This window comes from Caballeronia glathei (assembly GCF_000698595.1).
GTDB classification, from domain to species: domain Bacteria; phylum Pseudomonadota; class Gammaproteobacteria; order Burkholderiales; family Burkholderiaceae; genus Caballeronia; species Caballeronia glathei.
This window is the reverse complement of sequence record NZ_JFHC01000043.1, coordinates 1-57671: the sequence shown is the minus strand read 5'-3', so window position 1 is coordinate 57671 and position 57671 is coordinate 1. Positions and strand designations below refer to the sequence as shown.

The following is a 57671-nucleotide window of genomic DNA, read 5'->3' as shown; positions in this document are numbered from 1 at the left end:
TGTCATCCGCTCGGTGCGCGAGCGCCAGCCAGTCCAACATTTCCGCAGACCGAAGGTCGGCCACTGCCTTGTCCCGTCGACGTCCATACGCGGCTAGCCAGAGGTTCTCGCGCACCGACAGTTCGGTGAAAATGCTGGCCACCTGCAGCTTGATTCCTAATCCGTTCCTCACCCGGTCGTGTGACTTCATATGCGTAATCGGCCGACCATCAAGTTCGATGGCGCCACGATTCGGAGGAAAGCGGCCGACAAGAAGGTTGAAGAAGGTGCTCTTGCCCGCGCCGTTCGGGCCAATTAGGCAATGAACACCCTTCTGACCGAAGCTGACTGTTGCCGTCTGCACGGCTCGAACGCCGCCAAAGCGCTTTTCCAGTCCAGTGGCACTGAGTGTGGCGCCGCCGGACTCGCTGCGAAAAGGCAGCTCCGCAAATCTCTGTTCCTGAGGCACTGAAGCATCGGCGGCGGCTGAACCTGCCGAACCCGATGTCCGTTTTGCGACCAGGAATCTGGCTAAGGCCGGAACGATTCCAGACGGCAAGAACAGAACGACCGCGATGAGCACGACGCCAAGGACGATGGGTGTTGCATCTCCAGCACCACCGCCCAGCGCGAAGGAGAGCGACTGTACAAGCAAGGTTCCAATGAAGGCTCCAGCAAATGACGCTCGACCGCCAACCAGGACCCAAATCACCACCTGCGCTGCCAATGCCAGTCCGAAGACCACCGGGCTTATGAACATAGCCCATGCAGCGTAGAAGGCACCCGCGATACCGGCAATCGCTCCGCCAATCGTGAACACGACAAGCTTACGGAACCGGACATCGAAGGCCAGAAGTTGAGTTCGCAACTCGTTCTGCCTGAGAGCGGTAAGAACACGGCCGAACGGGCGATGAAGGAGAACGTACAGGCCAGCAACAATCGATGCGCAAACCAGAATGACGGTGGAGTACGACTGAACGACAGTCAGGGTGGTTCCGGATTCTCCGAAGGGCAAGGTGATAGGTGGGACGCCTGAGATTCCGTTGTAGCCGCCGAGTTGAGCCTCTCCAATGTGGTATTTGGGGTCAGCCGTGCTCGAGAGAACGGTGAAGAGCACGAGGGTCATCGCGAGCGTGATGATTCCGACGTATACATCCCCGACGTTGCCATAGAAGATGAAGTACCCAACTAGGGCCGCCAGCGCCGCAGCCGCGAGTGCTGCAACTACGACCGAAGATACAGTCTCATTGGTAACGGGCAAGATGTTCATGGCTGCGACGCTGTACGCATAGGCGCCGATTCCGAAGAAGGCGCCTTGTCCGAAGCTGAATATGCCACCATGCCCCCAGACCAGCGTAAGGCTGACTGCAAGCAGCCCGAATAGGGCCCAATTCGTCGCTTGAAATGTCGCGAATTCCGGCATCGCAAATCCAAGCGCGAGAGCGACCAGCGCGACGACTGCACAGCCGATGAGGCGCAAGTTCAGGGCACTCCTTGATGGATTCATGGTCAGCGTCTCATTCAGAGTTTGCGCCGCAGACGACCCGAGATACCGGTCGGCAGCACGCGTACAAGGCAAATGGCCAGGACCAGCAAAGCCGCTTGTCCGAGGAACGGGGTAAACAGGTATGACACAACGTTCTCGACTCCACCAAGCAGCGCAGAAGCCGCGGCGGTGCCAGTGAGCACGCCCGAGCCACCCACAACCACCGTCATGAACGCACGAGCGATATATGCCTCTCCCATCGTTGGCATCACGCCTACCATCGGGGCAAGCAATGCGCCTGCCGCGCCCGCAAGCGCTGCACCGAACATGAACGTTAAAGAGTTGATGCGTCGCGGGTCGATGCCGACGGCCGACGCCATCTGGGGTCTCTGAACCGCAGCCCGCGCCATGACACCGTACTTGGTACGCGTAAAAACCGCATACACGAACGCAAGGAGTGAGAGCGCGGCCAGAATAAGAACGACGGAATAGGCTGAGACGGAGTACCCGCCGAGGTAGATACTTCCTCCGGGAGTGGCAATGCCTTGCGTCGTGGCGCCAAATACGAAGACTGCGCCTTGCGACATGATGAGACTCAGTCCCCAGGTCGCCAGCATGCTGTCCATCAGGCGGCCATACAGGTATCGAATCAATGCCCGTTCGACTATCCAGCCGAAGACCGCAACGGCGAGCGTCGAAACCAACATTGCTACGGGCAGAGGAAGGCCACCCCTGACACCAGCAAGCGTTCCGAACGCGCCAAACATCAGAAACTCTCCATGGGCAAGGTTGATAATCCCCATCATGCCGAAGAGCACTGATAGCCCGAGCGAGACCAGCACGAGAATTGCGATGCTGAGTCCGACGGATACAGCCATATTGAGGAACCAACCCAAGCTTGAGGCTTCCATGTCTATTCGTCCGTGGCAGTACTTCGTCTAGTTGGCTTTAGCCGAAGGCGTGAACTGCTTTGCTGTATTGGGTCGTGCAACAAGGTCGCACACGGATTGTTCATAGCTCGGGGGAACAGATTTTTCCTCGCCAATAACCGTGAACCCGTGATTTTCATTAGCGCGCGCAATGTGGACGTTCTGAACCACGTGGTGTGTCGGACCGTCTACCGTGACCTTGCCTGAAGGACCGTCGAAGCTGACACCACTTTCAAGTGCCTTAATCACCTTCTCGCGGTCTGTGCTGCCTGCCTTGGTGACAGCCAGGGCCCACAGGTGCCAACCGTTCCAGACGGCTGCAGCGCTGTCCGTGATGTAGGGGTAGTTGGCTCCGTAAGCCTTGGTCCACGCCGCGCGGAACTTTCTGTTGTCTTCCGACGAGTCCTCCTGAACGTAGGGAAAGGCGACGACGATGCCGCTCGCTTCCTTGGGACCTAAGACCACCTGTTCGTTTCCAAGTCCGAAGGTCGCGGAGACAATCTGCATACGGCTCGACAACCCTGCAGAAGCAAACTGTCTATAAAAGGCGATGTGGTTACCACCAACCAGAAGAGAGAGCACCACGTCAGGTTTCGCCTCCTGCAGTTTCGAGATGACCGAGCTGAACTCGCTGACATCAAGCGGGATGAATTCGGCGCCCACGACACTACCGCCAGCTTTTGTCACATACTGCTTCACCCAATCCGTGGAGATATGGCCGTAGTTGTAGTCAGCTGCCACAACGTAAAACTTCTTCTTTCCGTTCTTAATCGCCCAGTCGACAAGCGGTGCGATTTGTTGAGAGGGAACAATGCCGGTGAGGAAGACGTTTTTGTCGCAAACGCCTCCTTCATACTGCTCGTTGTAGAAATACAGCGTCTTGTTGCGGTCTGCTACGGGGCGGATGGCCTCGCGCGAAGCACTGGTGATGCCGCCCATGATGACGGATGCATGGTCTCGCAGCGCGAGCTGGTTCGCGTAGCTCGTGTACTTCGCGTTATCTGACTGGGCATCGTAGGTGACGAGCTTGAGCGGACGTCCCAGTAGCCCCCCGGCGTCATTGATGGACTTGACGGCAAGCTTCGTAGCATCTGCCATCGCCTTACCGTAGACGTTGAGCGCACCAGTCTCATCAAGGACGCTGCCGACAACAATCGGCTCCTTGTCCGCGGCTATCGCGGGGTACTGCGTTGAGAATGCCAGGCAACATAATGCAAGCCAACGAAATGCTCGATTCATAGAATCTCCGCGAGATTAAAGGGCTGTTCGAAGCCGAGTGCATCCCGAAATCGACGAGGCAAGCCGGGCGACACGAGTTACCTTGTCGCAGGAATGGATGCGCGTAAGTTAGGGTGCGCGCCGTGGCATATATCCCACCTTGCCTCACAGCAGCAGCAACGCGACAGCCCGTTCTCTGCTTGTTTTGAAGATTGTCTGCGCGGGTCCACTGCGGAAGGATGTGGTGTTTGTGACAGTAACAGGCTGGCACCTGGGCTCGCTTGCATACCACGGACAACCGGATAGTCCCGGTACGCCATATCAGGGTGATTGCTGATGAATCGAACGGACTCGATGACTGGCATTCCCGCGCTTCACGTCACGCGGCAGGTGGCTGTCCGTTCAAAATGATGACCCGGCCTCCCGCAGTCAAACCGGCCTGATGGCGGCGAATCCCAGGATTACATGGACTCATCTGTAAGGACTGGCATGGACGCGAAAATCGAAGATTCCCGGACAAGGGTCTGATGCCGCATGGCGGGTCCATCGAAGAAATTCTTACGGAGAAGGCACCATTGACCCGGAGGCGTTGGACGTCCTTCTTTACACCCTTGAAGACAGAATCCGGCCTGGAACGGCGCCAATTTCGCGCGCACGGCGCCGACCTGATGCGTTACCTCTGCGCTTTCATATGCTGGCTCTGAGAGAAAAGTCGTGCTTCAAGGCGTTCATATGGTGGTGCGCCCAGATGCGGGACAGCCTTGGAATCAGCAGGAGCGCATCTCCAGCATGGTTTTTACCGGGCGTCGCTTGCGCGCGCCCGAACTCAGAGAGGCGCTCGGGCGCTGCCTCGTTCAAATGCACTGACGCCGGCGCTGCAGAAACGGGGCAGGCATCGATGCTGATAATCGGGGGGTTCTTTCTGCCCAGGCTCTCCACAGAGGACCTCGCCTGTTGGCAGCCGGCGCAATGGCGTGACTTTGCTGTTCCATCACGATGGCGCGCACGCACAAGCTATTGGCAATTCGGCAAGGTACGCTCAGGACGTCGTCAACGAAGGAGAAATATGATGCCCAACTCGAGTGTGGAGCAGCTGGTCAGGACCACAGCTGAACACTCAAATCTGCCGCTCGAAGACGGTCGAGTAGCTGCAGTTAGTCAGGTTCTCGAGGTGTGGTTGAAGGACGCAAATGCCTTGTCGGCGAAGATGAGCGCGCCTGAGTTCGCGCAGGTGTCACCAATCACGGGCTTCCTCCAGACAGTCGTTCACGGTGAGGTGTCGCATGAGCAGTGAACTCGCCAGGTTATCGATTGCAACTGCCGCTAAGCTTGTTCGAAGTGGCGAAGTCAGCCCGACAGACCTGTTGAACGCATCGCTTCAAGAAATCGAGCGACATAACAGCACCTTGCGTGCATTCATTTCCGTCACCGAAGAAACCGCGAGAAAGGCGGCGACTGCTGCCGAACTGTTGTTGTCTGCGGGCTATGACCTCGGACCGCTTCATGGCATCCCATTGGGAATCAAGGACAACGTGGGCATCCAGGGGCAAAGGACTACCGCCGGCAGCAAGGTGTTAGGAAATTGGCATCCCGACAAAGACGCGACGGTAATAGCGAAGCTTAAACAGGCTGGGTCGGTGTTCGTTGGAAAAACGAACATGCACGAATTCGCCTGGGGCGGCACTTCCGCAAATCCCCACTACGGTCACGTCCGCAATCCTTGGGATACCAGCAAATTTCCCGCCGGGTCGAGCGGTGGTTCAGGCGCTGCCGTGGCCGCTGGCCTGTGCTTTGGCGCACTGGGCACAGACACGGGCGGTTCCATCCGGCTACCATCGGCGATTAACGGGGTGGTCGGTTTGCGACCCACCTACGGAAGAGTCAGCAACTCCGGGATTATCCCTCTGGCATGGTCCATGGACACCGCGGGGCCAATGACTCGAACCGTCGAGGATTGTGCGTTGATGTTCAACGCGATTGCGGGTCCCGACCCAACGGACCCAGCAACCTCGCCGGTCCCTGTGGATGACTATCTTTCCCGACTGAGTTCGGGTGTCAGGGGGCTCCGAATTGGCGTGGTGCCTCGCTATTTCTTCTCTCACCTTCAGGCGGACGTGAAGCGGGCCGTAGAACAGGCGCTGCAGACGTTCGAAGGTTTGGGGGCCCAACTGGTCGAAGTCGACATCAAACACATCGAAGGCAATATCTCCGCGCAGCTCACCATCGAATCTGCCGAGCCGAGTGCCTATCACCAGAAATCGTTACGTGAAAGGCCGGGCGACTACGGCGATGACGTACGGACGTTGCTAGAGGTCGGGGAGCTGCTCCTAGCCACGCACTATCTTCAGGCACAGCGCTACAGGTCGGTGTTGCGCGCGGAATTCATCGAGGCATTCAAGGAGGTCGACGTGTTCGTGTGTCCAACGTTGCCCTTTACCGCCACGGCCTTGGGCGCGACAACCGTCGTGATTGAGAACGGGGTGGAAGAAGATATGCTCTCGGCAATCATGCAGTTCACGGGAGTACCGAGCCTGACGGGTCTTCCGTCTCTGAACGTGCCATGTGGTTTCGATTCCAGCGGACTGCCGGTCGGCATGCAGATTATTGGTGCGCCGTTCTCAGAGTCGAAACTGTTCTCTGTGGGCCATGCGTTCCAGTCCGCAACTGACTTTCATACGAAGAGCCCTAACCTGGGTTCCAATTGAAAAGAAAACGCCGCGTCATCAACGAGATGCGGCGTTGCTGTACGCGGTGTCCGCACGCGCTATTCAGCCTTCGGAACAGTCAAGCGGCTCCCTGTTTCGAAGCAATACGCTCTGAGGCGTAACGCCGTAGCTCTTTTTGAACGAGCGGCTGAAGTGGGATACGTCGCAAAAACCAAACGTCATCGCGGCGTCCGTAACATTTTTGACCGAGCCTTCCCGAAGTGCACAGTAGCTAGCCGCGAGCCGCTTTTGCCAGATGGACTTCATGGGAGTCGTAGCCTGTCCTGCGAAGGCACGCGCCAATGTTCGCGTTGAGACGTGCATCGACGAAGCAATGTAGTCGACGTCGAGGCCTGCGTACTCGATGTTGTCTTCAATGAACGCAAGCGCTTTTCGATACAAGGCGGCTTGCGAGGACGTAACCGGCGCTTCCCCGGAGTGGATGTCGATGATTGCACTCACGAGGTCCAGTATTGCGCCAGCAATCCGCGACTCAGCATGCGTCGACTGGCTGAGTTCCCGCGATTCGCACGCCTCCTTAATCATCGCGCCGAGTACGGCTCTGAATCCCGTGCCAGGTCCTAACGAGGTGGCGACTACATGCTCGGCGCTCGCGGTGCGACGAAGGAGCAAATCGCGAGGGATTCTGACGATGAAGAAGGACTCTGGCGAAATGGCGTAACTGAATGGGCGCGCTGCGTCGTACAGCAGTACGTCACCCGGGCTTTGGACAACCCGTCGGCCGTTTTGCTCCAAGTAGCCGATGCCGTCCTCAAGAAAGGAAAGCCAGAGATTGTTTTCAGGACCGGACCGGATATTAGTGAAATCCCGAACCCATTCATGTTCCGGGCCGGTCATCTTTGCCACATCCAGGGCGCCGATTGACCGGCCGATAATCTCAGCGTCGAATTGAGCTCTAAATTGAGAGTCGCTCGTCGCCGGAATGCAGTGACTGCAAACCACGTCTCGCCAGTAGTCGAAACGTTCAGGAGCCGCGACTGAAGATGTTGAGAACAAATATTGCATTGCAGTTCCGATAGCGGCACGTTAGCGATGGTCCTTGCAGCCGTCTTGGAAAGGTAGGTCGCTCCGGAGCCGGAAAGGCAATGGGCGTCTGCGTTCAGCCTTTGTTGCATTGCGTCCTTCTCCTGCGTTTGATGCGGTGGAGCTATCAGCATTCTCGGACCATAGAACGCCAAATATCGGCGCGCAAGGGTTTCATGAACGGGTAAGGGGAGCGCGACTTCGAGGCTGATATGGGCTGCAGACTCATTAGAACTTGCGGTTAGTCTTCGGACGGCTCGACGGCCCCTCATCGCCACCAGCCCGGTGTCGACAATCATTCAACCTATCAGATACTTTCTCCGGTCTTTGCCACCAGTAAGCCACGCCGGAGCGGGGCCACGCCCACTCCATGTCGCACCACTCTTTGGGTCGAAGTACATCGCAGGCTGCGGTCCTTTCCGCTGCCCCTTGCCCGAATTCGCACCAACTGCCTTCGTGGCCTTCTTCACCGCAGTCTTCGCCTTGCTCACAGCACGCGCGGTCGTCGCAACGCTCGCTTCAGTGTCGGCTGCAATCAAGAATTTGCTTCGGTCTCTGACGTTAGCGAGCCAAACTGGAGCGCGGCCGTGCCCGGTCCAGGGGCAATCATTGACCTGATTTGTAAGGCCTCGCCCGTACAAGAGAGCGCCAAGAAACGTACTGAGGCTCTGCTCATCATGAGCGCCTGCGTTGGCGCGGTTACGTTGGCGCGCGCCGTCTCCGACCCTAAACTATCCGAACAGATTCTCGAGGGAGCTTTGAGTGAAATTCTTGACATGCTGTCACCCAGGCGCTCGATGAGGAACAGCCTGTCGCAGTTCCGGGCGCAGACGTCCGCTCAAAAAGCGGAGAAGGCGCCCAGGATTCAGACGCCTGAAGAATCACTTCCACAGTGTCATCCGGGCGGCGAGCCAGACCTCAAAGGAAGCAGCCCATCGAACGCTTTTCGTGCTGCTTCGAGCTCAGACATGGCTGCTGCGGCCCTCGCCAACATCAAGGCCGGAGCTGCCGCTTCCTTCATGCTCCTGCACCGAACGCATAGCTTCAAAAGCCTGATACGCGGGACCGTCGTCGTTGAAGAGCGTTTCCAGGAATGCGTCGAGCTCGATGGTCAGTTTCTTCGCTCCGCTCTCTCGGAGTGCCCGAAACCTATCGAGAGCTTCGGTCCAATAAGGGTCTTGAGGCCAATGGTGTGTCATAGCGATTTGAGCAAGACGGCTATTTGTTGCTGCGGGCAAGCCGTACGGTGACGTCAAGTTGAACGCTGCGCGAACGGATTGATAGGCTGGACCTTCTTGCGGTCCCCGACGCGTTCCAGCATCTGGCATTTGCCCCAATCTGCGACCAGTGCTTCGAACCCGCGGACGACGTTCGATTCCATCGCTTGCACCCCGGCATCGCCGTTGAAATTGCTACTGAACGCGGCGTGGAATCGATATTGGAAGTAGCCAGATACGTCCTGAATACGCTCTGGGGTATCAGAGTTGGTAAACAACACGGACTCCGGCGAAAACGGGTCATAATAGATGACATTAGGGTAGTCGGTAGCCACAGCTACACGCGGTTCATCGCTGACAAGCAACGAGCCGACCACCTGGATAGACCCTTTCATCCCCTTCGGGGTTTTGAATACCCAAATGCGCATTGGCAACCGTTCCGCGAGTTGCTTGATTTTCGAATTATTGGAGCCAAAATAGCCGACTTGACCGTTCTTGAGGTTCTGTTCGAGCTTCTGCCAATAGTAGAAGATGTCCATTCAATGCCTGCCTTCTGATGCCTACTTCACTGCGGTTCTTGGTCAATGCGGCAATGTTACTAAAAACCGATGACATAAAGCCGGAACCGCTGCAAACAGGAACGCATCATTATGCCGCAAGCCTGTGCTCATAATACGGGCGCCCCTGCACTCAAGAATCGCCTACATCGCAGCCAAATCCGACGCATCCCGATTCAGCCACGCGTTGATGTTATCGGGCTTTATAGGCATGATGCACTGGTCATGACCTGCTGCAGCGAGCTCCGGCGGCGGCTCATCCGTGATGGCTGCAAAAGAGAGCAAGTCTGTCTGGTCCCCGACGGGCCCTTCGTTCCCAGTTCTCACATCTTCGAATGCTGGATGCAAACGCGGTCGTGTGACGAGACGACGCCTTCTACGGTGAAGGCGAAATGGCTCAAGCATTGCGCGCCAGGGGCTTCTCAGGCTTTCTGCTGTCCGAGCAGTCGAGACAAGTCCGCGGTTGCACGTTCTCACCGAAATCTTCCTGCGGGACCTTAATAATCGCGGAACGCACACGGGAAGGCGGCAAGAACCGAACTCTGGCGCATCACTGGCAGGCACTGACCACCGAGGCCGCTCACCTTATGAACGCCGCAGAGCATCGGCGAGGTCATCGAGCGACAACGGTTTGGTTAGGTGATAGTCAAATACTCGTTCGTCAGTCTGAAGTCGCCTACCACCATTGACGTAGCCCGTCAGTGCCACCAGCTTCGTCTGGCAGCACTGCGCTTGAAGTCGAAGCAACTGCGCAAGCTCGTGGCCGTCCATACCGGGCATGCTGATATCAATCAAGGCGACGTCCGGCGTGAATGACTCGACTATGCGAAGCGCGTCGGGCCCGCCCTGAGCTCGTTTTACCTCGTGTCCCTCTAGTTCTAGCAGTGTTCCCAGTGCCTCGGTTGCGTCCGCGCTGTCGTCAACGAGGAGGATACGCATAGGTTGCATCGTGCCGGTCGCGGAGGTGGCTGGCTCGCCCGTACCTGCGCAGACAATCGGGAGTTGCAACGTGACTTCTGTACCTTGGCCCTCGCCGTCGCTCGCAATAGTGACTGTGCCGTTGTGTGCTGTTACGAGATGTTTTACGACGGCTAGACCAATTCCGAGTCCTCCCTCCGCGTTTTTCCGTGCCGACGCCGACTGGGCAAACATCTCAAAGACGTGCGGCAGCAGGGACGATGAAATACCCGCGCCATTGTCTCGTACCTTGATGACCGCGTTGCCATGAGCTGCATAGCTCCCTGACTCGACCGTTAACTTAGGCGCCTCGACCAATAGTGTGATGTCGCCCCCGCGAGGCGTGTATTTCACTGCGTTGGCCAACAGATTCGACACCACCTGCGTGAGCCGCGCGGGGTCAGCGTGCACGGTAACCGGATATGGCGGAACAGTGATATGCAGTTGGTGCTGGCCGCTGTTCACGTCCGCCTTCATCGGGGTTACCGCGTCCGCGACGATATCCTGGAGTAACCCGTAGGTGGGTCGCACCGCGAGCTTCCCATGCCTTATTCTCGACGCATCGAGCAGGTCGTTGACGAGTCGCTTTAATAATCGCATCTGCCTGTCAGCAATGCTTAGGGCAGACAACACGGAGGAATTGCCTTGAGCGAGCTTTCGTGCTGCCGTCAAGGCGCTGTCAATTGGGCCGATTGGATTGCGTAACTCATGGCTCAGCGTGGCGATGAAGTCGTCCTTACGCGCTTCAGCCAGCGCCAGTGCGTTTCGCGCCGCCTCGGCCTCTGCCGCCCGCGCTTCTGCATCGGCCTTCGCCCGAGTAATCGTTAGCGCCGCGCACGTAAAGTTCGCGAGGCTGATAAGGGCTCTGCGGTCCTCGGAGTCGAAGATGTGCTCTTTGTCGTGTGACATCACCCAAACGGTGCCCCAAGGTTCCGGGTCGCCCGGAATCGGCACGACGAGCTCTTCGACGACCTCGGGAGTCACATGTCCCAGACATGTAAAGTGGCGTTGCGGAAACGAGAACAGCTGCGCCGCAGCGAGTTCGAGCGCGACACCGCTTGGGCTCTCCGCCGGCACGATAGTATCGAGGGCTGTCGCACAATCGCCCGAAACGGCCACCCAGCGAAATATTGCGCCACCATCGGAGTCATGTTCGCGCAATGCGATGCCCGCACTGCCCGCCTCGCACAGAGTAAGCGCCAAGTTCGACAGCGTCTCGAGCATGGCGTTGTCGGGCGATGTCAGTGTTTTTGCCAAACGGTGCATCGCCTCGCTCTCTGCGGCAAAGTCTGGCTGGCGATGCGGACGCGTGTCGAGCACCGATGTCACCAATGTGCCTTTGCGCTGTGCGCGCTCCGCTATAGATGGCGCAACTGGTCCGACCATTTGGTCTCCAAGCTCGTCCTAACTAGGGTACGAAATGGGGTGCTGTCTACAGAATTGTAGGCGTCGCGACGTCTGAGCGTACGGTTTATCACGGTGTGGGAGCGAGTTTTGCGCGACCTATGTTTACCCAGTCGACTCCCAGGTGGGTCAATTGCCGACAATACTTCTTGTCGATGACGACCGGAGTATTCTTCGCGCGCTCCAAATATTTCGGGAGCGGGAGGGATACCACGCGGTCACCGCATTAAATGGCGAAATAGCGCTCGCAACGGCGGTCACACAAAAACCAAGTCTCACTGTCACCGACTGGATGATGCCGCGCATTGATGGCGTTGAATTATGCCGACGATTAAAAAAATGATGATGCAACCGCCGATATCCCGGTCGTAATGTTATCGGCTGCCCTCCCTCCGCGACCGCAGGAGCGTTTGTGGGATGAATTATTCCAAAAGCCGTATCCATTGGCAGATTGATAGTCGCGATTCGTAGCCTCTTCTCTGAAACGCCCTGAGTCAGGCAACGTATCAACAATCGGACCTTCACCGCGCGGGACCTCACATATTTTGCGCTCGGCTGCGCCGTTGAGGATTCAGAAGGTCGACGTAGTGGCATCAGCAGAAGTTCCGACTAACCGTGGTCAACCCACCCAACAGATGTGACATATCCACGAGTCGTTGGGCGACCAGATGTCGGACTTCTCCCTCGCATTGCCACGTGCCATACACCGCTAACAACGATGCCCCGAGCGCTTCCCTCCGTTGTTTCTCGAGCAGTGACGGCCAGACGATGACGTTCACATTGCCAGTCTCATCCTCGAGCGTTACAAACATCACCCCTTTAGCGGTACCGGGTCGCTGCCTTACAGTCACGAGGCCGCATCCGCGCGCAAGCCGTCCGTTGGGATACGCGCGCAACGTCGACGCTGGCATCAGGCGATGTTCGAGCAGGGTCGGGCGCAGCAACTCCAGCGGATGACGACCCAGCGTCAGGCCCGTCGACTTGTAATCACCTACGATGTTCTCTGCCTCGGATGGCGAGCCAAGGGGAGGCGTTTCGTCATCGACGCACGCGTCAGCCAATATGTCCTTGTCGGAGACCGCCGCGACCGACTGCCAAAGCGCCTCTCGCCGATTGCCCGCGAGCGATGACAACGCGTTGGCTGCAGCGAGTATCTGCAGGTCATGTCGGTCAAGCTGCGCGCGGCGCGCGAGGTCGCTGACGCTTTCGAATGGCCTAACCGCGCGAGCAGTCTCAATGCGCTCTACGGCTCCGTCACGCATGCCCTTCAGCAGAGACAAACCGAGACGGACAATGGGTTTCTTCTCTGCAGCCCGTGCCTCCAGAACAGAATCCCAGCCGCTTATGGTCACGTCGACCGGCGCGACCTCAACGCCGTGGCGTTTCGCGTCCTGCACGAGCTGCGACGGTGAGTAGAAGCCCATTGGCTGGGAATTCAGCATGGCAGCGAGAAAAGGCGCAGGTTCGTGGCACTTAAGCCAGCTGCTGGCGTAGACGAGCAACGCAAAACTCGCAGCATGGCTTTCCGGAAAGCCGTACTCGCCGAAACCTTTGATTTGTTCGAATATCGCCTCGGCGAATTCTTGCTCATAGCCACGCTCCCGCATGCCGTTCACGATGCGGTCGTAGTACTTCTCCAACCCACCCTTGCGTTTCCAGGCCGCCATCGCGCGTCTTAATTGGTCGGCCTCGCCGGGCGTAAATCCCGCCGCAAGAATGGCGACTTGCATCACCTGTTCTTGAAAAATTGGCACACCGAGCGTGCGTCCGAGCGCCGCCTTCAGTGCGTCGCTGGGGTAGGTCACCGGCTCGAACCCTTGCCGGCGCCGTAAATACGGATGCACCGCACCGCCCTGAATCGGTCCTGGCCGCACGATGGCCACCTCGATGACGAGGTCGTAGAAGGTGCGGGGCTGCAGGCGCGGCAACATGCTCATCTGTGCACGGGATTCAATCTGGAACACGCCGACCGTGTCCGCCTGCGAAATCATCTCGTAGGTCTGCGGGTCTTCAGCAGGGATGTCTTGCATCTCAAAGCGTTCACCGCGCTGCTCGGACACAATGTCGAGCGTGCGGCGAATCGCGGACAGCATGCCGAGCGCCAATACGTCGATTTTTAGTAGGCCGAGCGCTTCGAGGTCATCTTTGTCCCATTGGATGGCGCTGCGGTCGACCATCGCCGCGTTCTCGACCGGAACCAGCCGGGTGAGCTTGCCACGGCTGATAACGAAACCACCGGAGTGTTGGGAGAGGTGGCGAGGAAAATTCAATATCTGCCCAGCAAGCGACGCCCACGCTGCAATCAATGGGTTGTCCGGGTCGAGCCCCGACTCGGCGAATCGCCTGAGCAGGTCGCGTGAGTCATCGAACCACTGATGCGACTTGGCAACTCGGTCAACAATCTGTGGGTCGATGCCGAGCGCTTTCCCGGTCTCGCGAAGCGCGCCCCGGGGACGATACGTTGAAACAGCAGCGGCAATGGCCGCGCGGTCGCGTCCATACTTTTGGTAAATGTACTGGATGACTTCTTCACGCCGTTGGTGCTCGAAATCAACATCAATATCGGGCGGTTCACCGCGTTCCTTGCTGATGAAGCGCTCGAACAGCATGTTGCCGCGAGACGGGTCGACTTCGGTCACGCCCAAGCAATAGCAGACAGCGGAATTGGCAGCGGAGCCACGCCCCTGGCAGAGGATATGCTGGTTTCGCGCAAAGCGGACGATGTCATAGACCGTCAGAAAGTACGCCTCGTACTCGAGTTCCCGGATGAGCTGCAGTTCGTGTTCGATTTGCTCTTGCACCGCGTGCGGAATGCCGGCGGGAAACCGGCGATGCGCACCGATATACGTTTCCTGGCGTAGATAGGCCTCGTGCGTGTAACCCTCTGGCACCAGTTCGTCGGGATACTCGTATCGGAGCTCATCCAGCGAAAAATTGCATCGCTCAAGGACGTTGAGTGTTTCCGATAACGTGTGTTCGGGATAGAGGTTGGCCAGGCGCAGCCGCGAGCGCAGATGTTGTTCGGCGTTCGGTGCAAGGTCGTAGCCGCACTGAGAAACTGGCTTGCCCAGACGAATTGCCGTCATGGTGTCCTGCAGGGGCTTTCGAGAACGCACGTGCATGACCACGTTGCCCGTTGCCACGACCGGAATTAGATGGCGAGCGGCGACGTGTTCGACGATGCCGCGATGGATATCGTCCATCGCGCGCTGATGCAGCGTCAGTCCCACCCATGCACGTGCCGGGAAGGTCGCGTTCATCCATTCAAGTTGGGAGGACAGCGCTTCTGGTTTGGCGGGGAAGTCGGGCACCAGAATGGCGAGACAGTCGGGCATGGCGCGCAGGTGCGCGTAGTCCTTCTCAGGCCGGGCAATGTCCTGCGGTGTCAGAAGGTAGCTGCCCTTCGGTGCGCGCATGCGTCCCAACGTGATGAGTTCGGACAAGTTGCCGTAGCCCTTACGATTTTGAGCCAGCAGAATCAATCCGAATGCAGGGCTTTTGTCGGCGTGAACGAGCCGGAAATACGAACCGATGACGAGCGGCAGATTCTCTTCCTTTGCCTGCACATGCGCGCGTACGATTCCCGCCAGGGAGCACTCATCCGTGATGGCGAGACCGGAGTAACCGAGCTGAGTAGCTCGCGTGACCAACTCCTCACCATGTGAGGCACCGTGCAAGAACGAAAAGTTGGAGAACGCGAATAGCTCCGCATAATCGGGAAGCAAAGAAAACGGAGTGTCCACGATTCATCATCCGAACAAACCGTGGAGGAACCAGCGAATTTCTTCGGCAGTGGCGCTACTGGGACGCGCGCGGAAAATCCAGTAACAGCTTTTGTCCTGCGCTTCGGCCACGTAATAGTCTCGACTCGTGAGACCGCTGTCAAACCAGCCGGCCTCGATGCGCTCGCCGGTCGAAATGAGCTTCAATGGCGAGCCGTAGAATGGTCGGTTGTTCTTCATCATGAGTTGGAGCGGCGTCTCCAGCAGCCACGTTGGCCGGGGTAAATCGGTCGGCAGCGCCTCGGTCTTCGTCGTGTCGTGTATCGGCACCCAACGATTGGCGTGTTCGGGTCGGTGGTCCGAGCTGGGTGCCGCGCGCAAGACGTTGTCCGGACCGAGGCGGGCGACGAGCAGTTCGAGAAGGCGATTGTGGTCTTCGGCCGAGCCGCCCGGCTCAGGGAAAAGGGTGTCGGTCGGCGGTTGCGCGGCCTGCACCTTCTTCGCTGTCAGGCGAACCGCAATGACGGCAGCTTGCAACTCGATACGTCCGAGCCGCTCTTTCAACAGTCGCACAAGATGTTCTTCGTGCCAGGTCGGCTCCGCGAGCGCGACGTCAATTTCAGTCGGCGCGATGGCTTCGCGTCCACGTTCGTGCTCGAGCTCGACCGTCGCGTGCGTGAGCGCGAGTTGCTGCGCACTAAGCCAGCCGCATAGTTGCACGATAAGCCGGCGTGCCGAAAACAGGATGGCTTCCGCGTGTTCGACCCTGTCCGGCAACTCGACGCGTGCGTTAAACGTAGGTGGCAGGTCGAGCCAGTCGTACAGTTCGGGCGAGAGACCGTAGGCGCGGTCCAGAGAATCGAGCAGGTTCACGCCACACCTCTTCTTAAGTCCGGCGCGCGGAAGCCGCCGGATGTCGTTCAACAACCTGCATCCCAGCCCGTTGAACCACTCTGAAAACGAACGTACCTCAGGCACCGCGAGAAACGAAAGACCGTCCAGGGCGCGTTCGAGCGACTTCATTTTGAGGACGCGCCGACGACCGGCACTGCTGGCCTGGGCGTTTCTGCCACGCTTCGCGAGCAACCATGCGCCTTGCCCCGTAGGCGCCGTGCTCATCCGTGCGCTCGCGCCAATCGTGGCGACCACCTGCCGTATGGCGTGACAGAGTTGAATGACGCCGCCAAAGAGCCGCAGGCTTGCGGTCACGTCGATGACGATGGTTTCTTCTTCGCACAACGCCACCATTGGTGAGAATCGCATGAGGGCGAAGGCCACCTCGCGCTGCATATCCTGCTCGCGAGCTAGGTCACGGTCGTAGAGTGCGGCGTCGGGCGCGAGCGTGAGCACGCCTCCACGCTTCATCCCCATGAGCACCCCCGCATGTCGCGCGGTTATGTCCGCGATGCTGACTCTGTCTTTGTCGAACACCACACAGCCGTGTTCGGCCTCACGCGACCAGCGCGGGCGAAACACCTCCAGCGACAGCCGGGGTAGGTAGATGGCGACGAATACGGCCATGAGGGCTTAGAAGAACAGGTGACGGTTGCAGGATGACGGACAGAGTCTCTTTTCGAACAGGGCCTTTTCGTTTGAGGATGTCGACCGCGATGCCACCTCCCGCTGCTCGAATGCCCAACCTCAAGGTTGCTGGAGAAGAATCGGCGGCGCTCGCCAGTGGCCGGACCATCAGGAACAGCGTTTCGGACGACTGCGCGGCCAGATGCAGGCGCCTCAATGACTCAGCCCGCACGTGCTGCATCCACAAAAGGAGTGCACCGCAGCTGCCGGTCTTCAAAATCTGCTCCGCCGACCAGAGCGCATCGGCGCTTTTCACCGCCTGAAGCCGCATCAATTTGTCGAGGGGCAATCCGAGATACGAGAACGCCAATGAATTCGGGATGAGCGGGGGCTGCACCAGCGCAATGGGCCGAGTACTAACGGCCGCGAGAGCCGGGCGTAGCAGCCGAAACTCCCCAACGCCGGGCTGTTGCACGAGCAACTCAATAAGCGTTCCAAGCGGCCATCCCCCGCCGGGTAGTTCGGCCGAGAGCGCCGCGTAGCCCGAGTCAACCGTTTTGCCATGTGCCCGGGCGAGCTGAGACCCGCGCCATAGCGAGGGGTGTATCGACTCGACGTTTTTTGGGAGGGCAGACATGGCGCGAAAGACTGTATGGATGTACAGTACTTTACATCGAAAACACACTCGATGATTTGCCCCTTTTTATTGGCGTACTGAGGTCTGCATGGATATGGTCGTAAGAAAACAGCATCCTATGCCCGAAATGGCGGCCTTTGTGGCTGAACTTCGCGCCGTGTTCGGTGATTCAATTGACGACGCGGTCAGGCGCGGCAGGGCCGGGGAACCTACGTTTTATGCGGCAGAGAACGGGCGCACCGTGGGCACTCGTCCGATGGAACACTGCAACAAGTGGTAGCCGACGACTCGGTGCAAAATAGGCACTACTGCGCCGGCTGTGACGGTTCATGCATCGGCTCTGGAACGCGATGCAGTCTACGGTGATGGGAGAGAATTCGTTTCCACTGAGCCCTCGTGTAGGAGAGAAGGAACATGAGCAGTACGCTGATGACCGTGTCCGGTGATGTTCACGGGACACGCGAAGACCTGCTGTGCTTTCTGGTCGCAACGGCTGCCGCATCGCACAGCCTCACGCGCGACTGGCGCGTGGACCATGTCGTCGAGAGCTGTCGAATCTGGCTCATGCGCAACGCCGCCGACTTGCCGTGGCTCGAGCGAGTGCGTCTCGGGCAACTGGCGCTCGATATCGCAAAGCGCGACCTCCGTGGAACAGGGATTTCCGTGCGTCAGTCGGATGTGCAAAATCTCTTTGCGGATGATATGTCGCTGAATCATGCGAGCACGCTCGTGCAATGCATGTGGCGTATCTGCCGCGACGCGCTGACAAAGGTGCAGTGGCGATGAAAGACGCAAACGATGCCGAAGCGTTGCTTAACGCGCCCGAACCTCGCGAAGCTGTTAGCGGCGACGGCTCGTCAGTTGAATTCAAGGTCGTGGCACACGGCCGCGACATTCGATGCTCGATTTCCCGGAAGGTACTTGAGGCTTACTTCTGGTTGCCGGTTGGCGCCGCCGAGGCGCGGATGATACGGGCATTTATCGATGGACGTTCGCGCATTGTTGCGCTGGCTGAACGGAAGGCGTTATGCGCCGCTGGCGAGACAGTCGTCCTCACGGCGAAAGATTTTGAGCGTAGATGAATAGGCGGGACTTAATGACAAAAGGCAAGGTCAAGTCGGCCGAAGCGGCTGCGTTGGAGCGCGTTGCGGCGGCCGCACGCGAAGTGCAGGCTGCATCTGCGGCGTTGAAGGCGCACTTCTCTGAAGCAGGTTCGCGTGAGCCCTCTACACTCGAACTGGCTCGATTCGCAGCAGCAATGCAGGAACTCAAAGAGGCGCGTGAGTCGTTCGATGAACTGTTGGCAGGCGGGCAATAGGCCGAAGCTCGCAGTGAGTGCGGCGATGCGGCAACGTCTGCGTTTGCGGAGCTGTGATGTCAATCAAGAGGAGTGGCGGGCATGTGCACAAGCTACGAGTCGAACGAGTATCGGAAATTCGAAGCATTCACCTTGTTCTCCGTTCCTAACTTTGAGTATCGGCCGGAAATATACAAAGACTATATCGCTCCGATTTTTCGACGTAGCGAGGTAGGGTTCGAGACTACGGCGGCTACATTTGGCATGGTCCCGCGAGAGAGGATTCCGCCACACGTAAAGCCTTACGACACGATGAACGCACGCGCTGAATCTATCGGCGAAAAGCGCAGCTTCTCCGGTGCCTGGAACCGACTTCAACTGTGCCTTATCCCCTGCGAATCATTCTTCGAGCCGAACTACGAGACGGGGAAGGCAGTTCGTTGGCGCATTGGACTCGCTTCTAACCAGCCGACTGCCATCGCGGGCCTATGGCGCGCATGGGACGAGCCCGACGGAGTGCCATCTTTCTCTTTTACGATGCTGACGGTCAACGCTGAAGGCCACCCGCTCATGAAACGTTTTCACAAACCTGATGCCGAGAAGCGGTCCGTGGTCATCGTGAGGCCCGACGCTTACGAAGATTGGCTCTCGTGTCGGAATACCGACGAAGCAAGGTCGTTTCTGCAGTTGTACCCGGCGGATGAGATGCGGGCGGAGCCGTTTCCCCTTCCGCCGAGGGCGCCACGAGCGAAGCCAGCCAACGAGGGACAACAGTCGCTGCTAGATTGAACACATCCCGGTCAACGCATCGAGAGGCGATGAATTCGTTGTGGTCGCGGCGGAAGTTTTTTTGATGGCAGGAGCGTCACTATGCGGCTGCAAGTTGGCCGCACGTTTTGCGCACCCTCTGACTCCGCGATTGACTCGTTAAAGCAGCATGCTCGCTCCGTTCCCGCGATTTTACCTGCGCGTCGAAGGCGCGATAGGGCTCGCAGATTTGGTTATCCACGTCTCCCGTTTTGTCGGTGCGTTGCCGCTCGTTAAGAAGGCAGCATGCGCTAATCCTGTATATGCGTTCGCGCCAAACGCGATAGAGCAGAACGTGCGAACCGGCGGCGCCGGCTCCCGCCGGCTGATTCGTTTCGCGAACCTGTACAAGTTCAAGTCCCTATTGCGGGTATTATCGTTCCACCGCTATCAGCGGACCTGCAACTATTCCGCAGACGTTTTCCTACAAAGCTCCTTCGCGGATGCACGAAAGGTCTTCTCCGCACACCAGCCAGTCCGTTTCCACACCTATTGGATGGACCTAAGATGAGCAGCGAATCAGAGAATTGCCAGAACGAAACGCTGAACGCGTTGCGAAACGAGCGAAAAAGAGTCGCAGTGTTTCTCGTAAACGGCATCAAGCTGGTCGGATACATTGAGTCATTCGACCAATATCTCGTGATGCTGAGTTCGGCAGGGGGCACGCAGGTGGTCTACAAACATGGAATTTCGACCGTGCAGGAGGACACCGGCAAGTCGCTTCGGCCTCTGGGCCCACGAAACGGCTTGTCAGCGCCTCGCGACGTAGGCAGACAAACAGGGGGCGACAGCTTGTCCAACCGGCCGCATGCGACTGGCATGGACTAGCCCTAGCATGTCGCGACTCGCATCATAGCCGCGTCGTAGCATGACCGGTCCATCACCCTCTTGTAATGGGCAGGGGAACTGCGTGTATGCGAAGCCGTGCCACACCCGCCGGTGCTGTACGACTGATGCGAACCAGCGTCGTTGACTTCTAGGTCGGAAACATGACACAGCGTCTTCTTCGCCGCAAACTGGCCGGTTGCGCACTTAAAATCGGTGCCGCGTCCACCTCGATGATTTCGGGAGATGCGCGGGATGCCTTCGTCCATCATCGTAGATAACGGGCCAGAATTCAGGCCTCTCCCCGGCGAAATGCGGCTCGCGAGCTAGCCAACTCCATGGCTCATCCCGAGTAACTGCGCTGGCGCGTAAGTCCAACTTTGCGGTGTCGGAGGTCTTCGTTCCCTTGCCGCGTCGAAGGGACGCTTCGGGGGTCCCGTCCGGGCGACGACTCAGTGCTCGTCCCCCCACCGTCGGCGCGCGGTACGGGCAATGGACGCCACGGGCGACGCAGACCCTCTTGTCGTCCGTCGCCCTGCCGAATAGACTTAGAGATGGCGTCGACGGCGGCCCCCCGAGGACCGCCTCACGTGCTGTTATCGCACTTGTTCCAAGGAGGGCAGTATGAGCCTTCGGTCGTTCGAACACGCCCTCGCGCGCCTTCAAAAGGTCCTCAAACTTCTCGACGAAGCGGAGAAGGCTTCGTTCGCCGGAAAGGTACGAGAATATGCTGAATGGCTCTCCTCTTATGAAAAAAACGGAATCTGTTTCAATCCCGACGGCGCCGCCTTTCAAGCTTTTCTCACCCACGTCAAGGAAGCCGAGGATTTGGAGCGCCGGGGCGCGTACAACGATGCGCTTTTTGCGGGCTATGAAGCACTTCGCGTCCTTTCCAGCCCGAAATTACGGGCTGCACGATGTGTCGCGCTTGCTGACTTGCCCAGCGCCCCCGACGACTTCCTCGGCGATATTCCGGGCATTCCGGGTAGCGGAGGGGTTGCGTCAGGTCCCTAGCGCGGGATTCTGCGCTGCAATCATGGTTTGTCGCCGCGAGTTCATTGTTATCCCGACGGGCGGCGGCTGTTTGACTCGCGCTCCCATCCGTGCCGGACGCACCGCGTGCAAGAGCTTTCCCCTAAGCCGACAACCGCGGCGGCGAGTCCGCTATCGCAAACTCACCTTTTGCTGACGCTGCGATTCCGCATTCCATGTCTGGGTGTTACCAGCCATCCGCTTTCTTTCGTGAATCTTTTAACTTATATGCGGATGTGCATGCTTCCAACGGAACTCGGCCTTCCTACCCAAAGCGACCGTTTCTATGCAGGCGACGCTGGCTCCGAGAGCATTGCATACGCCGCCGGCGTTTATTTTTGCGAGCGCTGCTCGAACCTTCGCAAGCGCAGCTTCGGGCGACGCGTTGTCCGAGATTAGGGCCGCAACATTGAATGAACTGCCGGACGGTGTCTCGACCCAGTTCGGGCAGGCAGACTCGGCAGTCGCGCGGACGGTGAGGGGCAGTGCGACGAGCGCGGCTGTGCGCCAGCGACAGCCACGTGAGAGGTGAAGACGGAGTTTCATCAGTTCGCCCGTATGAGAGCGTTCGAGCCCGGCCAGCGATGGCTCGCAAAGCACTTATCGGCGGGACTTCGATAGCCTGTGTCGAGGCCGAGGTTGGTCGCAATTTGCCACACGTACACGCGCGAGAAACGCACACCTACTCTTGCTTCGATAAGTGCACGAAGACGGCTATTCGTCCATGCGTCACTATCGAATCCGTATCTGCTGGCGGAGTTACAGAGCGCCGCGGCAATCCACGCGCGGGTCTCTGGGTCGAGGACCGATGAGCGGCCACCAACGCTCAATCCCTTCAGTGCGTCGAGCCCTCCCGCTTCAACGAGTGCTAGATACCGCCTGACCGTCTGCGCCGAAAGGTTAAGGCGGGCGGCCACGTCTTCGCGCGGTACACCATCGAGCAGCATCTGGCCGGCAGTCATGCGGCGTATCACGCTAGGAAGATTCTCCGAATCGCGGGGCATCTGTGCGCTCCAATTCGTGAGCCCATGGCGGTACGACATTTCGTACGTCGACTAGCTCAGCCGGCTCCGTTCGCGAGATAGTAAACCATATGACCGCGTCAATGAGCGACGATGCACGTCCGAGAAGCGCCAGAGATTGTTGTCGCTCCAAGGTACCATTGGCACTCGTTTTCAGAGCGTTAAGACGCTCGGTACTACATCTGCGCGAGGAATATTACGCATTCTCGTCCGGTGCTTCAAGTCCTCCGAAGGTACCCCGGGTTTCCCCACGATTAGCCGCGGCGCCGCTACCCTCAAGCACGAGGCGTCTCCTTGGCAAAGTGTTCATTCGTTAATGGGTCGCGCACGTACCGGGGATGCTAAAAAGTACGTCGACTAGACCCTGGATAGCAATGTCCAACCTACCACGTCGTTTGACAAGCCTCAACGATACGGAAGTGGGTTCCCCGACATTTGGGCCCGGTTGTTGCTGCGGTGGAATAGCTTGGCTGGACGACGCGATGTCATGAAGGTAGAACGACCATGCCACAGGTTATCGTCGGACTCTTTACGTCGTACCGCGACGGACACGAAGCGCTTCGGGCGCTGCAATTATTAGGGTTGAGCCGTGACAGTGGCCATCTGTATCGGCCTGGCCCGCGCGACGCGGCCGCAGGCATTCTTCTGGACACCGATACGTGGTCGGAGGTGGAGCTTCACGCTCCCGACACCGCTGAATATGCGGCTCATGGCGAACATCAGGGCGTAATTGGCGCCTGCAACCGCTATTCAGGGTGCGAGAGCGATTTGCATGGTCGCGGGAACACTGCTCTGGCGAGCAACGATGACGTCGCACGTACACTGCTAGTTATAAGCGAACCCTCAGCGATTAAACCGATTGTCGTGTGCGACGTCCTCTACGAGCACGGCGCCGTCGCAGTTAAGGACCCGGCCGGCCATTGGCGTTTTTCGCCATACCGACGAATCTGCAGAAGCCAGGAGTAGGCGACGTTGGAGGAGACTGACGGACGGCCGCCGCCATCCCTCCATACCGTCACGCACCCAGCGGGCGATTCCAGAGGTGAGCCTGCGAGACGCCAGCGCGTCGGACTATCGAACCAGGGGCGCCCGTTCCGGACATTCGAGACCACTTCTTCGCGCCATGTGAGCGCTGAGCGAATTCGCCCAACTCGATTTGACAATCACTGCTCCGAGTTCGGAGTGGTTCGGGCGCAGTGACAAGCCCGTTATTGCAGCAACGTCCGTGCACCTGCCAAGTCTCGCGCGCCATGAAGAAACCGGCGAGAGGCCATGTAACCACACCTATTCGCGAGTATCGCAACGCTTCCCGCGAACGAGCAGCCGTTCCCTCACCTTCCTGCATATGTAATTCAGCGCCTGCCGAACGGCCGGCCAGCCAGACGAGGTTTGGACCTCGTCGATTGGGCTCGCCGGCCCGCGTCTTCACACACTCGCGGTCCGCCTCTAGGCACGCTCGTTGCGGTGACTGGGTGGAGCGCTGGTCGACAGGAAACATGGACCGTCGTTCGATGAATCGTCAAACCACCGCGTGCTGCTTGCGCTCGTCGTGGCCAGGCGAACGCCGCGCGAACGGGAAAGAGCATTCGACTCGTCGACGCGGCGACCATTCAACACACGCGGGCAATAATTTCAGGAGGAAATCATGTCACCGGTTGACGTTACAACGCCCCGTTCGGGAAGTGAAGGCGGTGCGAACATTGTCGGTAGTGGTGTGGGCGAAGGCCCTGGTCCCGAGGTGATGGCAGCCTCTTCGTTAGACGACACGAAGGTCATTACTTCCGATGGCGAAGACGTGGGAAAGATTTCGGAAATTATGCTTGATGTGCGGGGCGGCCGCATCGCCTACGCCGTGTTATCGAGCGGCGGTTTCTTGGGTATGGGCAACACCTTGCACGCCATCCCTTGGAGTGCCTTGACCCTCGACACCGATGAAAAATGCTTTCGAGTCGACATCACGGCCGAGCGTATCAAAAGTGACCCGGGTTTTGACAAGGACCACTGGCCCGCAATGGCCGATGCTGCCTGGGGCTCGTCGCTTCACGAGTACTACAATCGCAACCCCTATTGGTCAGCCACGCGCGATGTAAGTCGGGCGGGAGACGACCTGTAAGCGGCTCCGCAGATGCAGTCGACAAGGATTGTGGGGCCACACGACCCCACAATCCTTGTTTTTGACGCCTAGCGTAGGCTGATTTGGTGACGATGATGTGCACACCCTACGGCCGGCACATGTACTATTTCCCAGCGTCGCCGTTTATGATGGTGCGTCCTATCGGCTACAAGCGCGGCCACCGGGAGCAAAACGACTATCGAAAAAAGCATCAACCACTCGGTGTCACATGGGCACAGTCCTAATCGTCGATGATGAGCCCGATATTCTGTACGTCCTCGAACTGATTCTGACTGAGCGCGGCTACCGTGTAGTGAAGGCGTCCAACGGCCAGCATGGGTTAGAGCAAGCGCTTTCCGTCCTCCCGGACCTCGTTCTCTGTGACTGGATGATGCCCATCATGGACGGTGTGGGTCTCTTCTGGGCGCTGAAGAGAACGCCGAAGCTACAGGCCATCCCCGTCGTGTTCATGTCTGCGGCGCAACCGCCGGGCGAAGTTCTCGGTGCCGGCTTTTTGCGCAAGCCATTCGACATGCCGGACCTCTTCGCCGTGCTCGAACAATACGTCCGACGTTGACGGAGCGAACTGAGGCGACTAACGAGACTGCTTCTCTCTGGAGGTCGCAAACTCACCATGTCAGGTTACTTTGAACGTGACGGTAATCCGACTGAACGAGACCGACCGGTCAACAGCAACTGAATCTGACCCACGGCCAGCGTACGTCCTGACCAGTCGCATGCCGAGGCCCGTGCCACGCGGCTTCGGGAAGTCTTCCGGAAACCCCTCTCCCTCGTCCTCCACTGTCAGGCGCACAGCATCGTCCACACGCTCAAGTTCTACACTAACTTTTCCTCTACCGTACTTCAGTGCGTTCGTAATGAGTTCTGCGGTCACAAGACCCAACGGCGCCAGGCGGGATGCGGGGACGACAATCGCGGGCGCACTAAACACAATCTTGCGCTCAGGGGAGAGCCCCGCGAAATCCTGAACTAATCCCTTTAGGTATTCGCTCGCGTCCGTCGCCTTGGCACCATCCTCCTCGTACAGCCGATGGTGCACTGAGCCCACAGTCATGACGCGCGTGGCTGCGGCCTGCAAATGAGCAGCCACAGCCTTGTCCCCAGCCAGGTTCGCCTGCAGGGCGAGCAGCGTTTGCACAAGCTGTAGGCTGTTGCGCACTCGGTGATGGACCTCCTTCATCATCAATGCGGAGTCGCCCAGCTGATTCTCCTGATTCGACACCAACGCAGCCAGTTTCTCCTCGTTGACATGACGCTCAGTGACGTCGCGCAACGCAAAGACGACCCGATGAATCTGCCCATCGTCTTCATGGATTGGAGCTACGGACACGTCCCACCAACGCGGTTTTCCGGATTTAGTGAGGCAGCATCCTTCAAACCGGACAGGCTCCCCACCCGCGGCCTTCTGAAGTGCTCGATTGACACTGTCTCGCTGGTCTGCAGGCCACATGTCGCAACATTCCGTTTCAGCGACCTCCGTAAGCTCTTGAATCTCCAACTGCGAAAGCCCGTTGTAGTTCATAAACTCTATCCGGCCGTCCACGGAGACCACCTGGATGCAGTCAGTACTCGCATTGAGGACGCTGGTCGAAAACGCTTCATTCGACGTTTCCGCCGATTCGGCAGCAAGCCGCTCGCGGCTCATTGAGATTACGTTGGCGATTGCCTCCAGGAAAACAATGTCCGTCTCGATGAAGTCTTCATCATCGGCACTGTCCGCTTCCAGCACCCCATAGGTTTCCGGCACGCCGCGAATCGGGACATTGATGGCGCGCTTTATGCCGTGGTTCGCGAGCAGCTGCGGAGTCCTGAATCGGTGTTCAGTCCCTAAGTGATTCGACAAGACGGGGCGTCCGCTCGAATAAGCGTATCCGGCGGGACTTGCATCGTCCGCGGCCAGTTCAATCGACCCGATTTCAGCCGGGGTCCAACCGACCCCCGCCTCAAGCAAAAAGGAGTTGCTTTCGGGAACGTATTTCAGCACTTTCACGAAGCGTGAGTGGATGCCCTTTGACACAATGTGACACGCCTCATCCATCAATGCGTCAGGGCTTCGCAAACGGAGCACCGACGTTGCAAACTGCACGGCCAGTTCGTGCTGACTGCGTAATCGTGTCGCCGACAGATTCAGCGCGCTCTTAATTGTCTCTTCGGACGACAACGGTTCCATGTGCTCTTCCTCACTCACGATAGCTCACATTTTGCTCCAACAGTCGGCACGCGACTTTTCGAAAAAAATACCTGTCGCTTGATGCTCGCCTCGACCCCTAAGGTCTCAGCGGTTTGACCAAGTAGGCGCCGACACCGTCCGCAAGAACTACCGATATCTGCGCCTCGGCAGGCGTTTCATGTCGGCAATCGGTCGTTCGTCCCGTTTGCTCCCGAGGCGACTAGCAATTCGAGGTCGGCTGCCTCTTACCGCGTGGGTCCGCTCGTCTAGGGCGACATCTGCCGGCCATCAACGCACGTTCAAGCCGTGAAGGAACCGAAATATAGTAGTTTCCATCTCTGCAGAAGGAGTAGCCTCAATGCACAGACTGCGGCTTCGACAAAGCAAGCGACCCCAACGGCCGCAGCAGGCCAGCCCACTTTCAACCGCGCGTACCCAGAACAGCATAAACCTGCTTCGGCACGACCGGCTGAAGGGAACACCCACGCCCGTTGGTTAGCGCCAAATGGACCACCAACACAGCCGCCCCGGCGCCGACAATTCCGGCGCTTCCCGCAGGGACGCGGCTTTGCATTGACCTCAATTGGAGGGGCATACCATGCTGGTTAGAGAGAAGATGAAGGCCGCGGTGTTTCTGAATCCTGGCGAGACCGTGGCCGCTGCGGCGCGCAGGCTACGGAAAGACAATATTGGCTGTCTGCCTGTGTGCCAGGATGGCCGACTTCTCGGGATGATTACGGACCGCGATATCGCAATGCGCAGCGTGGCGGATGGTCGAAACGCAGACAAAATGACTGTGGGCGAAGCAATGTCTGTGGACGCGATTTGCTGTACGACGGACGACTCTATCGAAAAGGCGGCCACCATCATGCGGGAGGCTCATGTTCAACGGCTTGCGGTCATCAATGACGACCGTCAGTTGGTCGGCGTGATATCCATGACCGACCTAGAGGGCGGTAGCTCCGAACGACGCCCCTTCGAGGTCATCTTCTACAAAGAAATACTCGACCATGCCGGCCTTCCGCACCACAGCCAGCTAATGCGCGTGTCAGTCGCTCAGGGTACAAAACAGGAAGCCGTCGGAGCAGCTATCAGTCAGTTTGAAGAGACGAAGCGGGTCACAAATTGGAACACGGTCGCTGACGGCTACGATGTGTTGAGCATCCACATTGGTGAAACGGGTGAAAGCATCGAAGTACTTGAGTTAACATCCGAAAGAGATGCAGAAATTCGTCCTCGCGCGCATGCTCTGTGGGAGCAAGCGGGCCTTCCGGAAGGCCAAGACGCTCGATTCTGGGAGCAGGCGGCACTCGACGTGGACAGTGAGGGCCGGTCACCAAAATGAGCGAACCAGTGCAGTAACGGACGGCTGATGGTGAGCGTCGGCAGCGTATAGCATCGGGTCCAGTTCGGCCACGCGAAGGCGTCCTGCAGGTTCTGGTCCGAGTGCGATTTCACCCCCGAGGTTTAGGGTGCGTGTGACATACCGGGAGATGCGCATTGCGCTTTCACGTTGTAGCTTTGTATCTCCCCCGCCGCTCCGCGAGACGCCTTGCAGAGATGCTTGAGGGTGGTGCAGATGAGGGACATATAGGTCCACTTTCGTACGAAGCGGCAAAGGACTTGACCGCAGCAATGTTCGGGTTCCGCGATTGGAAAGCGTTGCACGACTCGCTGAGAATGAGTGTTCCCTCCGAATCGGACGAGGTGGTATCCGAGGCAGCAGAACTGGCAAAGCGCCGACGCTGGCAGGCGTCCGAGCTCCAACGGCTCTATTCCAAGATGCCTATCGCGTTCGCCGAAAAGTTAGTTGACGAGTGGCGCCCGACCTGCGGGATTGCCATCTTCCATCCGCCACAGTGGGCATACGCCGCGCGAGCCAAGGCCGACCGGCGCATGCAGTCGCGTCAATGAACGGTGAGGTCTTCGTGCGGCACCACCGTCGCGCATAGGTCGTTGTCTTACACAGTCGCAGTCGGTAACGCCAACCAAAGCATTCTGTGACGAAGCTCTTCATGCCCTCCTAGTCTCGGGCCTTCGGACGAGGTCGGTCGGAATTGCTGAAGCGCTCCGCCTTTCCGTCCGAGTGGCATTACCCGGCGACGGTGAAACAACTTGCGCGACGCTCTTGATTTTGGTCCATGCTGGTCTTGTAGCACTTCGCAGGCTGGTTTACATTTAAGTTACGAGGTCATTCCGGCCTGCGAGTTCGCGACTCGGTGCGGTCGCAACGCGGCTCTCTCGTTCGATGTGACGGGGCTCGACGAATTCGGGGAGGAGCAATGCGGGAAATATGGATTGGCGTGGTCGCGGCACTTTTACTCTCAATATCAGGATGCGGTTACAACACCATCCAGAGCCAAGAGGAACAGGTAAAGGCGAGTTGGTCAGAGGTATTGAACCAGTACCAACGGCGCGCCGATTTGGTACCGAACTTGGTGAGCACCGTCAAAGGCTATGCAAGCCAAGAGAAGGAAGTACTTATCCGCGTGACTGAGGCTCGTGCCCGAGTCGGCTCGGTTCAAGCGACGCCTGAGCTCATCAACGACCCACAGGCATTTGCGAAATTTGACGCCGCACAGGCAGACTTGTCGTCGTCGTTATCTAGGCTGCTGGTGGTGTCCGAAAACTATCCGCAGCTTAAATCCGACGCCCTTTTTCGGGACTTGCAGGCTCAGCTTGAAGGAACAGAGAACCGCATCGCGGTTGCCCGAAACCGGTACATCAAAGCGGTGCAGGACTACAACACAACAGTCCGGTCGTTTCCGACGAACCTCACCGCCAGCGCTTTCGGATACAAAGAGAAGCCAAACTTCTCGGTGCGCAACGAAGCGGAAATCTCCCGTCCTCCGACTGTCGATTTCAGCACATCACCGACGCCGGCCAGCGGAGCAGGCAAGTGAACATCCTGATAGCAGTGAGAATCCTGCTGGTCGCCGCCTTATCCTTCTTGTCTGCCTTTGCCAGCGCAGATGTCGCGATTCCGCCGCTTAGCTCCCAAATCACCGACGCGACGGACACACTCACGAGCGAGCAACGTTCAGCGCTCGAACAGACATTGCAAGCCTTCGAGGCGAAAAAGGGAAGTCAAATCGCGGTGCTCATTGTGCCAACGACCCAGCCCGAATCCATCGAACAGTATTCGCTGCGGGTTGTCGAGCAATGGAAGTTGGGCCGCAAACGTGTAGACGACGGCGTACTGCTTATCGTCGCGAAAAATGACCGCACCGTCCGAATTGAGGTCGGCTACGGCCTCGAGGGTTCACTCAACGACGTCACAAGTAATCGCATCATCAATGAGACGATTGTGCCGAGATTCAGGCAGGGAGATTTTTACGGCGGTGTTACGGCGGGAGTTGACCGCATCATCCGTGTCATTGAGGGGGAACCTTTGCCGCCCGCATCCACCCGCGCGACCACCAGCCCCGACGGGCCCGGAAAGTACTTGCCCATTCTCTTAATGCTGACCCTGGTGGCGGGTGGCATCCTACGCACGGTTCTCGGCCGCCTGCCCGGCTCTATCGTGACGGGGGGAGCAGTCGCAGTTGTCGCGTGGTTCTTGTCCGGGGCAATTTTTATCGCCATCATCGCCGGCGCGATTGCCCTCGTATTTACCCTGCTGGGCAGCGGCCTGGGTGCATACGTTGGTGGGCGAGCGCTCGGCGGACAGTCAGGCAGATTTGGGGGCGGCTCGAGTCGAGGGGGTTTCAGAGGGGGCGGTGGCGGTTTCGGCGGCGGCGGCGCATCCGGGAGGTGGTAGCAATGAACCTCAAACGCGTTATCAGACATTTGTTCACCACTCGCTGGACCGTAAGCCGCGCCTTTCCGCCTCGCTCGCTTCGTGCCATTGAAGAAGCCATTGCGACGAACCACGGTGCTCACACCGGTCAGGTCCGATTTGCGGTCGAGGGCGACCTTGACGTTAGTGCACTTGTTAACGATATGTCTGCGAGGGAGCGTGCGATTGAGGTATTTTCAGAGCTCCGCGTGTGGGACACCGAACACAACAACGGCGTTCTCATATATCTGCTGCTTGCCGACCGCGATGTAGAAATCATCGCGGACCGAGGCGCGAGCGTCAATGTGACGGCGGCCGAATGGGAGGCCATCTGTCAGAGCATGGAGGGCGATTTGCGGCGGGGGAAATTTGAGTTGGGCACGACCCGAGGGATTGAGCTCGTAATCGAGCTCCTAAAGACGCATTTCCCAGCGGAGCGGACCGTCGGTGATGAGTTGCCAAAGACGCCAACCGTGCTGTGAGCAGGTAGGCGGTTAAGTATGTCTCGCAGACTGCATGCATACGTGCGGTCGCGGCGGTTACGAAGCCTGCTACCGGAAAGGTCGCCGCTTAGAACGTTGACCTCATGAAAACAACGCTCTAATCGACCGCCAGAGCACCGCGAAACGGTGTGCGTTTTAGCATCCAGCGACTTTATGTCGCCGTGCGGCGTGCCGCGAGTGCACAGCACAACGCACTTTTCCTATCGCGGTCGCTGCACGCCGCACGCAATAGCTAGCGTTGACTGTGACGAGTAACAAAGTCGTCGCGGTGAGGCGACGCCTCAATGGCACTTACTGCCGACGAACGGAACCGCTTGAGTCCAATCGCTTGCAGCTTAACCAGGCTAAGGCAGATAGCGGAGTTCATTCCGGTACCGCTCGTCGTTCAAATGCTTTCGTCATGCTGGGCTCGACCGACAACACGTGCCGTCGTCGTAGCGACGAAAAAGAAGAAGACCCGCGGTCATTGCTGTCGCAGGTCAATCGACAATGCCGGTTCTTCGTGTACTTTCGTCATTCCCCATGGACGCCGGCTCCGAGCCTTCCGGGCTCTGACCTCAACAGCCTATCCGGCGTCGGTAAATTCGTCTGTCTGTTTGAGAACAGACAGCAAATTGCGTTGTGAACTGCAGACGTGAGTTGTCGTCCCTTTCTGGCTGCATCGCCCGGTGCGGGACGTGTATTCCCGCGTCGAGTCCGCCAAAGCTCCGGTGCTGTTCCTCGAACTCACCCCTGGTCAACCCAGCATTTAAAAGAGAAAAGGATGGCCCGCCTCGGCGGACCATCCGTGGCTCGCAGAGTGAGAAGCTACGTCGTCACAGCGGCTGAATGTTCGACGCCTGTTTGCCCTTCGGGCCTTGTTTCACCTCGAAACTTACCTTTTGGTTTTCCTGAAGCGTTTTGAATCCCTCTGCTTTAATTTCCGAGAAGTGTGCGAACAGGTCTTCGCCCCGCCGCCGTCAGGGGTGATGAAGCCGAAGCCCTTTGCATCGTTGAACCACTTTACTGTACCGGTTGCCATCATCGTGTCCAAAATTGAAAAAGACCACTATTAAATTCCTTTGGCCGATGTGCGATATCTGCCGAGCGTGCTCCGCACGAGGTGGCTAGACAGATATCGTAAATCGGTTGATTAGTTTGTCGTTAAACGCTCGACATTGCAAGCGTATGCAAGTTCGTGTGGGCGCGCAATTAGCAGTTCTCTAAAAACACTATCGCGACTCAAGTTTCCCCTTGAAGTCACCGCGCGGCGATTAGATAACGCCACTTCGGAAATACGAGCAAATGACGCCCAATGGCGACGGCGAGCGGCGAGCAGCAAAACACCCCGGGGTCACGGCCCATCCTCGGAGATTCCTCGAGCACTTGCCAAATGGTGACAAGAACGCTTTCCATTCGCACTTGAAGCATCGAAGGATTGTGACTTTAGTACGTAAGGGCCTATTCTGATGCAATCCGAAAACTATGAGGGCTACAGCATCTGGGACCCACGCAAGCAAGCAGACATCCTGCAACTCAAGAGATACGCTGGAAGTGGCACCATTACCCGAAACAACAGGCTGATTGAGGCATCGGGCGTTCTTGACCTTTTCGACACAGAAGAGGAAGCACAGTACGCCGGCCTTAGCTGGGCCCGTGCATGTGTCGACAACCACCGGTAGGCAGTTTCACTCCCCGATTAACGAAAGCCGGACTGTCACCTTCGGGCGGCGGAAAGGGGCGGTGTCGGCGCAGAGCAAATGCTATTTCTCGGCTTTATCGTGCATGACCATAATAGTTTGTTGTATGAGGGCACAAAGAGTTTCCTTGCCATCCTTGATGGCGAATAGCCTGCGCGCCAGGAGCCTCGTATTCATACGTTGTTCTCGCGGCTCGAGCCGTAGGTATCTACGAATTCTGCATCAGTCGGCGTCAACGACTATGGCAGTGGGCGGCGATTGCGACCGACCCACGAAATGTCCGCATGGGGCAAGGGCACCATAACTCGGCGAACGCTCTCAATCGCTCGGACCGGCGGAAAATGGAACCATCAGATTCGCTATCTGTCAGTCCGTCGTCGATTGAAAGCAGTAGCATGAGCCGCCCTAACACACCGAACACCGGATTGCGCACCATGAATCTTTGATGAACACAAAAATGCATACTTTGAAGGTCCTTACACACCGTTGCAAGCGCACCTTCGCCGCGCACTGCATGGCATACAGAAATTTGCTCCAAAGCACCCGGAGACACTTTTAGCAGCTTCAACTTACACCTTTTTTCGCTGCGATATGAGGCCTTTCTTCCAACGCGCCAGGCTCCCAAGTTACCCATCCTTCCGGGACGCCAACTTTAGGTTGCACCATTTTATGGTGATTCTCGCCTGCGCAGCGCTCTGCACCGCAGCACAGGCCGCCTCGGGTGCGCCGATATTCGTTTTTCGCGTCTCTCATCAGACTGCTTTAAATGTGCCCGTGGTCATCAACGACGCCTATGTCTCGCTCGAACCAGGCGCTGTGTACGAGCAATGCCTGATGTCGGACGTAAGCGCGCAGAGCACCGGCAGTCCGTTCGCCGAGAACGGCTGTCCGGGTCCTTTTATCAGGTTTCAAGCTCTGGAACCGCTCGCTGCATCCGCCGCCGTTGTACGCATCCGATACACGGTATCTGTACCCGGCGAAGCGACCGCCGACAGCGTTGCCATACGCCGGGTACCTCGCGCGCGCACGGAAGGCATTGCGACTGTACCGGATGACGGTCCATGGCAAGAGCTCGCGCTTGGCCACGCCAGCAAGTTCGAGGTAGAAGTCAAGGACGAGTCCTCCGATGACAACGGCCCCTACGCTATTAGCACGAATGCGCTGAGCCGTTGGCTTGGCCTTGACGGCAGCACGCCGTAGTGCGGGCAGCGTCATCATCGGGCCGGCGGGTCCGGACTGCCGTTAGGACATCATTTGCGCATCGCGGCAGGCATGCCAACAGCTATCTCGTTGTCGAACAAGGTTGCGCACGGCGCACCTGTCGACTTAAGCGAACTCCTGCTGACAGTCACCACCGGAGACACTACGCAATGCAGAATCTCGCGAACCGGCCCCTCCAATTTTTTGCGCTTAAGCCAAAACCCTAACGTCGCTCTGCGAGCAACGCGTCAAACGCCTCCCGTGCATTCTTCAACTCTTGCATCGCGGCCGCGAATCGAGCCAACTCAAGGGTCGACGGACGATGTCCACCTTCATCGGCGAAATGCACTTCAAGCGCCCTTGACGCAGCCTGCACCTCGCGAGCGGCGCTGGCGACTCGTTCAAGAGCTTTAGCCTCGGCCGACCTACGTTTCTTTTCGCTCATGTGGTAATTTCGTCCTATCAGGGATGAAAATTCTTCGCCTGTAGAACAACGGAGTCAAGTGCGGATTTTTGTTTCAACGCCTTTCGCTCCGCAACGGCCATGATTTTCCGAAGCCGGCACAATCGAAGGACCTATCGCATTGACTTCAAAGACGTGCCTGCACACCCATGCGTATAGGGCGACTTTCTGCAGCCGCTCGCTAGCTCGGAAAGCCGCGTACGATGCTTCACACTAATCTCCTCAGTTGGTTCCAATGGCTCGTCCAGCCAGGTCGATTCCGAAGACCAGGGACGCTAAAGTCGACCTTTAACGCAGCTCCAGCTCGATGTCGTCAAAGAGGACGTGCTGAAGGCCGCCGGCAAAAATCACTGACTGGTCGTCAATTTTCTCGCGAAGGAAGGATGTGGCCGTGCGCAGAAAATGAGCGCCGGAGGATGAGTGAATGTCCGCCCCGATTGCAAAGCTGAAGAGCGTCGGCAAACCCGCCCGTGAAAGTCGAATCTCGAGCTCCACGAGTCCAGCCACCGCTAGCTGAGCCACTGCTTCAGCGAGCGAGGCGCCAACGCCAACACCACGGTGACGTGGGACAACCCAGATTTCGAGTACCTCGATTTCAATCGATGGCGCCTGTCCATCGGACCCATCCTCGACCCGAACCACGAACGTGCAATAGCCGACCGGCGAGCGACCAGAGTATGCGACGAGCTGATAGCCGAACCGCGCGCAGCCCGCGACAAACTCATCGTCGCCACAATCTTCGCCCTGGGTTACGGACGACCAAGCTGTGTCGCCGGCAGATAAGCTCTGTCCCGAAAGAGGTGACGCTTCATGGCTTGCGTCGTCATCGTCACGGGCATCGCGCAACTTCATTCGCAACAGGCGCACAGCAGCATGGGAAGACGAGTTTTCGTGATGCCCGCAATACACGACGTAACGCCGGCCGCCAAGCGCGCACTCGAGAACCGCCTCTCCTGCCGTGGCGGCAAGGGCCAAGGGGTCGATAAGGGATTCGGTGAGCGGGGAGCTGGCCTCGAGCAAATCAGTGGGCGTGCAGTAGATTTTTGAATTCCAATCGGCAAGCAGCCCCTATTTTACCCTGCTGGGACATTGAGCGCACACACAGACCAGCACGCAGGTAGCGCACACGCTCAACTCATCGACGAACTGTGCAGTCGAGCGTCGCCACGGGCGTACCCGCTGAGTCCGCGGTACTCAGGAATTAAGGTGCCTCACCAGGCCCTGCTTGTCGCCGCGTATCTCACTCAATCGCGCGAGATTGAGGTGCGCATCGACATGCGTGGAGTCCAGTCCCGGGCATTGCTCATATGCCAGCGCGGCCGCATTGTATCGTTTGAGTGTTCTCGCCGATGCCATTTTTCCCCGTGTGCCGACAACGGACTGACCAGCCTGAAATCAAGAAGCCATTTCTCCAACTACGCCTCGCGGCCCAATCGGGCTGTTCAGCCGATATTCGGCATGCGGCTCAATATGGTGTCGGTGCTGACGCCTGACAAGCTCAATCTGGCGCAACTCACCGACCTTGAGGCGCTGCTCAGGCAATACACCACCAAGCGAACGGCCCGTGCTGGCTGTATCGCGAGCAGTTGCGTGAGATTCTCGAAAGCAAGCAAATTCATGTCGTCTCTCAGACGTTGCAACAGTGGGTGCACCAACGTCCTGCGCTCGAAGGTCGAACCGATGAAGGGACGTCGCGCGATTGATTCGCCGACACTTCGACGGAATTGTTGCGTGGGCCCAGACCCGCCAGACCAACGGCTTCATCGAAGCCATCAACGGCTTGTTTCAAGCGGCGACGCGAAAGGCGCGCGGTTACACGCGCTTCGCGACGACGCGCACGGTTCTCTTTCTCATTGCTGGCAAGCTCGATTTCTCGGGCTTCAATCCGCATGCCCTTTATCGCTACCGGCCTGCCGGCGGCGTCAAGCCAGTCGAGCCAACTCGGGACGCTTGGAGTACTCGGCGACAGTGGAGGAAATCAACCATCGACGCGGCGAACGCTAGTACACCCGCACTGGACTCGCGCGAGAGGTTTGCTGCTCGTGTCAGTGCTTCAAGCCCTTTCGCATAGCGGTTTGCGTGGACCCGCTCTTCTCAGGAGGGGTACAGGTCGTCGCTTTTGCGTCACCTCGGCGCCAAACCCTCTATTTTCGGGCCTCGCCCGTTGCAGATTCACATCCGTGTTGTTACGCTAACGCCAGCCTGAGGATTTAGACCTTTGCGTATTGTCGGTGACTACGCAAAGGCAAAGGTCTCAGGCGGACCTTTGACCAATGACGAGGAATCTATGGCAACGACAAGTGCTACGAAATCTGCAGCAAAGCCGGCTCCGAAGAAAGCTGTGACTTCGGTCCAGAAAAAGGCGAAGGCGCCCCTGGTGAAGAAGGCTTCAGCCCCTGTTACGAAGAAGGCGGTCGCTGCCACGTCGCTCAAGCCCATCAAGGATTCGTTCACAAAGGCTTCGCTCACCGTCCACCTTGCAGAGCGCGCAGGTGTCGAGCCGAAAGCCGCGAAGGCCCTAATGGCCGCACTGGAACAAACGGTGCTCGCGTCGGTCCACAAGAAAGGTGCAAAGGAGTTTACGCTGCCGGGTCTGCTGAAGGTTGTCGCTCAGGCCGTGCCGGCGAAGAAGAAACGCTTCGGTAAGGACCCGTTCACGGGTGAAGATAAGTGGTTCGCCGCGAAGCCCGCTTCGGTACGTCTGAAAGTGCGCCCCCTGAAGAAGCTGAAGGACGCCGCGCTCTAAACCGAGCCGCTGGAAAGGAAGCGCCCCTCGACGCAAGTCTGAGGGGCTTTTTTGCTTCTATGCGCGAGGCGCACGGGCGGCAGCCCTCTTGGTCGAAGCGTTCGTCTTGCTCGCGGTGCCGGCGCTCGCGGTGCCAGCACCAGCACATCGTCGTCTGCGACGCCTGCAATCACAAACTTCGTACGGCCTATCGCGGCGACCATCCACGCTAGAGCCCGTCTGCTACCGCTCCAAGTGGCACCGGCGTGTAGGTCATCGTATTCTGCTGGCTGTGGACCCGCGAACATAGTGCCAAGCATTTTCGCCTTCGCTGCCTATATCGCGCTCGCAGTTTTGCCCTCGATTAAGAACTTCGTCCGGTCCTTCGCGCCCCTCTCCGGGACTGCAAGTCAACTGTCGCCTACCCAGGCCTCAGGGACGCCTATACGAATGTCTGGAGCGCCAGGCAATGCGCCACTGGGCCAATCGCGTCCATCGCCGGCTTGGGGAGAAGCGCCGGCAGCGGGCGCGTCGGCAAGCACCCCCGGATAACCACCTGTTACCAATCTCGTGCATCGGTTTCACCTGTAAGTCGAGGTCGCCCATACACTCGGTTACGCGCATGCCCAACGACGACTTGGGGTATGCAAACGCATCGCGTCATTCACGCACTGACCGACAGGAGAGACCAATGCTGCGAATTCGACTCGTTCGAGTGACTGAGCAGGTGGCGGGTACTGAGATGTGCGCCGAGTACTGCGAGCAAACCGGACGACTTCGCATCCTCAGAAACGGAGTGCCCATAAGGGAATGGTACCCCCCAACCTCGTGGCAGGCTATCGCGTCTGTCGCCGGCGCTCGTAACTGGGGAACTCGTCCGGACACGGAAGAGCTTCGGGAACTGCTTTCAAATCACCTGCCGTTGTTGCGTAATAGCTAAGAGGGTGCCCTGAGTTGTAGACGCTTGCGCTACAACGTTTTCTTCATGCACGTCGCCGCTCGCAGGGCACAACCGCGCAAACTGCCGGCTTGCCCGAAGTTAGTCGGACGCTCCGTTGCGTTGCGCCTCCGTGTATCCCATCCGTTGGAAGAACTGGCCAGCCCTCGTCGTAAACAGCCGTAATTTTGTGACGGCCCAACGAACGGACCGTGAGCTCCGCGGGGAAGAGCAGCCTAGCGCCCAAGCCGGCGTTACGAAGCGTGCTCCCCACAGCCAGTGAGCGGAGTAGCGCATTCTGACCGTATCGTTCCAGTCCGACGGTCCCCACAACCGCGCCGATGGTGTTTTCAGCCACCAAGAAGTCAATCAACAAGGCCGCATTGACGTCAAGAGTGCTGCCGATGGGCGAACCGAAGGCACCGTGCAGGGTTCGCCCACCGGACATTTCATGGTCCGGGCGTCGAGCCTGCGGAAGGCCGTTGCGAAGGCGATGGACCAGCGAGCTAATGCGCCTGGCCACACACTGCGACCCGGCGCATACCGGACAAGCCCGGCTTTCGTGTTCGTCCTTCAAATCTTTGCCGAGCGCGATGCGAGAACAGAGCACCTTGCGGCGACCGACGCCGCACTCCACCTGTTAATTCCGGCCGTCAAGCTCGTTAGTCGGCACTTGAAACCCGCCGTCATAGAGCTTTTCATTCTCATCTTTATGCCAACGGTGACTTCGCTCCATCGAGCTCAAGATGAGCCTGCGGTGTGAATAGCATTCACGAAACAATCCTCGTTGCGTAGTCAGCGCGGAAGTCTAGCTGGAGACCAGCTCGTTTGAAATGAAGGGTCGACTTTAGCGTTAAGGGAAGTTGTCGTGACTGAGTAACCTCTGGTAGTGACTTACCGCCTCTTTAAGAGCGGTCATTTTTCGTGCGGCGCTATGAGGCGGGTCCCCCTTTTTTAGGGCCGAAGACATTGTCAGCCTTAGGGTGCTTTGAGCGGCCCCGGTTTTCAGTGCCAAAAGGCAATGTTAGTCTTCGGCGTTCTGTTGGTCCGCCATGACACTGATTACCGGGGGCCGCTCACGTTCACTGTGGCGTACCACGAGCAAAATCTTAGGGACAAAAAAAAGGCGCCACGGGGAAAGCCCCGTGACACCGCAAAAGTTCTGGCATACCGAGGGCCAAAGCCAGAACCTGAGAGTTTGCGACACCTTAAGAGTGACAAAGAACATTGTCGTCGCCGACGCCTCGATGAACAATTGTATGACGATTTTCGAGCAGTCCTAGCACTGATACATATGGTTACCGTATAAACGAACGAGATTCCGCCGCACTCTCAAGGGTGCCGAGAAACGAAGTTTGGTGAATATTCAGCGGCTCGAGGATGAAACACCGTAGAGAACTGTCGAAGTATACGGTCCTTCACGCCCCACTTATCCTCCGGAACGCATACTCCACAGCAGAGTGCCTCGATTGGTCTCTCGAGAAAGCGGCAGTGTTTCTCGCGGCAGAAACGTCCGACCAGGTGAAGGCGGCCGAGTCTGCACGCGCTGACGTCTGAAGCTCGAAGGGCGCCTCTTCTGTCGATTCGGAGTCCGCGTTGGGGACTGTCTGCGCGCCTGTGCACTTTGAGGTATGTTTTGGGGCGGTCATGCCATAGTTCAATCACAAGGCCTCCTATATTTATTACAGACGACCGCTGCAATGAAGAGGTCTCGAATGGCATTCGTAAAATTTGTGTAAAGAGATAGTCGATGGAAGTGAGACAAACACCAACAGTTGATGAAGTATCCCAATCGCGGCACCGCGGCCTCGTAGGCGCTTTGGTCTACATGTTTGAGCGTCTCATGCCAGACCCCTTCGTGCTTTCAATCGGACTTACGGCTGTCGTCATCCTGCTATCGCTCTTCTTTGCACCCAACTCGAACTTCGACCACATTGTGACGTCGTGGTACAAGGGAGCATTTGCAATTCTTGCCTTCGCGCTGCAGATGATTCTTATCCTGGCGACGGGTTTTGCAATCGCGGATGCACCGTTGGTGCAGCGAGCGCTGCGTGCGTTAGCTTCTCGAGTGCAAACTCCGACAAAGGCGGCGCTACTCGTCTTTCCCGTCGTATCTATTGCAGCGTGGATTAACTGGGGTCTCGGCCTGGTCGTCGGCGCCTTACTCGCCAGAGAAATCGCGAAGCGTGTGAAAGTTGATTTCGCCTGGCTCGTCGCCGGAAGCTACTCGGCATGGTCGGTCTGTAACAGCGGGCTCTCGAGCTCAATCGCTCTATCACAGGCGTCGCACGGAAACGCCTTGAATCTCGTCGAGAAGGCAACAGGCCACGTCATCCCATTGAGCGAAACCATTTTCGCGCCGTTCGTGTTGGTTCCGACGATTGCGGTGGTTGCTCTCATGATGTTCATCTTCATACGGATGCATCCAGCCTCGGCGGAAATCACCCAATTCTCCGAAGCGGAGGTTGTGCCAGACAACGACCCTCATGCGCGCGCAAGCAATACAAACTCATTTGCATCACGGATGGAGCGGTCACCGATTGGCACGCTCTTCTTACTCGCAATGGGATTGGGTTATCTGGGGGTGCAATGGCGCTCAAAAGAATTCGAACTCGACATCAACACGACCATCCTGATTTTTTTGCTGGTTGGACTCGCGCTACAGAAAACCCCTATCGCTTACGCGGACGCCATTCGTCGAGCCGCCCGACAGACAGGCTCGATGCTTCTGCAGTATCCGATGTACGGCGGCATCATGGGCATCATGAGCGGAACCGGGCTTGCCTCGGTGATTGCCAAGACATTTGTAGCTGTTGCCACACCGACCACCCTCGCTCTGTGGAGCTACCTCAGTTCGTTGATTATTACGCTGCTGATTCCGAGCGCAGGTGGTCATTGGGCTGTGCAAGGACCATTCGTTCTTCCTGCTGCACTCAGCATACACGCCCCTGTCGCGCGGACGGCCATGGGAGTCGCCATGGCAGAAAACGTGTCGAACATGTTGCAACCCTTCTGGGCTGTGCCGGTCGTTGCAATTGCTGGGATTCGCATCCAGCGTGTAATGGGATACACGGCGGTGACGTTCATCGTTACCCTCATCGTCTACGCGGTTGCACTCTGGCTAGTACCGTAACGTGAGCATGGAGGTCGGCAGCGCTTTTCCCGGTGATGCGGCTAGCGTTCCCGTTGGCACGAAACCGTCGTCGTGTTTCTGCAAGCCACCCTGAACGACCGGATAAGCCGGGTGGCCTAATGCACCGCCAAATGAAAGCTACCGTGGCAGATGCGCAACGCAAGCACGGTACACCGATTGGAAAACAGGCGAGCGATAGTCAAGTTGCCATCGGTCGACACCAAATAGCGCCGCTATACCGCGTTCATCAGGAGGAAAATCAATGGCTACTCGAGGAGCCAGTTCCTCAGCGGCATGAGCCAGCGCGAGCCTGTCCTGCCAATTCGTCGAGCCACCGTTTGCGCGCAACCAGATTTGCATCGACTCGACGAGGTTATCCACCGTTAGCCACGCGCCGGTGAGTGCAAGCGCGGTGAGTTGAGACACTACGAGATAGCAGAGAAGTTCGGCCCGCGCCTCGCTGTCGAGATTGTGCGGCCATTGACTCACGGAATCCTCCTCGCTTTGAGCCGTGTCTACCGAACTATTATCGTGTGGATTTCAGTGCATTTCTAAGACCGCGTGCCATAGCAGAGAGTGAGGTGCGATGATGCGATGGTGGACCCTCCTGATTGGTGCTTTTCTGGCAACTAACACCGCAATCGCTGTCGGCCTGGACAATCGAGACGGCGTCCGTACGGCAACGATTGAAGCGGCCGCGGCCAACGCCCGATTTGGAGGCAAGTTCTGTGGCGTTACCCTCGCCGATATATCGGAATACAAGGCAAGAGTAAAAGCTCGAGTTGGCGAGCCTCGCAATTTCGAATCCGATTGGGACCGAGGCTGGAGGCGTGAGCAAGAAACGATAGTCGGCTACGAGAAGCTGGGCGCTGAGAATCCGCCATTGTTCGCAAGGGATGTCGGGGCTGCGTGTGCGGAGCTCATGAAAATGCAGTAATAGCTGGATTTCGCCAACCTCAGTCCTCCGGCGAACGGATACCTAAAGCCGCTTCGTCAGACAACTCGCGCTCGTTGGACACAACTGCGCGAGCTGAGGACTCTGCCCTACTTCGGCCGGTGCACTGCTTCGGTCGGCCTCCACGTACTCCATCGACCGGAAGAATCCGGCGGCAATTGTTGTTAGCAGCCAAAGCTCCAACACACCCGCTGAGCGAGCCGCCGCTTCCGCGTAGGACAACAGAGTCGTACCGAAGCCAACGTTGCGGACTTGCCGTGCGACGCAGAGTGACCGAAGCAACACATTGCGGCCAAGCCGCTCAAGTCCCACACTGCCAACAATCCTGCCGTTGGCGTCTTCGGCTACCAGGAAGTCCACGAGCAAGGCCGCATCCACATCGGCGATAGGCAGTTCGTTCTCTGCGAGCAATGCCTTGACAGCATCAAGGTCATCGCTTCGAGCTGTGCGTATTTTCATGGCGAAGGTATCGGTGTTAGACGCGGCGTGCGGTGGTATCAAGCAGCGCTGGGTGCCACACGGCGACTTACTCGGACGGCAACGAAGAACGCGATTGCTGACAGTATCGAGACAAGAAACACCGTCCACTCGACGGCCACATATCCGTGAGTGAGACTCCAAATGCTGGCTGCGGCAATTGGCGCCACACCCTTAGCCACATTCGACGGGAAGGAGAGCATCCCGCTGACAGCGCCGTACCCTTCCGTCCACATGAGGTCTTGCACAATAGTGCCTCGCAGGATTGTCATCATCCCGTTCGCAGCACCATAGCAAAGTGCGAAGAGCCACAGAAGCGCGGCCGAGTGGCCGGCGCCCAAGAGGATGACGGTCGACAGTGGGAAAAGCGTCACGACGATGATTCCCACCGTTGTTATAGGGACCGTTCGCCCAAATGCAAACCAAACCGCTCGAGCGGCGACCTGAGCGGGCCCTATCAGCGCCATGGTGGTTACCAACACCGCATTCGTAACACCTCGCTCGACCATCAGTGGGACCAGATGAAATGTGAGCGCCGCAAACGTCGCGTAGTAGGCCGTGAAGGAGACTGCGAGCGCCCAGAAGGTCGGCGAGCGGAACGCGCGACGCGTGGCTGCGTCGTTCACGACCTTCACTTCAGCACTGTCCGCTCGCGAAACGCCGTCGAAGCGCGACGAACGGATGGCGATTATATGGATTGGCAGGCAGATAACCAGATTCAGCGTAGCGAGCACGATGAGTGACATGCGCCACCCGACCGCGCCGACCAAAAACTGCGTGAGCGGAATAAAAACCGTACTGGCGAACCCAGCAACCAACGTAATCAGCGTGATTTTGGTTCTGAAGCTATGCCGATATCGGTGCGTCACGACCGCGAAGACCGGGTCGTAGAAGGTGGCAGCCATCGATATGCCGAGACCAATCCAGGCGACGAAGAGTATGGTCAGCGACTGCGCGTCGGCCCATAGCAACAGCATGGCTGCGGCGATGACCGAGCCGACCGCCATCACCCTTCGCCCGAGTCCGTGGTCAATCCAGCGGCCAATCGGATACGCCGCGAATCCTGAAACTAGCAACCCCACTGAAAGCGCGGCATTCGTGGCTGTCCTGCTCCAGCCCATCGTTTGTTCCATGGGCACGACAAGCAGGGAAAATGAATAGTAGACGGAGCCCCAAGAGACTAGCTGCGCTAGCGCCAACGCCCATGTAACCAGGCTGTCTTTGCTATCTGTCGGTGCGGTGTCTCTGTTTGCGTTCTCACTTCGGCTCGACATTGTGCTCAATTTTTTTTAGCCTTTTTTCTGGCTCAGTTTGTGGACGGTGGGCGCCCGGTGCGAAATGCGTCGCAGCAAAAGAATGTTGCGGACGCCAGCCGGTGTGCGATGACAGCGGCGACTCGCTCATGAACTACGTCGATGCGGCGCGAGGCGGCCATCGGCGGCATTGTCTGTACAGTGTCGAGAAAGCCGATTCCCTCGCGATTGCAATAGTGCCGAACGCGTCGAGTCACGAACTGCTCTCTCAGGCGCGCCATTGTCCCAATGACGCCTCCTTTCTCGTGACGGGTTGTCAATGCGACAAAAAACGTCGAGCCTTCGTCGGCGAGATGATTGCGGACTCGTAGCAACGGTGTCTTCCAGTCGCCCGGCGGCCAGAGATGGCTCAGGACTTCTGCATCCATCAGAAGAACAGCAGCCGACGAGCCGTCCGTCGCCAAAAAACGCGCAAGCTCGATGTTCTCGTCGACACCTGCTGTTAGCGCCATCGCTGAGGTCGTGTGCCCGGTCTCCAACTGAAATGCCTGTGCTACGTCTGCCGGGAGAGACCCGCACCATGCGTTTGTCGTAGCGTGCACGCTGTCACGATGTGTCGCCGCCCCAGCAGTTCGCCCGTGTGCCATCAACACCAGGAATCCCTGCATGGAGCGGCAATGCCACCCTCCCGACACGGGCAGGAGCGATTCAGTCGAAACCCGGTCTTCGAAGTGCATGGCAACCTCCAAGAGTTGCATATTTCCAGAATACCGGAAATGTCGTAGAATGCAAGTGATGAGGTGATGACAGTCGAATGCCGCAGGCGGCTGCAAAGCGCCTTGAATCGACCAGTTGCCTCCATATAATTGGAAATGTCAAATAGCAGGATAATGAGATGAGAGATGGCTTCCCGGCCGCCAAGCCAGATTTTTTCGACACTGATATCGCGGCACGCCTCGGCATGGAGGGGCAGCCACCGGTAAGGATTCTGCTGCTCTACGGTTCGCTGCGTGAGCGGTCGTACTCGCGGTTGCTTGTCGAGGAAGCCGCTCGTCTGTTGAAGACGTTCGGCGCGGAAACGCGGATTTTCGACCCGCGCGGTCTGCCGCACGCAGACGATATCGAGGTGAAGAACCATCCAAAGGTCAAGGAGCTTCTCGAGCTGTCGCTGTGGTCAGAGGGGCACGTGTGGTGCAGCCCCGAGCGGCACGGCACCATCACCGGTCTTATCAAGACGCAGATTGACCACCTCCCTCTCGTCAGCGGCGGCATACGCCCAACTCAGGGGCGTACGCTGGCTGTTATGCAGGTCAGCGGTGGTTCCCAGTCGTTCAACTCGGTGAACCAGCTCCGTCAGCTCGGACGTTGGATGCGCATGTTCACCATCCCCAACCAGTCGTCGGTTGCGAAGGCATTTGAAGAGTTCGAAGAGGACGGCCGGATGAAGCCGTCGTCATACTACGACCGCCTGGTTGACGTGATGGAAGAGCTCGTGAAGTTCACGCTGCTGCTTCGCGGCCGCGCCGATTATCTTGTCGACCGGCACAGCGAACGGGTGAAGGAAGACCGTCCACTTGACCCGGCGACCGACCTGGCTTCCCAGGCAATCGCTGACCATTCCCACAAGGAAGCGTAGGCGAGTAACTAATAAGGGACTGTGATGGCAACTCTGGATTCGAAGCTGGCAGTCAAGGCGCTCGCGGCGCTCGCACACGACACGCGTCTCACGGTGTTCCGCCTCCTGGTTACTGCCGGACGGTCGGGTATGAGTCCGGGCGCCATGGCCGGAAAGCTCGGCCTTGCTGCGCCCACGCTGTCATTTCACCTGAAGGAGCTCGCAAACGCGGGGCTTATCGAAGGTAAGAGTCAGGGCCGGTTCATCATCTACTGCGCCAGCTATGACCACATGCAGACGCTCATGGATTTTCTGATGGAAAACTGTTGCGCAGCGGAGCAAGCAGAGCAATGCGGATGCGCGACCAACGAAACGGAGGCGTAAATGAAGCGATTTCACGTGCACGTTGTTGTCCCGAAGCTTGACGAAAGCGTGCGTTTTTACAGCAGCATGTTCGGCGCGCAGCCCTCTGTACTCAAGGACGATTACGCGAAGTGGATGCTTGAGGACCCGCGCCTGAACTTCGCCATTTCAGCGCGTGGCGGTGAAGCCGGTGTCAATCACCTCGGCTTTCAGGTCGACAGTGATGAAGAGCTGGCAGCTCTTCGCGAGCAGGTCGTCGCCGGCAGCGTCACCGTAGAAGACCAGCCTGGCGCCCAGTGCTGCTATGCCAGTTCGAACAAGTACTGGACACAAGACCCTGCTGGAGTGCCGTGGGAGACCTACCACACTCTCGGCGGCATCCCCATGTTTGGCGCGGACAGTCGCCAGACGGCTGCTGTGGAAACGGGCGGGGCCTGCTGCGCTCCGGTCACGTCGATTCCGGCCGTAATTGAGAAAAAGGTTGGTTGCTGCTGAACCGGTAGCGTCAAAAACAACGGCCGCCGCGAGGCGGCCGAGTTGGCTATTTTCTGAAACCAAACGGTGGACTACACCTGTGCCGGAGTTATCGGTCGCAGAGCGTGTTCAAGCTGCCACTGGTTTGCACTTCACCTTCTTGGTTGGCTTGCACGCAGCGGAGTCCACACCCTGGCAGCAGTTTTCGGTCAGAAAGCCGACCAGCTCGTTCATGTGCTCGATTTCGGGCCCATAGAATATAAAGCGTCCTTCCTGGCGGGAGGTCACCAGGCCCGCATGCGTCAGCTCCTTCAGATGGAAGGACAGCGTCGCACTGGCCAAGTCCAGGTGCTCTTGAATGACGCCGACGTTCAGTCCCTCGGGGCCTGCCGTGATGAGCAGGCGAAAAATAGCCAGGCGCGTCGGCTGTGCGAGCGCGGCCAAAGCTTTAATGGCGTCTTTTTCCTTCATAAGGCTCTGTCTTCCAGGTTATGGAACGATTCTAACGCGACGCCGCCGATGCCGGGGGGAACCACGGGCGACCGGTCATATCGATTCACGGCCCCAATGCCATAGCGCCCGTACTTGCTGCAGCACAACGTTTCCATTATATTGGAGATATCGATTTATCAAATCCCACCGCGACCAGGCGTCGTCAGGAGAAGTCTGTGACTGAACAGCGAAAGTACAAAGTCTTGTTCCTTTGTACGCACAATTCCGCGCGCTCTATTCTCGCCGAGGCGGCGCTCAACGAGGTAGCTGGCGACCGATTCGTCGGCTATAGCGCTGGCAGCCATCCAGGCACCGGCCCAAATCCCTTTGCACTGGACCTCCTGCGCGCACAGGGCATCTCGACGGATGGGCTTCGCAGCAAGAGTTGGGACGAATTCGCCGAAGACGGTGCGCCACAAATCGATTTCATTTTTACGGTCTGCGACGACGCTGCGGGCGAGGTGTGCCCGATATGGCCGGGCCGTCCCGCGAAAGCGCACTGGGGCGTGCCCGACCCGTCCACATTCGAGGGCACCGACGAGGGGAAGCGAAGGGCGTTCCTTCACGCGTTCGTTCAGATGCGCAAGCGCATTGAACTCTTCGTCAACCTGCCTCTCGAGAAACTGGACAGAATGGCCGTTCAGCAGGAAATGCAGAACATCGGTACGTCGTTGCGTGAGAAAGGGGAGTAACGATGGCAGGTAGTCAAAGCGTCGCGAAAGCCGCCCGGCGCGAAGCCGGTGGCATTGGCTTCTTCGAGCGATATCTGTCGGTGTGGGTCGCGCTATGCATCGTCGCCGGCATCATTCTTGGAAAGCTGTTGCCCGGTGCTGTTCACACGGTATCGAATCTCGAGTTCGCCCACGTCAACATCCCGGTCGGCGTTCTCATCTGGGTCATGATTATTCCGATGCTACTGCGCATCGACTTTGCGTCGCTTGGCAAGGTGCGCAGTCAGGCGAAAGGCATCGGCGTGACCCTCGTTATCAATTGGGCCGTAAAGCCGTTCACCATGGCTTTCCTGGCGTGGGTCTTTGTGCGGCACGCATTCGCATCGCTGCTGCCTGCTGACCAGATAGACAGCTACGTCGCCGGCCTGATTTTGCTCGCTGCAGCGCCGTGCACAGCTATGGTCTTTGTCTGGAGCCAGCTCACGAAGGGTGACCCGTATTTCACGCTGTCGCAGGTCGCGCTGAACGACCTGATTATGGTTTTCGCGTTCGCTCCCGTTGTGGGCTTGTTGCTCGGCATCTCGAACATCACGGTACCCTGGGACACGCTGCTCACGTCAGTAGTGTTGTACATCGTCATCCCAGTCATCATCGCGCAAATTCTTCGCAAGATTCTCCTGCGCAAGGGCGAGCAACATTTCCAGCGCGCACTAGCGAAAATTGGTCCGTTCTCAATCTCTGCGCTGCTGCTAACGCTGGTGCTCCTGTTTGCCTTCCAGGGCGAGCAAATCATCGCGCAGCCTCTCGTTATCGTACTGCTGGCGGTGCCCATTCTGATTCAGGTGGTCATCAACGCTTCGCTTGCGTATTTGGCGAATCGACAGCTTGGAGTAGCACACGATGTAGCGGCACCGTCGTGTCTGATTGGGGCATCCAATTTCTTCGAGCTGGCAGTCGCGACGGCGATTAGCCTGTTCGGTCTGAAATCCGGCGCCGCATTGGCGACTGTGGTCGGCGTCCTCATCGAAGTGCCGGTCATGCTCGTGGTCGTCAAAGTGGTCAACGCTTCCCGTCATTGGTATCAGCGGGAGTCGTGACCGAGCATCCGCCTTCTAGGTGCGAAGGCGGCTCGCCGGTTCGAAGAGCGGCGTTCCATCGCGCGTTAAGCGCGATGTTCAGGTCTCGACGGGTGAGGAGAAGCTGCAAGGGCTTCGATTCGCTAGATATTGCATTGACTGCGCCCGAGACTCGTCCTCCCCAAAATCTCGGATGAAAACAGCATGTTGCGGGAGCACACGACGCATGCGCACTCTGGGCGATTTTGCGGTGCCCGGACATTGGCAGGCCAGCCGTAGGTTGCGAGTTCCGCGTCCGCCGGTGGGTGAAACAGCTGCGTTGGCTCTCCGAGCCGGTTTGCGATATCGCGATGCCCAGTCGCAACCCATCCGCCCTCCGTTGAATCCATGCAAATCCCAATGGTAACGCTCGCCCTTATTGACACACATCAAACGACGTCAGCTACTGACACGTAGTCTTGTGGTGCGGGATTGTGCAGCCTGTTCAGCCCTCGTCTCACACACCCACAAGGAGGAAGCATGAAAAAGCTCATCATCGCGATGGCTGCCGGTTTCGCGTTGACATCTCCGGCACTACACGCCGCGTCCAAGGGTACAAATGCTCCACAGAGCACCTCCAAGGCACAAACCCCAAACCCTACGGAATTCGACAAAAAATTGGCACAGCTCCAAGAACAAATGAAGACAATGCAAGCGCAGATGGACCAGATTCGTAATACTCAGGACCCACAGGAGCGCCAGAAGTTGCTCCAGCAGCACGGGGCGGCCATGCAGGGCGCGATGACAACGATGCACGGCATGTGGGGACCAGGCATGATGGGCTATGGAACGGGACCGGGAATGATGGGCCACGGGATGATGGGAGGAAGTGGGCCTGGTTGCTGCGGGGGCGGTTGGGGCCACATGGGCGGCTACTATTCGCGCCTCACGCCCGAACAACTGCGACAACGGCAATACATGACCGACCAGTATCTACGGATGCAGCAGGAGATGATGAACAATATGATGTGGCAGCAACAGTACTGGATGGGGCCTCCTGCCAAGACGCAGTAGGGCGGCAAATCGTAGTTTGAAGAATGCGTGCGCTGCTGTCCGAATCACGGATGTCATAGAAGCCAAAGATGGGTCACACGCCTTAGCGGAGTTTTTGGGTCGGTGCGCGACGGACCGGGAGGCGGTTATGAAACGGCTTTTTGCGGGCCTGGTAATGCTCGGATGCATGTGTCTGTCGTCAACAGGCTACGGACAAATGGGAATGATGGGCATGTCCATGGCGCGACATCACTTTGTCATGATGAATGGAATTGACCCGCAATACACGTCAAAGGAAAATCCGCTGGAGCCAACCGCGCCGAACATTGAAAGTGGCCGAACTCTTTTTGAACAAAATTGCGCGCGATGCCATGGCGTAACGGGATTGGGCGACGGTCCTGATGGTGCAAACCTGTTTCCGCGTCCGGCGAACGTTGCGGCAGTCAGCAAGATGCCAATGGCCTCGGACGGCTATCTTCTCTGGAGCATATCGGAGGGCGGCGTGCCTGTCGGAAGCGCAATGCCGCCATTCAAGGGCGCTCTCAAGGAAGATGAAATTTGGAAAATCATCACTTATCTACGGGTACTTTAGTCCCGAAATCGTGCCTCTCTCCTGGCAAGCCGGCTTGCAGACTTACCATGCTCGGTAAGCCTGCAATGCAGTATCAGTTCCGCATCAAGACTGCTTTTCCAGCTTTACGATGGTTAGTGTTCCGTCGACGTTCTCGACACGGACCTTGACCTTGTCGCCTTCCTTGACCTGCTTGACCATCGCAGCATCTTTTGCCTTGAACGCCATCGTCATCGGCGGCATCCCGACGTTCGCTAGGGCGCCGTGCTTCAGCGTGACCATGCCCGTCGCAGCGTCCACCTTCCTGACTTCCGCGTCGGTGAGCGCGGTGTTCGATGACATTTTCGAAGCCGACGGCTTGGACATGTCCATTCCGGCCATGTCATCACTCGCGAACGCGGGCGCAGCAACGATGGCTGCAAGGGCAACAGAGGCAACAAGCAACTTATTCATTGGGTTTCTCCAGTTTGGGTAGCTGGCACTTTCGTGCCGGAAGGGACTGCATGGGGGGGCCGCACGCGGCTTGACTGTCTCGCGCGGCGACGCTGTAACAGGAACCAGGCTGCGGGGATAACGAACATCGAAAGGATTGGCGCCGTGACCATGCCGCCGACCATCGGTGCGGCGATACGCTGCATGACTTCGGAGCCGGCGCCGTGCCCGACCATGATGGGGATAAGACCAGCCAGGACGACAGCAACGGTCATCGCCTTGGGCCGCACACGCAGCACGGCGCCTTCCCGAATCGCATCGAACAGAAGCGCCTCGGTCAGCGGCTCGCCATCTTCCAATCTGCGGTTGAGCGCTCCCTTCAGGTACAGCAGCATCACGACGCCAAACTCAGCTGCGACACCCGCGAGCGCGATAAACCCGACGGCGGTTGCGACAGATACCGCATGGCCCAGAATCCAGATGAGCCAGAAGCCCCCAACCAGAGCGAAGGGAACCGTCGACATCAGCAGTAGTGCATCGGCTGCCGAGTTGAAGGTCAGGAAGAGCAGCACAAAGATGACGACGAGCGTCACGGGAATGACCGTGCGCAGCTTCGCCGCCGCACGTTCGAGATATTCGAACTGGCCGGACCATGCAATTGAATAGCCTGGGGGAAGCGTCACCTTCTCCTCAACGGCACGTTGCATTGCCTGAACGGCTGAATGCAGGTCCGTATTGCGGATGTCGACATAGACATAACCGGAGAGCCGCGCATTCTCGCTACGAATCATCGGCGGCCCATCGGCAATCGTGATGTGCGCGACATCGCCGAGCTGGATTTGTGCGCCACGGTCCGTGACGACTGGCAACTGACGCAGCTTCTCGAGCGAATCCCGGATTTCGCGGGGATAGCGGATGTTGATGGGGAACCGCTCACGGCCAGCAATCACCTCACCGATGTTTTCTCCACCAACTGCGGACGATACAACTGACTGAATGTCCGCTACGGCAAGCCCATAGCGAGCCGCTGCGAGTCGGTCAATATCAACATCGATATAACGGCCGCCGTTGAGCCGTTCTGCCAGTGCGGACGTGACGCCGGGGACATTTTTGACGGCTGCTTCGACCTGGGCCGCGATGCGGTCGATTTGGGAGAGGTCGCTGCCGGAAATCTTGACCCCGACCGGCGTCTTGATGCCGGTCGACAGCATGTCGAGGCGATTGCGGATGGGCGGTACCCAGACGTTCGACAGCCCCGGCACCTTGACGGTGCGGTCCAGTTCATCGACCAGCTTTTCTGGAGTCATGCCGGGTCGCCACTGGCTGCGCGGTTTGAACTGAATCGTCGTCTCGAACATCTCGAGGGGCGCCGGGTCAGTCGCGGTGTCTGCCCGCCCGGATTTTCCGAAGACCGTTGCAACTTCTGGAACCGTCTTGATGAGCCGGTCCGTCTGCTGCAGCAGTTCGCTCGCTTTCTCGGCCGAAATTCCCGGCAACGCCGTCGGCATATATAGAAGGTCGCCTTCGTCGAGCGGTGGCATGAATTCGCCACCGAGCTGAGAAAGCGGAATAACCGAAGCCGCTAGCGCGACCACCGCCAGGCCGATAGCAATCCACGGCCGCCGCAACGTTGCTTCCAGCAACGGCCGGTACAGTCTAATCAGCACGCGATTGATTGGGTTCGCGTTCTCGTGGGGAATACGACCTCGAATCAGATAGCCCATCAGCACGGGCACCAGTGTCACCGACAACCCGGCAGCTGCGGCAATGGTGTAGGTCTTGGTGAAAGCCAGAGGAGAGAACAGCTTTCCCTCCTGCCCCTCGAGCGAGAACACCGGGATAAACGACAGCGTGATGATGAGCAGCGAGAAGAACAACGCCGGCCCCACCTCCGCCGCAGATGTCGCGATGAGCTCCCAGCGCTGTGCGGTCGTGATTTGTTCGCCAGGGTGGTCATGGTCGTACGCTTCGAGATGCTTGTGAGCGTTCTCAATCATCACGATGGCCGCGTCAATCATGGCCCCGATGGCAATCGCAATCCCGCCCAGGGACATCAGGTTCGCGTTGACGCCCTGATAGCGCATCACAATAAATGCTGCCAGCACACCCAGTGGTAGCGACAGAATTGCGACAAACGCGCTGCGCAGATGGAACAGGAACACCGCGCAGACGAGCCCAACGATGATGAATTCTTCGATGAGCTTGTCCTTGAGATTGTCCACTGCGCGCTCAATGAGCTGGGAACGGTCGTAGGTCGACACGACTTCCACGCCAGCCGGCAGTGACCGCTTCAGGTCGGCCAGTTTCGCTTTCACCGCGTCGATGGTGGTCAGCGCGTTCTTGCCGGAACGCATAACGATGACACCGCCTGCTACTTCTCCCTGGCCGTTCAGCTCCGCGATGCCTCGTCGCATCTCAGGCCCGATTTGAATCCGCGCTACGTCGCGGAGCAGAACGGGCGTACCCGCATCGTTCGTGCGCAATACGACATTTCGGAAGTCGTCGAGGGTACGCAGGTAGCCAGACGACCGGACCATGTACTCCGACTCGGCCATCTCAACGACTGACCCGCCTGATTCCTGGTTCGCCTTGCCGAGTGCGTCGGCCACCGCCCCCTGCGTGATGCCGTACGCGCGTAGTTTGTCCGGGTCGAGCACGACCTGATACTGACGGACCATGCCACCTATCGACGCGACTTCGGACACGTCCGGTACCGACTTCAATTCGAACTTCAGGAACCAGTCGTTCAGTGCGCGCAGCTGCCCGAGGTCGTGCTTTCCGGTCTTGTCGACGAGGGCATATTCGTAGACCCAACCCACACCGGTCGCATCGGGCCCAAGCGATACAGTCGCCCCCTGCGGCAGGCGGCTCTGCACCTGGTTCAGGTACTCGAGGACCCGGGAGCGCGCCCAATACTGGTCGGTCTTGTCGTCGAACAGCACGTAGACGAACGCATCGCCGAACGACGAATACGCCCGGATGGTTTTCGCACCCGGCACGCCAAGCAACGTCGTGGTGAGCGGATACGTCACTTGGTCCTCGATGACCTGCGGGGCTTTGCCCGGGTACGATGCCTTGATGATGACTTGCGTATCGGACAGGTCGGGCAGCGCATCGAGTGGCGTTTGTGTGACCGAATAAACGCCCCACGCTGTGACGAGCACGGTGGCAAGCAACACGAGGAACCGGTTGTGGATAGACCACCTGATAAGGCGCGCAATCATTTGGCGTCTCCGACCGGCTCGACCTTCGTCAGTTGGTAGCCATCATCCGACTGTCTGAAGGCGAAGCGGACGGTCTCGCCAGGCTTCACGTCCGGGAACGCGTCGGGCGCCGGCTTGTTGAACGACATCGTCATCGCGCCCCAGCCAAGGGCCGGAACCGGTTGATGGGAGAACGTGATGTCCCCCGGAGTTACCTTTTCGACCTTCCCGGTGGTCTCGTACGTCTGAGCTGCAGTTGCGGCCGGCGCGGACGAGGGCGCTAGAGTCGCCGGACCAGCGCCTGCGCCGCCTTCCAGTCGTGGCAGGACCGATTTCAGACTCGCCTCCGAGTCAATCAGGAACTGGCCGGAAGCGACGACCTGCTCGCCGTCGCTCAGGCCGCTCAGCACCTCGGTTTCATTTCCGACGTCGTTGCCGATGGTGACCGTAACGGGCTGCAGGCGACCATCGCTGTTTTTGGCGATAACCACCGACCGCTTGCCGGTCGTGATGACCGCCTCTGAAGGGACGAGCAGATGCGAGACAGCCTTGTTCCCGCCGACGCGCACCCGCATCAACATCCCTGGCGTCAATTTCAAAGCGGTATTGTCGATTTCGAGTCGAGCCTGCAACGTGCGGCTACTGGTACTGATGCCCGGAAGGATTTCACGAATCTTCCCGTTAAAGTGCTGGGTCGGGTCGCTCGCGAACGTCGCGTCCACGGTCATGCCGGGCTGTACGGTCAGCGCGAGCGCCTCGGGAATTTCGACGATGAGCCACAGCTTAGAGAGGCCGGCAACTTTCGCGAGCGTCTGTCCGAGTGTCACCATCGCACCATCACGGACGTTCAGTTCGCTCACGACGCCTGTTTCTGGCGACGACAGGACAACATGTGTTTGTGCTTTGCCGGTGCGGTCGAGAGCCGCGACGACGCCATCCGGAATCGACATCGCCCGCATGCGCGCGCGTGACGCCGCAAGCATGCCGTCATCCATAGCGCCACGCTTTAGCGCCAGGTATTCTTCCTGCGGCGCAAGCCAGTCTGGAACGAACAGCGACGCAATCGGAGCGCCTTTCGTGACGCGTTGCATCGGAGCGCTGGCATAAAGATGGTCAATGTAGCCGGTCACCCGCGACTGCACGACATCCGCTTTCGACTCATCGAACTGTGTCGTACCTACCGCGTCGAATCCTTCCTTGGTTTCCTGCCGACGCACAGTCGCGTAGCGAATGCCTAGGTTCTGCTGCAATCCCGGGTCAATCCTGATACCACTCGCGCCACCTTCATCGGCGTACACCGGCTGGAGCTGCATGTCCATGAAAGGCGACTTGCCCGGTTTGTCGAAATGCTGATTCGGCACCATGGGGTCGTGCCAGTACAGCACCTTGCGGTCAGACTTCGGGTCGGTTTTGTCAGCGTTGGCGGATGTCACGGTAACTGCGCTCGAGCCCGTCTCCGAAGCGCGCCAGGTGCCGGCGACGTAACCGGCACCCAGCAGCGCCGCTGCGCCGAACAAGATAAGGGCCGCTCTTGCCAGTGGTTTGCTTTGCATGTTGTTCTCCTTCACTGACTCAAGGACATCGAGGCGGGCACGACCTGGTATTCCAGTTGCGCCCAGGTCTGGGAAACGTCGCGCCGTAGGTCGAGCACCTGAAGCTCGGCGTCGAGCTGCGCCCGCCGTGCTGCGAAGGTATCGGCGAGCGAGCCAGCCCCTGCCTTGTACGCAGCAACTGCCAGTTGCACGCGCTGGTCCGCAGCCGGCAGCATGGAGTTGGTCAGATTCGTGATGCGTTCACGGCCGCTCGCCAAGGTCGCTGACTGGGTGCGGATATCCGCTTCAACCTGGCGCTGCGCATCTTCGTACATCAGTCGCGCCTTGGTACCGAGCTGCGCTTTCTCAGCCGCGTCCCGGTCCTCGACGTTCTTCCGGTTAATCGGCAACGGAATACTGACGCCCACCGACACAAACCTCGAAGAGCTCCCTCCTTGCAGATAAGAGACGTTCCAGGTCCAGTTCGTACTGCGGTTGCTGTTGGCGACGGCGGTATCGGCGTCCGCCACGCGCATGTCGGCCGTCGCGGTCATGAGCGCGGGCTCCACGTCACGCAACTGCTCGGGCGGAAGAGAGGCAACGACGGATTGCGGCGCCGGCGGTTCACCGGCAACGTCTGTAACCGCACCGGCGGTCCAGCGCGACAGGCCGATGAGCGCAGTCTGTAAAGTCTGCTGGGCCTTCAGTAGCTGGTCTTGGGTTTGCGCCAGCATGAGTCGGGCTTGCGCGACGTCGCTTGCAGACGCTTTTGCGCCACGGTAGGACGCTTGGGTGGCCGCGAGTTCGTGCGCCATGTGCCTGACCAGCTCCTGCTGCAACGACACCGCCTTCTTTGCATAAGCTGCGTTCAGCCATGCCGTCGCGGTTTGCTGGCGGACATTGACAAGCTGCGCGAGAAAGCCGGCGCGCTCGCGGTCAACAACCTGGTCTGCCAGCGTGGACCGAAGCCGGCGCTTCTCCGGCGAGACCCATTCCTGCTCAATGCCGATGCGGCGCATCGTCAGGATGTTCTGGCCAATTGTGAACGCCTGTGGGCCATTGATTGGCAGATTGTCGATACCCGCCGCGAGCATCGGGTTGGGCAACTGCCCCGCCTTGACGGCAGCTTCTGAACTGGCACTGACAGAAGCCTGTGCCGCCTGCATCGAAGCCGAACGGTCAGTCGCCGCCTGGAGTGCCGCATCAAGCGTAACGGGTGCTTCCTGAGCGAACGCGGTAACGCTCACGAGAATCAGCGCGGCGAAAACACAGCGCGCGCGCAGTGGTACACGCCGGCATGACGGCGCGCCAAAAGTTGAAGGCATGTTCTAACCCCAACGGCGGACTCCCATAGGGAATCCACGTCCTGGATGCAGGACGACCTCACCGCAAACGCGGTGAACCTGTCAGCAAGGGATTAGATGGCGCGAGGAGGTCGCCAGAGTCCGGCCGGTTCACGGACGGAGAGTGACTGCGCGTAGTGGAATACAACCGGGCTGGACAGTCCGGCGGGACGGGTTACCTCAGTGGCGGAGACCGGGTAATACAGGTTGCCGAGTTGGCATTGCGCTGTGACCTTGCAGGAGAAGCCCTTGGCTTTCCCCGGTTGCGAGGTTTTCATCGTTTCGCAACCTGGCATCTCCGTTGACATCGCACTGCCGTCGTCGGAACCCATGCTCATCTGCATCGGACATTCTCCCGTCAAGCCGCTGGCTGCCAGCCCACTCACGGGCAGCACAGCGCAAATCAGCAGGAGGAGCAATGTCCGGAGAAATTTCATGGCTGGGATTATAGCGAACCTGGCTCGTTCATGTTCCCGGGCGCTGGCCGGATAGAACTACCACGACCGCCAAGCTCGTTCGAACCACCCTATCGCCATCTCTGACTGATTTAATCCGTTGATAGCCCGGTGTGACAGGTCACTTGCGCAGCAGACGAAGGCCATTGCCGACCACCAGCAGACTGGCTCCGACGTCAGCGAACACAGCCATCCACATCGTCCCGTAGCCCGCGAGCGTCAACGCCAGGAAGACCGCCTTGATTCCAAGCGCGAGCGTGATGTTCTGCACGAGAATGGAATGCGTTGCCTTCGACAGGCGGATAAAGGCGGGAATTTTCCTCAGGTCGTCGTCCATCAGCGCGACGTCGGCTGTCTCGATTGCCGTGTCGGTGCCCATTGCTCCCATCGCAAAGCCAATATCAGCACGCGCGAGCGCCGGTGCGTCGTTGATGCCGTCACCGACCATACCGACCATCGCCGAACCACCCGACAGACGTTCTACCGCGCGCAGCTTGTCTTCCGGCAACTGATTGCCCTCAGCCTCGTCAATGCCGACCTGCTGCGCGATTGCCTGCGCGGTGTGGGGGTTGTCGCCGGTCAGCATTGCTGTGCGTACGCCAAGCTTGTGAAGCTCTAGAATTGCCTCGCGGCTGCTATCCTTGAC

General features: G+C 58.5%; 53 protein-coding genes and 4 pseudogenes (1 of these 57 running past the window's edge). 30 read left to right on the top strand and 27 right to left on the bottom strand.

Annotated elements, in window-relative coordinates:
* The 3 genes in view from BG61_RS39375 to BG61_RS24270 are tightly spaced (at most 27 nt apart) and all read right to left on the bottom strand, a layout consistent with a single transcriptional unit that may run on beyond the window.
* Positions 1-1486 carry the 5' portion of an ABC transporter permease subunit gene (locus tag BG61_RS39375; protein WP_063741114.1) on the bottom strand. 332 nt of this gene lie to the left of the window's left edge, so the window shows 1486 of its 1818 coding nt (coding positions 1-1486); its start codon is at positions 1484-1486; its stop codon lies off the left edge, out of view.
* A 14-nt stretch (positions 1487-1500) separates the two neighbouring features.
* Entirely contained in the window at positions 1501-2376 is an 876-nt protein-coding gene (locus tag BG61_RS24275; RefSeq protein WP_035927925.1) for an ABC transporter permease subunit, read from the bottom strand.
* A gap of 27 nt (positions 2377-2403) precedes the next feature.
* Positions 2404-3633 (bottom strand): urea ABC transporter substrate-binding protein, encoded by a 1230-nt coding sequence (locus BG61_RS24270; protein ID WP_035927923.1) that lies wholly within the window; start codon positions 3631-3633, stop codon positions 2404-2406.
* Positions 3634-4311: 678 nt separating this feature from the next.
* On the opposite strand from BG61_RS24270, the pseudogene BG61_RS45040 reads away from it, so the two are divergent.
* From BG61_RS45040 to BG61_RS24260, 3 genes and pseudogenes are all read left to right on the top strand, one after another.
* Positions 4312-4479: pseudogene (locus BG61_RS45040) on the top strand (GTP-binding protein); the annotation flags it as partial.
* A 199-nt stretch (positions 4480-4678) separates the two neighbouring features.
* Positions 4679-4906: a hypothetical protein gene (locus tag BG61_RS24265; protein ID WP_035927920.1), complete on the top strand. Its 228-nt coding sequence runs from the start codon at positions 4679-4681 to the stop codon at positions 4904-4906.
* Complete coding sequence (locus BG61_RS24260) at positions 4896-6317, top strand: amidase (protein WP_035927918.1); 1422 nt, start codon at positions 4896-4898, stop codon at positions 6315-6317. Before BG61_RS24265 ends, BG61_RS24260 begins: the two co-directional genes overlap by 11 nt.
* Before the next feature lie 63 nt (positions 6318-6380).
* On the opposite strand, the gene BG61_RS24255 is transcribed toward BG61_RS24260, so the two are convergent.
* Together BG61_RS24255 and BG61_RS45035 are read right to left on the bottom strand one after the other, a co-directional pair.
* Positions 6381-7343 carry an AraC-like ligand-binding domain-containing protein gene (locus BG61_RS24255; protein WP_035927914.1) on the bottom strand — a complete coding sequence of 321 codons (963 nt, stop codon included), beginning with the start codon at positions 7341-7343 and terminating at the stop codon, positions 6381-6383.
* A 317-nt stretch (positions 7344-7660) separates the two neighbouring features.
* Positions 7661-7762, bottom strand: coding sequence for an H-NS family nucleoid-associated regulatory protein (locus BG61_RS45035; RefSeq protein ID WP_370818047.1), 102 nt, complete (start codon positions 7760-7762; stop codon positions 7661-7663).
* A 186-nt stretch (positions 7763-7948) separates the two neighbouring features.
* Between BG61_RS45035 and BG61_RS24250 the strand changes: the two genes are divergently transcribed.
* Positions 7949-8611, top strand: coding sequence for a hypothetical protein (locus BG61_RS24250; protein WP_035942274.1), 663 nt, complete (start codon positions 7949-7951; stop codon positions 8609-8611).
* Between the two features lie 2 nt (positions 8612-8613).
* On the opposite strand, the gene BG61_RS24245 is transcribed toward BG61_RS24250, so the two are convergent.
* From BG61_RS24245 to BG61_RS24240, 3 genes and pseudogenes are all read right to left on the bottom strand, one after another.
* Positions 8614-9117 carry a hypothetical protein gene (locus BG61_RS24245; RefSeq protein WP_035927908.1) on the bottom strand — a complete coding sequence of 168 codons (504 nt, stop codon included), beginning with the start codon at positions 9115-9117 and terminating at the stop codon, positions 8614-8616.
* Between the two features lie 162 nt (positions 9118-9279).
* Positions 9280-9429 (bottom strand): annotated as a pseudogene (locus tag BG61_RS45220) (SOS response-associated peptidase family protein); the annotation flags it as partial.
* A 291-nt stretch (positions 9430-9720) separates the two neighbouring features.
* Entirely contained in the window at positions 9721-11478 is a 1758-nt protein-coding gene (locus tag BG61_RS24240) for a hybrid sensor histidine kinase/response regulator (protein ID WP_035927903.1), read from the bottom strand.
* A 142-nt stretch (positions 11479-11620) separates the two neighbouring features.
* Here BG61_RS24240 and BG61_RS45030 point away from each other — a divergent pair, with 142 nt between their 5' ends.
* Positions 11621-11839: a response regulator gene (locus BG61_RS45030; protein WP_075584219.1), complete on the top strand. Its 219-nt coding sequence runs from the start codon at positions 11621-11623 to the stop codon at positions 11837-11839.
* A 250-nt stretch (positions 11840-12089) separates the two neighbouring features.
* On the opposite strand, the gene BG61_RS24235 is transcribed toward BG61_RS45030, so the two are convergent.
* From BG61_RS24235 to imuA, 3 genes are read right to left on the bottom strand one after another with little or no spacing between them, the layout of a single operon-like run.
* The gene (locus tag BG61_RS24235) at positions 12090-15239 is read right to left on the bottom strand and encodes an error-prone DNA polymerase (RefSeq protein WP_035927900.1); all 3150 of its coding nucleotides are present in this window, start codon (positions 15237-15239) and stop codon (positions 12090-12092) included.
* Positions 15240-15245: 6 nt separating this feature from the next.
* On the bottom strand, positions 15246-16739 hold the full coding sequence (locus BG61_RS24230; RefSeq protein ID WP_035927897.1) for a Y-family DNA polymerase: 1494 nt from the start codon (positions 16737-16739) through the stop codon (positions 15246-15248).
* Positions 16669-17376, bottom strand: a complete 708-nt coding sequence (gene imuA / locus BG61_RS24225) for a translesion DNA synthesis-associated protein ImuA (protein WP_035927894.1) — start codon at positions 17374-17376, stop codon at positions 16669-16671. The genes BG61_RS24230 and imuA overlap by 71 nt, the downstream gene beginning before the upstream one ends.
* A gap of 414 nt (positions 17377-17790) precedes the next feature.
* Between imuA and BG61_RS24215 the strand changes: the two genes are divergently transcribed.
* From BG61_RS24215 to BG61_RS24185, 6 genes are all read left to right on the top strand, one after another.
* Positions 17791-18162: a hypothetical protein gene (locus BG61_RS24215; protein WP_232256020.1), complete on the top strand. Its 372-nt coding sequence runs from the start codon at positions 17791-17793 to the stop codon at positions 18160-18162.
* A complete protein-coding gene (locus BG61_RS24210) occupies positions 18159-18458 on the top strand; it encodes a DUF1488 family protein (RefSeq protein ID WP_051672761.1) in 300 nt (99 codons plus the stop codon). The genes BG61_RS24215 and BG61_RS24210 overlap by 4 nt, the downstream gene beginning before the upstream one ends.
* A gap of 14 nt (positions 18459-18472) precedes the next feature.
* Complete coding sequence (locus BG61_RS24205) at positions 18473-18694, top strand: hypothetical protein (protein WP_035928044.1); 222 nt, start codon at positions 18473-18475, stop codon at positions 18692-18694.
* 81 nt (positions 18695-18775) lie between these two features.
* The gene (locus tag BG61_RS24200; RefSeq protein WP_035927891.1) at positions 18776-19462 is read left to right on the top strand and encodes an SOS response-associated peptidase; all 687 of its coding nucleotides are present in this window, start codon (positions 18776-18778) and stop codon (positions 19460-19462) included.
* Between the two features lie 525 nt (positions 19463-19987).
* The gene (gene hfq, locus BG61_RS24190) at positions 19988-20308 is read left to right on the top strand and encodes an RNA chaperone Hfq (protein ID WP_051672759.1); all 321 of its coding nucleotides are present in this window, start codon (positions 19988-19990) and stop codon (positions 20306-20308) included.
* A 621-nt stretch (positions 20309-20929) separates the two neighbouring features.
* Positions 20930-21319 (top strand): hypothetical protein, encoded by a 390-nt coding sequence (locus tag BG61_RS24185; protein ID WP_035927886.1) that lies wholly within the window; start codon positions 20930-20932, stop codon positions 21317-21319.
* A gap of 563 nt (positions 21320-21882) precedes the next feature.
* Here the strand turns inward: BG61_RS24185 and BG61_RS24180 are convergent.
* A complete protein-coding gene (locus tag BG61_RS24180; protein ID WP_232256018.1) occupies positions 21883-22341 on the bottom strand; it encodes a helix-turn-helix domain-containing protein in 459 nt (152 codons plus the stop codon).
* A 1663-nt stretch (positions 22342-24004) separates the two neighbouring features.
* On the opposite strand from BG61_RS24180, the gene BG61_RS24175 reads away from it, so the two are divergent.
* The gene (locus tag BG61_RS24175) at positions 24005-24472 is read left to right on the top strand and encodes a PRC-barrel domain-containing protein (protein ID WP_035927883.1); all 468 of its coding nucleotides are present in this window, start codon (positions 24005-24007) and stop codon (positions 24470-24472) included.
* A 229-nt stretch (positions 24473-24701) separates the two neighbouring features.
* Entirely contained in the window at positions 24702-25049 is a 348-nt protein-coding gene (locus tag BG61_RS24170) for a response regulator (RefSeq protein ID WP_035927880.1), read from the top strand.
* Positions 25050-25109: 60 nt separating this feature from the next.
* Here BG61_RS24170 and BG61_RS24165 read toward each other — a convergent pair whose 3' ends face one another.
* Entirely contained in the window at positions 25110-26663 is a 1554-nt protein-coding gene (locus BG61_RS24165; RefSeq protein WP_035927878.1) for a sensor histidine kinase, read from the bottom strand.
* A 598-nt stretch (positions 26664-27261) separates the two neighbouring features.
* Between BG61_RS24165 and BG61_RS39370 the strand changes: the two genes are divergently transcribed.
* The 5 genes from BG61_RS39370 to BG61_RS24140 all read left to right on the top strand — a co-directional run bounded on the left by BG61_RS39370 (position 27262) and on the right by BG61_RS24140 (position 30923).
* Complete coding sequence (locus BG61_RS39370) at positions 27262-28008, top strand: CBS domain-containing protein (protein ID WP_051672758.1); 747 nt, start codon at positions 27262-27264, stop codon at positions 28006-28008.
* Positions 28009-28286: 278 nt separating this feature from the next.
* Positions 28287-28577: a hypothetical protein gene (locus BG61_RS24155; RefSeq protein ID WP_129572068.1), complete on the top strand. Its 291-nt coding sequence runs from the start codon at positions 28287-28289 to the stop codon at positions 28575-28577.
* A 368-nt stretch (positions 28578-28945) separates the two neighbouring features.
* A complete protein-coding gene (locus BG61_RS24150; protein ID WP_035927872.1) occupies positions 28946-29566 on the top strand; it encodes a LemA family protein in 621 nt (206 codons plus the stop codon).
* Positions 29563-30423, top strand: coding sequence for a TPM domain-containing protein (locus BG61_RS24145; protein WP_035927871.1), 861 nt, complete (start codon positions 29563-29565; stop codon positions 30421-30423). The genes BG61_RS24150 and BG61_RS24145 overlap by 4 nt, the downstream gene beginning before the upstream one ends.
* 2 nt (positions 30424-30425) lie before the next feature.
* A complete protein-coding gene (locus BG61_RS24140) occupies positions 30426-30923 on the top strand; it encodes a TPM domain-containing protein (RefSeq protein ID WP_035927868.1) in 498 nt (165 codons plus the stop codon).
* Positions 30924-31759: 836 nt separating this feature from the next.
* On the opposite strand, the pseudogene BG61_RS40300 reads toward BG61_RS24140, so the two are convergent.
* A pseudogene (locus BG61_RS40300) lies at positions 31760-31965 on the bottom strand (cold-shock protein).
* A gap of 427 nt (positions 31966-32392) precedes the next feature.
* Here BG61_RS40300 and BG61_RS44115 point away from each other — a divergent pair.
* Together BG61_RS44115 and BG61_RS24130 are read left to right on the top strand one after the other, a co-directional pair.
* Positions 32393-32605 (top strand): hypothetical protein, encoded by a 213-nt coding sequence (locus BG61_RS44115; protein WP_035927866.1) that lies wholly within the window; start codon positions 32393-32395, stop codon positions 32603-32605.
* A gap of 687 nt (positions 32606-33292) precedes the next feature.
* Complete coding sequence (locus tag BG61_RS24130) at positions 33293-33823, top strand: hypothetical protein (protein WP_129572067.1); 531 nt, start codon at positions 33293-33295, stop codon at positions 33821-33823.
* Positions 33824-34046: 223 nt separating this feature from the next.
* Here BG61_RS24130 and BG61_RS24125 read toward each other — a convergent pair whose 3' ends face one another.
* Positions 34047-34268 (bottom strand): hypothetical protein, encoded by a 222-nt coding sequence (locus BG61_RS24125; protein ID WP_035927861.1) that lies wholly within the window; start codon positions 34266-34268, stop codon positions 34047-34049.
* A gap of 306 nt (positions 34269-34574) precedes the next feature.
* The gene (locus BG61_RS24120) at positions 34575-35306 is read right to left on the bottom strand and encodes a GNAT family N-acetyltransferase (protein WP_035927858.1); all 732 of its coding nucleotides are present in this window, start codon (positions 35304-35306) and stop codon (positions 34575-34577) included.
* Between the two features lie 471 nt (positions 35307-35777).
* Here BG61_RS24120 and BG61_RS40290 point away from each other — a divergent pair.
* From BG61_RS40290 to BG61_RS24100, 3 genes and pseudogenes are all read left to right on the top strand, one after another.
* Positions 35778-36180 (top strand): annotated as a pseudogene (locus BG61_RS40290) (transposase); the annotation flags it as partial.
* Between the two features lie 393 nt (positions 36181-36573).
* Entirely contained in the window at positions 36574-37032 is a 459-nt protein-coding gene (locus BG61_RS24115) for an HU family DNA-binding protein (protein WP_035927856.1), read from the top strand.
* Between the two features lie 2666 nt (positions 37033-39698).
* Positions 39699-41081 (top strand): short-chain fatty acid transporter, encoded by a 1383-nt coding sequence (locus tag BG61_RS24100; RefSeq protein WP_051672757.1) that lies wholly within the window; start codon positions 39699-39701, stop codon positions 41079-41081.
* Positions 41082-41219: 138 nt separating this feature from the next.
* Here the strand turns inward: BG61_RS24100 and BG61_RS42130 are convergent, their stop codons facing one another.
* The 4 genes from BG61_RS42130 to BG61_RS24080 form a co-directional block, all read right to left on the bottom strand.
* The gene (locus BG61_RS42130; protein ID WP_075584216.1) at positions 41220-41570 is read right to left on the bottom strand and encodes a hypothetical protein; all 351 of its coding nucleotides are present in this window, start codon (positions 41568-41570) and stop codon (positions 41220-41222) included.
* A 490-nt stretch (positions 41571-42060) separates the two neighbouring features.
* Entirely contained in the window at positions 42061-42495 is a 435-nt protein-coding gene (arsN2, locus tag BG61_RS24090) for an arsenic resistance N-acetyltransferase ArsN2 (RefSeq protein ID WP_035927847.1), read from the bottom strand.
* 38 nt (positions 42496-42533) lie between these two features.
* Entirely contained in the window at positions 42534-43787 is a 1254-nt protein-coding gene (locus BG61_RS24085; protein WP_051672756.1) for an MFS transporter, read from the bottom strand.
* Positions 43788-43819: 32 nt separating this feature from the next.
* Complete coding sequence (locus tag BG61_RS24080; protein ID WP_129572066.1) at positions 43820-44503, bottom strand: hypothetical protein; 684 nt, start codon at positions 44501-44503, stop codon at positions 43820-43822.
* Between the two features lie 158 nt (positions 44504-44661).
* Between BG61_RS24080 and arsH the strand changes: the two genes are divergently transcribed.
* Genes arsH through BG61_RS24065 form a run of 3 tightly spaced genes read left to right on the top strand, consistent with a single transcriptional unit; the run spans position 44662 to position 46239 of the window.
* On the top strand, positions 44662-45402 hold the full coding sequence (gene arsH, locus BG61_RS24075; RefSeq protein WP_035927841.1) for an arsenical resistance protein ArsH: 741 nt from the start codon (positions 44662-44664) through the stop codon (positions 45400-45402).
* Between the two features lie 24 nt (positions 45403-45426).
* Positions 45427-45765: an ArsR/SmtB family transcription factor gene (locus tag BG61_RS24070; RefSeq protein WP_081868167.1), complete on the top strand. Its 339-nt coding sequence runs from the start codon at positions 45427-45429 to the stop codon at positions 45763-45765.
* Positions 45766-46239: an ArsI/CadI family heavy metal resistance metalloenzyme gene (locus BG61_RS24065; protein WP_035927839.1), complete on the top strand. Its 474-nt coding sequence runs from the start codon at positions 45766-45768 to the stop codon at positions 46237-46239.
* Positions 46240-46347: 108 nt separating this feature from the next.
* Here BG61_RS24065 and BG61_RS24060 read toward each other — a convergent pair whose 3' ends face one another.
* Positions 46348-46689 (bottom strand): ArsR/SmtB family transcription factor, encoded by a 342-nt coding sequence (locus BG61_RS24060; protein WP_035927836.1) that lies wholly within the window; start codon positions 46687-46689, stop codon positions 46348-46350.
* A 197-nt stretch (positions 46690-46886) separates the two neighbouring features.
* Between BG61_RS24060 and BG61_RS24055 the strand changes: the two genes are divergently transcribed.
* From BG61_RS24055 to BG61_RS40275, 4 genes are all read left to right on the top strand, one after another.
* The gene (locus BG61_RS24055; RefSeq protein ID WP_035927834.1) at positions 46887-47402 is read left to right on the top strand and encodes an arsenate reductase ArsC; all 516 of its coding nucleotides are present in this window, start codon (positions 46887-46889) and stop codon (positions 47400-47402) included.
* Positions 47403-47404: 2 nt separating this feature from the next.
* A complete protein-coding gene (arsB, locus tag BG61_RS24050; RefSeq protein WP_035927831.1) occupies positions 47405-48478 on the top strand; it encodes an ACR3 family arsenite efflux transporter in 1074 nt (357 codons plus the stop codon).
* A gap of 498 nt (positions 48479-48976) precedes the next feature.
* Positions 48977-49510: a hypothetical protein gene (locus BG61_RS24045; RefSeq protein ID WP_035927828.1), complete on the top strand. Its 534-nt coding sequence runs from the start codon at positions 48977-48979 to the stop codon at positions 49508-49510.
* 127 nt (positions 49511-49637) lie between these two features.
* A complete protein-coding gene (locus BG61_RS40275) occupies positions 49638-50081 on the top strand; it encodes a c-type cytochrome (protein ID WP_075584215.1) in 444 nt (147 codons plus the stop codon).
* An 84-nt stretch (positions 50082-50165) separates the two neighbouring features.
* On the opposite strand, the gene BG61_RS24040 is transcribed toward BG61_RS40275, so the two are convergent.
* The 6 genes from BG61_RS24040 to BG61_RS24015 all read right to left on the bottom strand — a co-directional run.
* A complete protein-coding gene (locus tag BG61_RS24040) occupies positions 50166-50513 on the bottom strand; it encodes a copper-binding protein (RefSeq protein WP_035927826.1) in 348 nt (115 codons plus the stop codon).
* On the bottom strand, positions 50510-53716 hold the full coding sequence (locus BG61_RS24035) for an efflux RND transporter permease subunit (protein ID WP_035927824.1): 3207 nt from the start codon (positions 53714-53716) through the stop codon (positions 50510-50512). The genes BG61_RS24040 and BG61_RS24035 overlap by 4 nt, the downstream gene beginning before the upstream one ends.
* Positions 53713-55248 (bottom strand): efflux RND transporter periplasmic adaptor subunit, encoded by a 1536-nt coding sequence (locus tag BG61_RS24030; RefSeq protein ID WP_035928029.1) that lies wholly within the window; start codon positions 55246-55248, stop codon positions 53713-53715. The genes BG61_RS24035 and BG61_RS24030 overlap by 4 nt, the downstream gene beginning before the upstream one ends.
* 11 nt (positions 55249-55259) lie before the next feature.
* Entirely contained in the window at positions 55260-56552 is a 1293-nt protein-coding gene (locus BG61_RS24025) for a TolC family protein (RefSeq protein ID WP_035927821.1), read from the bottom strand.
* A gap of 92 nt (positions 56553-56644) precedes the next feature.
* On the bottom strand, positions 56645-57007 hold the full coding sequence (locus tag BG61_RS44105; RefSeq protein WP_035927818.1) for a hypothetical protein: 363 nt from the start codon (positions 57005-57007) through the stop codon (positions 56645-56647).
* Positions 57008-57146: 139 nt separating this feature from the next.
* Positions 57147-57671 (bottom strand): HAD-IC family P-type ATPase (locus tag BG61_RS24015; RefSeq protein WP_152565242.1); only part of this gene is annotated, 525 nt, incomplete at its 5' end.

Coding starts and splice junctions, on each gene's coding strand:
- BG61_RS24085 (WP_051672756.1), bottom strand. CDS start 43,787: ATGTCGAGCCGAAGTGAGAACGCAAACAGAGACACCGCACCGACAGAT.
- imuA (WP_035927894.1), bottom strand. CDS start 17,376: ATGTCTGCCCTCCCAAAAAACGTCGAGTCGATACACCCCTCGCTATGG.
- BG61_RS24150 (WP_035927872.1), top strand. CDS start 28,946: ATGCGGGAAATATGGATTGGCGTGGTCGCGGCACTTTTACTCTCAATA.
- BG61_RS24275 (WP_035927925.1), bottom strand. CDS start 2,376: ATGGAAGCCTCAAGCTTGGGTTGGTTCCTCAATATGGCTGTATCCGTC.
- BG61_RS39370 (WP_051672758.1), top strand. CDS start 27,262: ATGCTGGTTAGAGAGAAGATGAAGGCCGCGGTGTTTCTGAATCCTGGC.
- arsN2 (WP_035927847.1), bottom strand. CDS start 42,495: ATGAAAATACGCACAGCTCGAAGCGATGACCTTGATGCTGTCAAGGCA.
- BG61_RS24245 (WP_035927908.1), bottom strand. CDS start 9,117: ATGGACATCTTCTACTATTGGCAGAAGCTCGAACAGAACCTCAAGAAC.
- BG61_RS24200 (WP_035927891.1), top strand. CDS start 18,776: ATGTGCACAAGCTACGAGTCGAACGAGTATCGGAAATTCGAAGCATTC.
- BG61_RS24240 (WP_035927903.1), bottom strand. CDS start 11,478: ATGGTCGGACCAGTTGCGCCATCTATAGCGGAGCGCGCACAGCGCAAA.
- BG61_RS24270 (WP_035927923.1), bottom strand. CDS start 3,633: ATGAATCGAGCATTTCGTTGGCTTGCATTATGTTGCCTGGCATTCTCA.
- BG61_RS40275 (WP_075584215.1), top strand. CDS start 49,638: ATGAAACGGCTTTTTGCGGGCCTGGTAATGCTCGGATGCATGTGTCTG.
- BG61_RS24205 (WP_035928044.1), top strand. CDS start 18,473: ATGACAAAAGGCAAGGTCAAGTCGGCCGAAGCGGCTGCGTTGGAGCGC.
- BG61_RS24100 (WP_051672757.1), top strand. CDS start 39,699: ATGGAAGTGAGACAAACACCAACAGTTGATGAAGTATCCCAATCGCGG.
- BG61_RS24025 (WP_035927821.1), bottom strand. CDS start 56,552: ATGCCTTCAACTTTTGGCGCGCCGTCATGCCGGCGTGTACCACTGCGC.
- arsB (WP_035927831.1), top strand. CDS start 47,405: ATGGCAGGTAGTCAAAGCGTCGCGAAAGCCGCCCGGCGCGAAGCCGGT.
- BG61_RS24035 (WP_035927824.1), bottom strand. CDS start 53,716: ATGATTGCGCGCCTTATCAGGTGGTCTATCCACAACCGGTTCCTCGTG.
- BG61_RS44115 (WP_035927866.1), top strand. CDS start 32,393: ATGCAATCCGAAAACTATGAGGGCTACAGCATCTGGGACCCACGCAAG.
- BG61_RS24210 (WP_051672761.1), top strand. CDS start 18,159: ATGAAAGACGCAAACGATGCCGAAGCGTTGCTTAACGCGCCCGAACCT.
- BG61_RS24170 (WP_035927880.1), top strand. CDS start 24,702: ATGGGCACAGTCCTAATCGTCGATGATGAGCCCGATATTCTGTACGTC.
- BG61_RS24115 (WP_035927856.1), top strand. CDS start 36,574: ATGGCAACGACAAGTGCTACGAAATCTGCAGCAAAGCCGGCTCCGAAG.
- BG61_RS24265 (WP_035927920.1), top strand. CDS start 4,679: ATGATGCCCAACTCGAGTGTGGAGCAGCTGGTCAGGACCACAGCTGAA.
- BG61_RS24180 (WP_232256018.1), bottom strand. CDS start 22,341: ATGCCCCGCGATTCGGAGAATCTTCCTAGCGTGATACGCCGCATGACT.
- hfq (WP_051672759.1), top strand. CDS start 19,988: ATGAGCAGCGAATCAGAGAATTGCCAGAACGAAACGCTGAACGCGTTG.
- BG61_RS24130 (WP_129572067.1), top strand. CDS start 33,293: ATGGTGATTCTCGCCTGCGCAGCGCTCTGCACCGCAGCACAGGCCGCC.
- BG61_RS24030 (WP_035928029.1), bottom strand. CDS start 55,248: ATGCAAAGCAAACCACTGGCAAGAGCGGCCCTTATCTTGTTCGGCGCA.
- BG61_RS24065 (WP_035927839.1), top strand. CDS start 45,766: ATGAAGCGATTTCACGTGCACGTTGTTGTCCCGAAGCTTGACGAAAGC.
- BG61_RS24060 (WP_035927836.1), bottom strand. CDS start 46,689: ATGAAGGAAAAAGACGCCATTAAAGCTTTGGCCGCGCTCGCACAGCCG.
- BG61_RS24140 (WP_035927868.1), top strand. CDS start 30,426: ATGAACCTCAAACGCGTTATCAGACATTTGTTCACCACTCGCTGGACC.
- BG61_RS24070 (WP_081868167.1), top strand. CDS start 45,427: ATGGCAACTCTGGATTCGAAGCTGGCAGTCAAGGCGCTCGCGGCGCTC.
- BG61_RS24230 (WP_035927897.1), bottom strand. CDS start 16,739: ATGGCCGTATTCGTCGCCATCTACCTACCCCGGCTGTCGCTGGAGGTG.
- BG61_RS24040 (WP_035927826.1), bottom strand. CDS start 50,513: ATGAATAAGTTGCTTGTTGCCTCTGTTGCCCTTGCAGCCATCGTTGCT.
- BG61_RS24260 (WP_035927918.1), top strand. CDS start 4,896: ATGAGCAGTGAACTCGCCAGGTTATCGATTGCAACTGCCGCTAAGCTT.
- BG61_RS45035 (WP_370818047.1), bottom strand. CDS start 7,762: ATGTACTTCGACCCAAAGAGTGGTGCGACATGGAGTGGGCGTGGCCCC.
- BG61_RS44105 (WP_035927818.1), bottom strand. CDS start 57,007: ATGAAATTTCTCCGGACATTGCTCCTCCTGCTGATTTGCGCTGTGCTG.
- BG61_RS24175 (WP_035927883.1), top strand. CDS start 24,005: ATGTCACCGGTTGACGTTACAACGCCCCGTTCGGGAAGTGAAGGCGGT.
- BG61_RS24215 (WP_232256020.1), top strand. CDS start 17,791: ATGAGCAGTACGCTGATGACCGTGTCCGGTGATGTTCACGGGACACGC.
- BG61_RS24185 (WP_035927886.1), top strand. CDS start 20,930: ATGAGCCTTCGGTCGTTCGAACACGCCCTCGCGCGCCTTCAAAAGGTC.
- BG61_RS24125 (WP_035927861.1), bottom strand. CDS start 34,268: ATGAGCGAAAAGAAACGTAGGTCGGCCGAGGCTAAAGCTCTTGAACGA.
- BG61_RS24080 (WP_129572066.1), bottom strand. CDS start 44,503: ATGCACTTCGAAGACCGGGTTTCGACTGAATCGCTCCTGCCCGTGTCG.
- BG61_RS24045 (WP_035927828.1), top strand. CDS start 48,977: ATGAAAAAGCTCATCATCGCGATGGCTGCCGGTTTCGCGTTGACATCT.
- BG61_RS24255 (WP_035927914.1), bottom strand. CDS start 7,343: ATGCAATATTTGTTCTCAACATCTTCAGTCGCGGCTCCTGAACGTTTC.
- arsH (WP_035927841.1), top strand. CDS start 44,662: ATGAGAGATGGCTTCCCGGCCGCCAAGCCAGATTTTTTCGACACTGAT.
- BG61_RS24165 (WP_035927878.1), bottom strand. CDS start 26,663: ATGGAACCGTTGTCGTCCGAAGAGACAATTAAGAGCGCGCTGAATCTG.